This window comes from Marinomonas piezotolerans, assembly GCF_003362755.1.
In the GTDB taxonomy this organism is placed as follows: Bacteria; Pseudomonadota; Gammaproteobacteria; order Pseudomonadales; family Marinomonadaceae; genus Marinomonas; species Marinomonas piezotolerans.
Genome location: NZ_QKRA01000001.1, coordinates 519043 through 576713, shown reverse-complemented (window position 1 = coordinate 576713; position 57671 = coordinate 519043). Strand labels below are relative to the sequence as shown.

Annotated in this window: 57 protein-coding genes and 8 tRNA genes (1 of these 65 running past the window's edge); 15 read left to right on the top strand and 50 right to left on the bottom strand. The window is 44.5% G+C overall.

The features are described from left to right. Window positions 1-439: 439 nt before the first annotated feature. The gene (locus tag DN730_RS02740; RefSeq protein ID WP_147290551.1) at window positions 440-1732 is read right to left on the bottom strand and encodes a HEPN domain-containing protein; all 1293 of its coding nucleotides are present in this window, start codon (window positions 1730-1732) and stop codon (window positions 440-442) included. A gap of 364 nt (window positions 1733-2096) precedes the next feature. Here DN730_RS02740 and DN730_RS19315 point away from each other — a divergent pair, with 364 nt between their 5' ends. After that, complete coding sequence (locus tag DN730_RS19315; RefSeq protein ID WP_115466564.1) at window positions 2097-2435, top strand: site-specific integrase; 339 nt, start codon at window positions 2097-2099, stop codon at window positions 2433-2435. A 144-nt stretch (window positions 2436-2579) separates the two neighbouring features. Here the strand turns inward: DN730_RS19315 and asd are convergent, their stop codons facing one another. The 4 genes from asd to leuC all read right to left on the bottom strand — a co-directional run bounded on the left by asd (window position 2580) and on the right by leuC (window position 6951). After that, window positions 2580-3698, bottom strand: coding sequence for an aspartate-semialdehyde dehydrogenase (gene asd / locus DN730_RS02730; RefSeq protein WP_115466563.1), 1119 nt, complete (start codon window positions 3696-3698; stop codon window positions 2580-2582). Window positions 3699-3772: 74 nt separating this feature from the next. Beyond that, window positions 3773-4852, bottom strand: a complete 1080-nt coding sequence (gene leuB / locus DN730_RS02725; protein WP_115466562.1) for a 3-isopropylmalate dehydrogenase — start codon at window positions 4850-4852, stop codon at window positions 3773-3775. A gap of 11 nt (window positions 4853-4863) precedes the next feature. After that, a complete protein-coding gene (gene leuD / locus DN730_RS02720) occupies window positions 4864-5514 on the bottom strand; it encodes a 3-isopropylmalate dehydratase small subunit (RefSeq protein WP_115466561.1) in 651 nt (216 codons plus the stop codon). A 9-nt stretch (window positions 5515-5523) separates the two neighbouring features. Further along, window positions 5524-6951, bottom strand: coding sequence for a 3-isopropylmalate dehydratase large subunit (leuC, locus tag DN730_RS02715; protein WP_115466560.1), 1428 nt, complete (start codon window positions 6949-6951; stop codon window positions 5524-5526). A gap of 93 nt (window positions 6952-7044) precedes the next feature. On the opposite strand from leuC, the gene DN730_RS02710 reads away from it, so the two are divergent. Continuing rightward, a complete protein-coding gene (locus tag DN730_RS02710; RefSeq protein WP_115466559.1) occupies window positions 7045-7938 on the top strand; it encodes a LysR family transcriptional regulator in 894 nt (297 codons plus the stop codon). Here the strand turns inward: DN730_RS02710 and DN730_RS19310 are convergent. The 3 genes from DN730_RS19310 to DN730_RS02700 all read right to left on the bottom strand — a co-directional run bounded on the left by DN730_RS19310 (window position 7889) and on the right by DN730_RS02700 (window position 11103). Then, entirely contained in the window at window positions 7889-8416 is a 528-nt protein-coding gene (locus DN730_RS19310; protein WP_281270480.1) for an MFS transporter, read from the bottom strand. The two genes, DN730_RS02710 and DN730_RS19310, sit on opposite strands and share 50 nt — an antisense overlap. Next, window positions 8404-9057 (bottom strand): MFS transporter, encoded by a 654-nt coding sequence (locus tag DN730_RS19305; protein ID WP_281270479.1) that lies wholly within the window; start codon window positions 9055-9057, stop codon window positions 8404-8406. Before DN730_RS19305 ends, DN730_RS19310 begins: the two co-directional genes overlap by 13 nt. A gap of 189 nt (window positions 9058-9246) precedes the next feature. Beyond that, the gene (locus DN730_RS02700) at window positions 9247-11103 is read right to left on the bottom strand and encodes a bifunctional sugar phosphate isomerase/epimerase/4-hydroxyphenylpyruvate dioxygenase family protein (protein WP_115466558.1); all 1857 of its coding nucleotides are present in this window, start codon (window positions 11101-11103) and stop codon (window positions 9247-9249) included. A 273-nt stretch (window positions 11104-11376) separates the two neighbouring features. Between DN730_RS02700 and pcaQ the strand changes: the two genes are divergently transcribed. Continuing rightward, window positions 11377-12327 carry a pca operon transcription factor PcaQ gene (gene pcaQ, locus DN730_RS02695; RefSeq protein WP_115466557.1) on the top strand — a complete coding sequence of 317 codons (951 nt, stop codon included), beginning with the start codon at window positions 11377-11379 and terminating at the stop codon, window positions 12325-12327. 57 nt (window positions 12328-12384) lie between these two features. Here the strand turns inward: pcaQ and DN730_RS02690 are convergent, their stop codons facing one another. Continuing rightward, complete coding sequence (locus DN730_RS02690; protein WP_115466556.1) at window positions 12385-13053, bottom strand: GntR family transcriptional regulator; 669 nt, start codon at window positions 13051-13053, stop codon at window positions 12385-12387. A 118-nt stretch (window positions 13054-13171) separates the two neighbouring features. After that, window positions 13172-14026, bottom strand: a complete 855-nt coding sequence (locus DN730_RS02685; protein ID WP_115466555.1) for a shikimate dehydrogenase family protein — start codon at window positions 14024-14026, stop codon at window positions 13172-13174. Between the two features lie 173 nt (window positions 14027-14199). On the opposite strand from DN730_RS02685, the gene DN730_RS02680 reads away from it, so the two are divergent. The 4 genes from DN730_RS02680 (at window position 14200) to DN730_RS02665 (ending at window position 18884) form a co-directional block, all read left to right on the top strand. After that, on the top strand, window positions 14200-15210 hold the full coding sequence (locus DN730_RS02680) for a DctP family TRAP transporter solute-binding subunit (protein WP_115466554.1): 1011 nt from the start codon (window positions 14200-14202) through the stop codon (window positions 15208-15210). 85 nt (window positions 15211-15295) lie between these two features. Further along, window positions 15296-15772, top strand: coding sequence for a TRAP transporter small permease (locus tag DN730_RS02675; protein ID WP_115466553.1), 477 nt, complete (start codon window positions 15296-15298; stop codon window positions 15770-15772). After that, window positions 15772-17040, top strand: coding sequence for a TRAP transporter large permease (locus DN730_RS02670; RefSeq protein ID WP_115466552.1), 1269 nt, complete (start codon window positions 15772-15774; stop codon window positions 17038-17040). The genes DN730_RS02675 and DN730_RS02670 overlap by 1 nt, the downstream gene beginning before the upstream one ends. A gap of 212 nt (window positions 17041-17252) precedes the next feature. Continuing rightward, a complete protein-coding gene (locus DN730_RS02665; protein WP_115466551.1) occupies window positions 17253-18884 on the top strand; it encodes an alpha-glucosidase in 1632 nt (543 codons plus the stop codon). 31 nt (window positions 18885-18915) lie between these two features. Here DN730_RS02665 and DN730_RS02660 read toward each other — a convergent pair whose 3' ends face one another. The 6 genes from DN730_RS02660 to DN730_RS02635 form a co-directional block, all read right to left on the bottom strand. Beyond that, entirely contained in the window at window positions 18916-20205 is a 1290-nt protein-coding gene (locus DN730_RS02660) for an NAD(P)/FAD-dependent oxidoreductase (RefSeq protein ID WP_115466550.1), read from the bottom strand. A 76-nt stretch (window positions 20206-20281) separates the two neighbouring features. Continuing rightward, window positions 20282-20734, bottom strand: coding sequence for a YaiI/YqxD family protein (locus DN730_RS02655; RefSeq protein ID WP_115466549.1), 453 nt, complete (start codon window positions 20732-20734; stop codon window positions 20282-20284). A 144-nt stretch (window positions 20735-20878) separates the two neighbouring features. Beyond that, window positions 20879-22591, bottom strand: coding sequence for an acyl-CoA dehydrogenase family protein (locus tag DN730_RS02650; RefSeq protein ID WP_115466548.1), 1713 nt, complete (start codon window positions 22589-22591; stop codon window positions 20879-20881). 106 nt (window positions 22592-22697) lie between these two features. Then, entirely contained in the window at window positions 22698-23753 is a 1056-nt protein-coding gene (locus DN730_RS02645; protein WP_115466547.1) for an AraC family transcriptional regulator, read from the bottom strand. Between the two features lie 65 nt (window positions 23754-23818). Beyond that, window positions 23819-24160, bottom strand: coding sequence for a hypothetical protein (locus tag DN730_RS02640; RefSeq protein WP_115466546.1), 342 nt, complete (start codon window positions 24158-24160; stop codon window positions 23819-23821). Between the two features lie 78 nt (window positions 24161-24238). After that, entirely contained in the window at window positions 24239-24679 is a 441-nt protein-coding gene (locus DN730_RS02635) for a cytochrome b562 (RefSeq protein ID WP_115466545.1), read from the bottom strand. Window positions 24680-24871: 192 nt separating this feature from the next. On the opposite strand from DN730_RS02635, the gene DN730_RS02630 reads away from it, so the two are divergent. Then, window positions 24872-25168, top strand: coding sequence for a hypothetical protein (locus DN730_RS02630; protein WP_245957872.1), 297 nt, complete (start codon window positions 24872-24874; stop codon window positions 25166-25168). Here the strand turns inward: DN730_RS02630 and DN730_RS02625 are convergent. From DN730_RS02625 to DN730_RS02560, 14 genes are all read right to left on the bottom strand, one after another. After that, complete coding sequence (locus DN730_RS02625; RefSeq protein ID WP_115466544.1) at window positions 25165-27621, bottom strand: Lon protease family protein; 2457 nt, start codon at window positions 27619-27621, stop codon at window positions 25165-25167. The genes DN730_RS02630 and DN730_RS02625 overlap by 4 nt on opposite strands. Window positions 27622-27690: 69 nt before the next feature. Beyond that, window positions 27691-28488 (bottom strand): TatD family hydrolase, encoded by a 798-nt coding sequence (locus DN730_RS02620; RefSeq protein WP_115466543.1) that lies wholly within the window; start codon window positions 28486-28488, stop codon window positions 27691-27693. Window positions 28489-28492: 4 nt separating this feature from the next. Then, window positions 28493-29425: a DNA polymerase III subunit delta' gene (holB, locus tag DN730_RS02615; RefSeq protein WP_115466542.1), complete on the bottom strand. Its 933-nt coding sequence runs from the start codon at window positions 29423-29425 to the stop codon at window positions 28493-28495. Then, a complete protein-coding gene (gene tmk, locus DN730_RS02610; RefSeq protein WP_115466541.1) occupies window positions 29425-30057 on the bottom strand; it encodes a dTMP kinase in 633 nt (210 codons plus the stop codon). Before tmk ends, holB begins: the two co-directional genes overlap by 1 nt. Before the next feature lie 9 nt (window positions 30058-30066). Further along, on the bottom strand, window positions 30067-31092 hold the full coding sequence (mltG, locus tag DN730_RS02605; protein ID WP_115466540.1) for an endolytic transglycosylase MltG: 1026 nt from the start codon (window positions 31090-31092) through the stop codon (window positions 30067-30069). After that, window positions 31089-31892: an aminodeoxychorismate lyase gene (gene pabC / locus DN730_RS02600; RefSeq protein ID WP_158541164.1), complete on the bottom strand. Its 804-nt coding sequence runs from the start codon at window positions 31890-31892 to the stop codon at window positions 31089-31091. Before pabC ends, mltG begins: the two co-directional genes overlap by 4 nt. Window positions 31893-31936: 44 nt before the next feature. Then, window positions 31937-32012, bottom strand: a tRNA-Glu gene (locus DN730_RS02595). Window positions 32013-32058: 46 nt separating this feature from the next. After that, window positions 32059-32133, bottom strand: a tRNA-Gly gene (locus DN730_RS02590). Window positions 32134-32163: 30 nt separating this feature from the next. Further along, window positions 32164-32239: transfer RNA gene (locus tag DN730_RS02585), tRNA-Glu, on the bottom strand. A 50-nt stretch (window positions 32240-32289) separates the two neighbouring features. Continuing rightward, window positions 32290-32365 (bottom strand) — tRNA-Glu (locus tag DN730_RS02580). 49 nt (window positions 32366-32414) lie between these two features. After that, window positions 32415-32489, bottom strand: a tRNA-Gly gene (locus DN730_RS02575). A 39-nt stretch (window positions 32490-32528) separates the two neighbouring features. Beyond that, window positions 32529-32604, bottom strand: a tRNA-Glu gene (locus tag DN730_RS02570). A gap of 49 nt (window positions 32605-32653) precedes the next feature. After that, window positions 32654-32728, bottom strand: a tRNA-Gly gene (locus tag DN730_RS02565). 39 nt (window positions 32729-32767) lie between these two features. After that, a tRNA-Glu gene (locus DN730_RS02560) sits at window positions 32768-32843 on the bottom strand. A gap of 132 nt (window positions 32844-32975) precedes the next feature. Here DN730_RS02560 and DN730_RS02555 point away from each other — a divergent pair. Next, window positions 32976-33554, top strand: coding sequence for a YajG family lipoprotein (locus tag DN730_RS02555; RefSeq protein ID WP_115466538.1), 579 nt, complete (start codon window positions 32976-32978; stop codon window positions 33552-33554). A gap of 22 nt (window positions 33555-33576) precedes the next feature. Here DN730_RS02555 and msrB read toward each other — a convergent pair whose 3' ends face one another. Next, complete coding sequence (gene msrB / locus DN730_RS02550) at window positions 33577-33987, bottom strand: peptide-methionine (R)-S-oxide reductase MsrB (protein WP_115466537.1); 411 nt, start codon at window positions 33985-33987, stop codon at window positions 33577-33579. A gap of 209 nt (window positions 33988-34196) precedes the next feature. Between msrB and htpX the strand changes: the two genes are divergently transcribed. Then, window positions 34197-35081 (top strand): protease HtpX, encoded by an 885-nt coding sequence (gene htpX / locus DN730_RS02545; protein ID WP_115466536.1) that lies wholly within the window; start codon window positions 34197-34199, stop codon window positions 35079-35081. A 33-nt stretch (window positions 35082-35114) separates the two neighbouring features. On the opposite strand, the gene DN730_RS02540 is transcribed toward htpX, so the two are convergent. Genes DN730_RS02540 through gcvT form a run of 4 tightly spaced genes read right to left on the bottom strand, consistent with a single transcriptional unit; the run spans window position 35115 to window position 38650 of the window. Further along, on the bottom strand, window positions 35115-35837 hold the full coding sequence (locus DN730_RS02540) for a flagellar brake protein (RefSeq protein WP_115466535.1): 723 nt from the start codon (window positions 35835-35837) through the stop codon (window positions 35115-35117). A 12-nt stretch (window positions 35838-35849) separates the two neighbouring features. Further along, window positions 35850-36971, bottom strand: coding sequence for a 4-phosphoerythronate dehydrogenase (locus tag DN730_RS02535; RefSeq protein WP_115466534.1), 1122 nt, complete (start codon window positions 36969-36971; stop codon window positions 35850-35852). Next, complete coding sequence (locus DN730_RS02530) at window positions 36952-37494, bottom strand: elongation factor P hydroxylase (protein ID WP_115466533.1); 543 nt, start codon at window positions 37492-37494, stop codon at window positions 36952-36954. Before DN730_RS02530 ends, DN730_RS02535 begins: the two co-directional genes overlap by 20 nt. A 58-nt stretch (window positions 37495-37552) precedes the next feature. Next, a complete protein-coding gene (gcvT, locus tag DN730_RS02525) occupies window positions 37553-38650 on the bottom strand; it encodes a glycine cleavage system aminomethyltransferase GcvT (protein ID WP_115466532.1) in 1098 nt (365 codons plus the stop codon). Window positions 38651-39038: 388 nt separating this feature from the next. Here gcvT and glyA point away from each other — a divergent pair, with 388 nt between their 5' ends. The 3 genes from glyA to gcvP all read left to right on the top strand — a co-directional run bounded on the left by glyA (window position 39039) and on the right by gcvP (window position 43681). Beyond that, a complete protein-coding gene (gene glyA / locus DN730_RS02520) occupies window positions 39039-40316 on the top strand; it encodes a serine hydroxymethyltransferase (RefSeq protein ID WP_115466531.1) in 1278 nt (425 codons plus the stop codon). 50 nt (window positions 40317-40366) lie between these two features. Continuing rightward, complete coding sequence (gcvH, locus tag DN730_RS02515; RefSeq protein WP_115466530.1) at window positions 40367-40750, top strand: glycine cleavage system protein GcvH; 384 nt, start codon at window positions 40367-40369, stop codon at window positions 40748-40750. A 72-nt stretch (window positions 40751-40822) separates the two neighbouring features. Next, window positions 40823-43681 carry an aminomethyl-transferring glycine dehydrogenase gene (gcvP, locus tag DN730_RS02510; RefSeq protein WP_115466529.1) on the top strand — a complete coding sequence of 953 codons (2859 nt, stop codon included), beginning with the start codon at window positions 40823-40825 and terminating at the stop codon, window positions 43679-43681. A gap of 54 nt (window positions 43682-43735) precedes the next feature. Here the strand turns inward: gcvP and DN730_RS02505 are convergent, their stop codons facing one another. The 6 genes from DN730_RS02505 to DN730_RS02480 are packed head-to-tail and all read right to left on the bottom strand — an operon-like array spanning window position 43736 to window position 50263. Beyond that, complete coding sequence (locus tag DN730_RS02505; protein ID WP_115466528.1) at window positions 43736-44038, bottom strand: STAS domain-containing protein; 303 nt, start codon at window positions 44036-44038, stop codon at window positions 43736-43738. Between the two features lie 18 nt (window positions 44039-44056). After that, complete coding sequence (locus DN730_RS02500; RefSeq protein WP_115466527.1) at window positions 44057-44365, bottom strand: BolA family protein; 309 nt, start codon at window positions 44363-44365, stop codon at window positions 44057-44059. Between the two features lie 16 nt (window positions 44366-44381). Next, window positions 44382-47804 (bottom strand): SbcC/MukB-like Walker B domain-containing protein, encoded by a 3423-nt coding sequence (locus DN730_RS02495; RefSeq protein ID WP_115466526.1) that lies wholly within the window; start codon window positions 47802-47804, stop codon window positions 44382-44384. Window positions 47805-47812: 8 nt separating this feature from the next. Next, on the bottom strand, window positions 47813-48451 hold the full coding sequence (locus DN730_RS02490) for a DUF4194 domain-containing protein (protein ID WP_115466525.1): 639 nt from the start codon (window positions 48449-48451) through the stop codon (window positions 47813-47815). A 4-nt stretch (window positions 48452-48455) separates the two neighbouring features. Beyond that, window positions 48456-49841 (bottom strand): Wadjet anti-phage system protein JetA family protein, encoded by a 1386-nt coding sequence (locus DN730_RS02485; RefSeq protein ID WP_115466524.1) that lies wholly within the window; start codon window positions 49839-49841, stop codon window positions 48456-48458. A 44-nt stretch (window positions 49842-49885) separates the two neighbouring features. After that, entirely contained in the window at window positions 49886-50263 is a 378-nt protein-coding gene (locus DN730_RS02480) for a sirohydrochlorin chelatase (RefSeq protein WP_115466523.1), read from the bottom strand. A gap of 144 nt (window positions 50264-50407) precedes the next feature. Between DN730_RS02480 and DN730_RS02475 the strand changes: the two genes are divergently transcribed. Then, a complete protein-coding gene (locus tag DN730_RS02475; protein WP_115466522.1) occupies window positions 50408-51265 on the top strand; it encodes a TIGR01777 family oxidoreductase in 858 nt (285 codons plus the stop codon). 11 nt (window positions 51266-51276) lie between these two features. On the opposite strand, the gene DN730_RS02470 is transcribed toward DN730_RS02475, so the two are convergent. From DN730_RS02470 to DN730_RS02445, 6 genes are read right to left on the bottom strand one after another with little or no spacing between them, the layout of a single operon-like run. After that, window positions 51277-51789, bottom strand: coding sequence for a DNA topoisomerase family protein (locus tag DN730_RS02470; protein WP_115466521.1), 513 nt, complete (start codon window positions 51787-51789; stop codon window positions 51277-51279). A gap of 7 nt (window positions 51790-51796) precedes the next feature. Continuing rightward, entirely contained in the window at window positions 51797-52102 is a 306-nt protein-coding gene (locus DN730_RS02465) for a hypothetical protein (RefSeq protein ID WP_115466520.1), read from the bottom strand. Between the two features lie 11 nt (window positions 52103-52113). Then, window positions 52114-52836 (bottom strand): HAD family hydrolase, encoded by a 723-nt coding sequence (locus DN730_RS02460; protein WP_115466519.1) that lies wholly within the window; start codon window positions 52834-52836, stop codon window positions 52114-52116. A 4-nt stretch (window positions 52837-52840) separates the two neighbouring features. After that, the gene (hemH, locus tag DN730_RS02455; protein WP_115466518.1) at window positions 52841-53836 is read right to left on the bottom strand and encodes a ferrochelatase; all 996 of its coding nucleotides are present in this window, start codon (window positions 53834-53836) and stop codon (window positions 52841-52843) included. Between the two features lie 21 nt (window positions 53837-53857). Continuing rightward, on the bottom strand, window positions 53858-54586 hold the full coding sequence (locus DN730_RS02450; RefSeq protein WP_115466517.1) for a hypothetical protein: 729 nt from the start codon (window positions 54584-54586) through the stop codon (window positions 53858-53860). An 18-nt stretch (window positions 54587-54604) separates the two neighbouring features. Beyond that, entirely contained in the window at window positions 54605-55540 is a 936-nt protein-coding gene (locus DN730_RS02445) for a chemotaxis protein CheV (protein WP_115466516.1), read from the bottom strand. Window positions 55541-55754: 214 nt separating this feature from the next. On the opposite strand from DN730_RS02445, the gene DN730_RS02440 reads away from it, so the two are divergent. Beyond that, window positions 55755-56525 carry a TatD family hydrolase gene (locus DN730_RS02440; protein ID WP_115466515.1) on the top strand — a complete coding sequence of 257 codons (771 nt, stop codon included), beginning with the start codon at window positions 55755-55757 and terminating at the stop codon, window positions 56523-56525. Here DN730_RS02440 and DN730_RS02435 read toward each other — a convergent pair. The 3 genes in view from DN730_RS02435 to DN730_RS02425 are tightly spaced (at most 3 nt apart) and all read right to left on the bottom strand, a layout consistent with a single transcriptional unit that may run on beyond the window. Further along, a complete protein-coding gene (locus DN730_RS02435; RefSeq protein WP_115466514.1) occupies window positions 56511-56822 on the bottom strand; it encodes a glutaredoxin family protein in 312 nt (103 codons plus the stop codon). The genes DN730_RS02440 and DN730_RS02435 overlap by 15 nt on opposite strands. Beyond that, on the bottom strand, window positions 56815-57483 hold the full coding sequence (locus tag DN730_RS02430) for a TetR/AcrR family transcriptional regulator (RefSeq protein ID WP_115466513.1): 669 nt from the start codon (window positions 57481-57483) through the stop codon (window positions 56815-56817). Before DN730_RS02430 ends, DN730_RS02435 begins: the two co-directional genes overlap by 8 nt. A 3-nt stretch (window positions 57484-57486) precedes the next feature. Beyond that, on the bottom strand, window positions 57487-57671 hold the 3' portion of the coding sequence (locus DN730_RS02425) for an EAL domain-containing protein (RefSeq protein WP_115466512.1). The gene runs 2377 nt beyond the window's last position; only the last 185 of its 2562 coding nucleotides appear in the window; the start codon falls outside the window, past its right edge; the stop codon is at window positions 57487-57489.

The following is a 57671-nucleotide window of genomic DNA, read 5'->3' as shown; positions in this document are numbered from 1 at the left end:
CAAAGATCAATAAAGCCAAACAGCTACTGGCCTAAAGCCACATCATCCACTCCTTAAAACATTGCTTTCCTTGCAAGGTAATCGCACGCCCTTTATTCGAGAAAATCTACAAAATATAACCCTAATGCGCCAATTTAATTGCAAAAAAGCCAGTTCTGGTTAGAACTGGCTGATTTGGAAGAGCTGATTAGAATTGAGCTACGAGCCACTTTTTAAAGTGTGTGTCCTGATTAAATCATATCAAAGGCATCCGCTTTCTTTGCATTTCCATTTTCAGCATTCTGATCTGAACGCCATTTTTACCCCCCATGCCAGCAACTCATCAGATGATATTTCCAATTCAGGCATACTTGTTAATTCAGCCATATCTACTCTTAGTTATCGATTGTTATTTATTGCCTAACGCCTAAATCAGGTGCGCCGTAAGCGTCACCTGGATTTACTTGTTAGATTCGTGAAATAATGATGGTGCACTGGCTAAAGCATGCAAAGCTAATTTCTCAATATCTCTAGCTGGCTCTGCAGAAAAATGACGGTAATATCTCATGTACTTTGGCCATTCCTCAATGTACCTGCTTCCACCGTGAACTAGTTCATTTCTGAGATCAAAAAGCCAAGATATTTTTTTATTCCAGTGGCTACTATCAGGCAAACAGCTTACACCTTGCTCAATTGACTTTGATACTGATCCAATTTTTCCATAGAGTGCATCTAGAGCAACAAAATAATGGATGTAGCTTTCAATGTCTGAACTATTCATTCCCTTGTTAATGAAGTGAGCACATTTTTCTATTCTATTTCTTTGCTCATCTGTCAACTCTTGCTCTTCTCTATACCATTGCCTTATTCTTGAAATATGTTCATCGTTTATTTCGAGGTCACTGCCATAGTACGGATACAACTCACCTATTTCGTTTTGAGTAAAAGATTTATCTTGGCTTTTTTCATGAGGTATTTGCATACACATTGAATAAGGTCTTGCCATAACCTTAAACCTATATTTGTATTCAATGAGTGCCGAAATAACTGAAAATAGCTTTCTGAACTTTAGTGAAGCTGTAAATTTATTTCCCTGATTTGTTCCTTCAGTTTCAGTTGCAAATACATAATCATAATCTTTGCCTGAAAAGGCAGAATTATGACCATCTATAAAATTTCCTGTAACCGGGTCCCATTCGCGAAAATAATAGCCAAGTTCGACAAGCTCGCTCCATTTTTCACTGTCACTTTTATGAATTACATGAATTTTTTCAGAATCTATTGTAAATGACTTGCCTGTAATTCTGGGGGCTGAGTATATTACGCACCTCAAAGATATGGACTTTCTAATATTTTCTAAAACCGCATCTAATATGTAACCCCCAAATTTGTTTGCATCAGTTTCAGATCTACACTCAAAAATTGTGTCCTTGCCGCAAAAACAAACCAGATCTCCATTGAATATATTTCTATCTACACAAATCTCATGAAGTGTATCTCTAATAACACTTTGTATAGTTTCATGGTCGCAACCAGAAAACTCCTTTAGGTCGCTATTTATAAGAAATGACAAGTTTTCAACTGTCTTGTATGTAAACTTTGTATACCACCAAGATATTCCAATCCCACCAGAAAACTGGAAAGGATCACGTTTACCAACAAAGAACTGTTCCATTCCATTCTGTGTGCCATCAGGACTGTTCAAATATATATTTTTTGTTAAGGCGATTATCTGTCCAATTATTTTTTTCATTTGTTCTATTCTGATGGTTGTAGGAGAGTCTAACAGTTTAATAGTGCGCATGCGCGTTTACGAATTGCCAGAGCACTGAAAAATAACCTTCTGACGATTTGTTTTAAAAGAATTTTTCCAGCTTACCCCATAGAAACTCAAAATATGAAATCGAGCATGCGCATTATATCTTTTGTCCACAGGACGTTATTCTGGCTGCGGCGTTGTTTAATTATTGATCTTAATACACTTTTGTAGTTGCTTCCTTGACAATGCGAGAAACTGAATAGAATTCAGATCATAAAAACAGGCATGCAGTTTGTTAATATAAAAATATACTGTATATTTATACAGATTTAATAGATATATTCACAAGGAGTGTGCGATGTCTTCCAGCCCATTTATAAATCAACTTCCAAGCGAGTTGCGTATACGTGGCTACAGTATGAAAACGAAAAAATTTTACTTATATTGGATTCGTTATTTCATTCGCTTTCATAAACTAAAACACCCAAATCAGATGGGAGCAAATGAAGTTCGAGCTTTCCTTTCATTTCTCGCAAGCGAACAACATGTAGCCATCAACACTCAAAAATCTGCTAGAGACATTCGGACTGTTCAAGAGCTACTTGGTCATAGCGATGTTTCGACAACGCAGATCTATACTCATGTGCTTGGGCAGCATTTTGCCGGAACTAATAGTCCACTTGATAGCATTCTTTGAATTAAGCCTTGTGGGTATTTCTCTGATTGGCATCTAGGTTGCCGGCCTCGTCGCGAATGCAATTCGCTCCCATAATAGATTTTTAGTTTGCATAAAAAAGCCCGCTTGGTTATGCGGGCTTTGGTGTTTTAGGACTATGAGTAATTAGCCTTCAATCAGGATACGTAGCATACGACGTAGTGGCTCTGCTGCGCCCCAAAGTAGTTGGTCACCCACTGAGAAGGCGCTGATGTATTCAGGCCCCATGTTCAGTTTACGGATACGACCGACTGGGATACCCAAAGTGCCAGTAGCAACAGTAGGTGTTAGACGCTGCATAGTTGCTTCTTTGTCGTTTGGTACCACATCAACCCATTGGTTGTGCTCAGCAAGTAAACCTTCGATGTCCGCCACTGGGATATCTTTGTTTAGCTTGATGGTGTACGCCTGGCTGTGACAACGCATCGCACCGATGCGGACACATAGGCCGTCAACAGGGATTGGGTTGCCGTCTATGCCTAGGATCTTGTTACATTCTGCTTGTGCCTTCCACTCTTCACGGCTTTGGCCGTTATCAAGTTGGCTATCGATGTAAGGGATCAAAGAACCCGCTAGCGGTACGCCGAACTGATCAGTCGGAAGCGTACCAGAGCGCATTTTTTCTGCCACTTTACGGTCGATGTCTAGGATAGCACTAGCAGGATCCGCGAGCTCAGACGCCACTTCTGCGTTTAATAGACCAAACTGGTTAATCAATTCGCGCATGTGACGTGCACCGCCGCCAGACGCTGCTTGGTATGTCATGGATGTCATCCACTCGATGTGGCCTTTTTCGAACAGACCGCCTAGAGCCAGAAGCATCAATGAAACGGTACAGTTACCGCCCACATAGGTTTTCACGCCATCTTTTAGACCTTGCTTGATGACGTTTTGGTTTACTGGATCAAGAACAATGATGGCATCTTTGTCCATACGTAGCGAAGACGCTGCGTCGATCCAGTATCCCTGCCAACCTGCCTCACGCAACTGTGGGTAAATCGCTTTGGTGTAGTCACCGCCTTGACAGGTAATGATGGTGTCCATTTTTTTCAACGCTTCAATGTCTGTTGCGTCTTGTAAAAGTGGAATATCTTTCCCAATATCTGGACCTGCTTGCCCCGTTTGTGATGTGGAGAAGAATACTGGATCGATATGATCGAAGTCCCCTTCTTCACGCATACGTTGCATCAGCACAGAACCTACCATTCCGCGCCAGCCGACTAACCCTACAGTTTGTTTTGACATGGTTTTTACCTTTTTTAGTGTGGGTCTACTCATACCAAGAGCAGTATCCCGAGTTAATGCTTAATTATTATGAATTAAGCTTTCAATGCAGCAAGTACGGCATCACCCATTTGTGATGTGCTTACTGTTTTGCTTCCCTCTGAAGCAATATCTGCAGTACGAAGACCTTGATCCAGCACGTCGCTAACGGCTTTTTCAATGGCATTTGCCGCGTCTTTCTCACCAAGTGAGTAGCGCAACATCATAGCAACAGACAAGATCGTCGCCAATGGGTTGGCGATACCTTTGCCTGCGATATCCGGAGCAGAACCGTGACAAGGCTCGTACATGCCTTGGCCTTTTTCATTAAGTGATGCAGAAGGTAACATACCGATAGAGCCTGTCAACATAGCGGCCGCATCTGACAGGATATCTCCGAACATATTGCCGGTGACCATGACGTCAAATTGCTTCGGTGCGCGTACCAGTTGCATCGCTGCGTTATCGACCAGCATGTGTGATAGCTCAACATCTGGGTATTCCTTCGCAACCTCTTCCATGATTTCTTTCCAAAGTACAGTGACTTCCAATACGTTGGATTTGTCGATGGAGCAAACACGCTTGTTACGCTGACGTGCTGCATCAAAGGCAGAGCGAGCGATACGGCGGATTTCAGATTCGCTGTATACGTAGGTGTTGAACCCTTCGCGTTCGCCGTTTTCAAGAGTACGAATACCACGAGGTTGACCAAAGTAGATGCCGCCTGTTAGTTCACGCACGATCAAGATGTCTAGACCCGCAACGATTTCTGGCTTTAGGCTGGAGGCATCAGCCAACTGTGGGTAAAGGATAGCTGGGCGTAGGTTAGAGAAAAGCTCTAGGTTTGAACGCATGCCCAACAGACCTTTTTCTGGGCGCACGGACATATCTAGGCCGTCCCATTTAGGTCCACCGACAGCACCTAATAAGATCGCGTCAGACGCTTTAGCTTTTTCAAGCGTTACGTCTGGCAGTGGTGAGCCTGTTTCATCGTACGCTGCGCCGCCTAGTAGAGCTGATTCGTGCTCGATACCTAGGTTGAACTGGCTGTTCACTTGATCCAATACGCGTACGGCTTGTTCTACGATCTCTGGGCCAATGCCGTCACCCGGTAGTACTAATACTTTTTTAGACATGTTCGTGTTCCTTACAGTGAGCGCGCTTCGAATAGCCAAGGCGCCTGTTTCATACGTTTTTCTTCGTAGGCTTTGATCGAGTCTGATTCTTGTAGGGTCAGACCGATGTCATCCAAACCGTTTAGCAAGCAATGCTTACGGAAAGCATCAACTTCAAATTCAAATTCCATTCCAGAAGGTGTTTTAACTTTTTGATTCGCTAGATCAACCGTAAGTTCGTAACCTTCGTTGGCTTCAACTTCTTTGAATAACTGATCCACTTCTTCTTCCTTTAATACGATTGGAAGCAAACCATTTTTGAAGCAGTTGTTGTAAAAGATGTCAGCAAAGCTTGGTGCGATCACGGAGCGAATGCCGAAATCATCCAATGCCCACGGTGCGTGTTCACGGCTAGAGCCACAACCGAAGTTGTTGCGAGCCAATAGTACGCTCGTGCCTTGGTAGCGGTCCTGGTTTAAGACGAAGTCTTTGCGCAAAGGACGGCCCGTGCACTCTTGGTCTGGTTGACCTTCGTCTTCGTAGCGCAATTCATCGAATAAGTTTTTGCCAAAGCCTGTACGCTTGATGGACTTCAAGAATTGCTTTGGAATGATCATGTCGGTATCGACGTTAGCCAAGTCTAATGGCGCAGCGATACCTGTGTGAGTTGTAAATGGACGCATCGCTTACTCCTAGTGTTTAACCAATTCGTTAACGTCAACAAAATGACCGGCAATCGCTGCGGCAGCGGCCATCGCTGGGCTCACCAAGTGAGTACGACCACCGAAGCCTTGGCGACCTTCGAAGTTACGGTTAGACGTGGACGCACAATGCTCGCCATGCCCTAATTTATCTGCGTTCATCGCTAGACACATTGAGCAACCTGGTTCGCGCCATTCAAGACCCGCAGCTGTGAAGATTTTATCTAAGCCTTCTTGTTCCGCTTGTGCTTTAACCAAACCAGAGCCCGGTACCACAATCGCTTGTTTCAACGTATCGGCCACTTTGCGGCCTTTAACGACTTCCGCAGCAGCACGTAAGTCTTCGATACGGCTGTTGGTGCAAGAGCCAATGAAGACGCGATCTAGCGTAATGTCTGCAAGTGTTGATTTGCCTTCTAAGCCCATGTATTTCCATGCGCGAGCGTAGCCTTCGCGTTTGGTTTGATCGTCTTGATCTTCAGGGCGTGGAATCGGCTGGTCAATCGCAATCACCATTTCAGGAGACGTTCCCCACGTTACTTGCGGCTTGATGTCTTCTGCTTTTAATACGACTACTTCGTCGAATTCTGCATCGGAGTCAGAAACAAGATCTTTCCAAGACTCAACCGCCATATCCCAGTGTTCAGCTTTAGGCGCGTACGGACGATCTTTTACGTAGTTGATTGTCGTGTCATCCACGGCGATCAAACCAACACGAGCGCCTGCTTCGATGGCCATGTTACAGACCGTCATACGGCCTTCCATTGATAACGACTGAATTGCTGAGCCGCCGAATTCGATGGCGTAACCTGTACCACCTGCTGTACCGATTTCACCGATAATCGCTAGGACAACGTCTTTCGCTGTTACGTACGGTGCTAATTCACCGTCAACGCGAACCAACATGTTGCGCATTTTCTTCTGTACAAGACACTGAGTCGCCAATACATGCTCGACTTCAGACGTGCCGATACCATGCGCTAGCGCACCGAACGCACCATGAGTTGAAGTGTGCGAGTCGCCACATACGACGGTCATGCCCGGCAGTGTCGCGCCTTGCTCTGGTCCAACGACGTGTACGATGCCTTGGCGGGCATCGGTCATTTTGAATTCAGTGATACCGAATTCATCACAGTTATCGTCCAATGTAGTGACTTGGATTTTAGACACTGGGTCTGCAATCCCATTCACACCGCTCTTACGCTCTTCTACAGTCGTTGGAACGTTGTGATCAGGTGTTGCTAGACTGGAAGTTAAGCGCCAAGGTTTACGATTGTGTAAGCGCAAGCCTTCAAATGCTTGCGGAGACGTTACTTCGTGTAATAGCTGCAAGTCGATGTAGATTAGTGCACTACCATCGTTGCGCTGTTGAACAAGGTGGCTGTCCCACAACTTGTCGTATAAAGTTTTACCTGCCATTGCTTTCTCTCCTAAATAAGCATTGCGTTATGGTACTCAGTCCTCTTAAATTACTCCAATTCATATTTTTCATGTTTTGGATAATTATTTGGAATGATGGACATCACTGAACTGCTCACCTTTATTAAGGTCGCCGAGACAGAATCATTCTCTGCTGCGGCAGACGCCCTATTCATTACTCAACCTGCCGTTAGCAAACGCGTTGCAGCGTTGGAGTCTAACCTAAATGTGAAGCTGTTTGACCGAATTGGTCGTACGGTTCAATTAACGGAGTTCGGTCATCGCTTGTTACCTAAAGCGCGTCGCATCGCCGAAGACTTATCAGACATTAAACGTAGTATGTCGTTGCAAACAGAAGACATCAGCGGTGAGCTGCATATTACCACCAGTCACCACATAGGTTTACACCGTTTGCCCAATACGCTCAAAACGTTCCAACAGCGCTATTCCCAAGCTGAAATCAAGATCGACTTTACGCAATCGGAAGAAGCACACAGGCAAGTGCTGAAAGGTGAAGCAGAAATCGGTGTTATTACCTTGTCTGGTCAGTCTGAACCGATGCTGAATGCGATTCCTATCTGGTCTGATCCGCTTAAATGTGTCGTGAGTGTTGATCATCCGTTGGCACAATGCGCTGAAGTGGATGTTGTCGAGCTTTCGAAATATCCGTGTCTTCTTCCCCATGACAATACCTTCACTCGGCAAATTGCCGAAAAGGTTTTCGCTGTGCATGGGGTGCGCCCACAAGTGCGTATGAATACCAACAATCTGGAAACACTCGCCATGTTAGCGGGGATAGGCTGGGGTTGGTCGTTGATCCCCTCCACGGTGGTCAACGACCAATTAGTCGAACTCAATATGCCAGCCCTTAATGTGGAGCGTATATTGGGCGTGATTCATCATAAACAGCGCACGTTGAGCCAAGCAGCGAGTGCTTTCATTGCGCTACTTCAGACATCTTCTTCCAACTTAGTAGTAGCACCATGAGCCCGAGTGCGGAAGCGATCGACGCTCCCGTAAAGGTCCAAGCATCGCCATAGGCATCCCACGCATAACCAGCAAGGACAGCGCCTAACCCTCCCCCCAGACCAACGGCCAAACCGCCATAGCAGGCTTGGCCTTGGCTCAAATACACTTCTGGAAATAAACGGCGGACTTGCTCAATCGCCGCTATGTGAAACAAAGCAAAGGTCACACAGTGCAAAAGTTGCGTGAATATCACGATCCAAAGACTTTGGGCATACCAACCTACGAGCACCCAACGAACTGTGCCCACGCTAAAGCACAGCGCAAACAAGTGAGTGAGAGATATTGTTTTAACGACATTGCCCCCGTAGATAAATAGGACAATTTCCAGTATCACACCAAACGCAATCAATAACCCAATGCTGCTAGATTCGTACCCCGCATTACTTAGATGCAGCGCGAAAAAGGTGTTAAATGGTGCGTGTGCTAAATAAGACAAAAACGCGATACCAATAAACAATATGACCTTCGTTCGGATAGCAGCGTCATAAAGCGGCCACTGCCGTCTCTTGCAGGCGGTTCAAACGACTGTTCTTTTAGTTTTAGAGTGGTGAGCAATGTTAAGCCAAGACAGATCACAACACTCGGAATAATGACGGATTCAGAGAACCAACCGATCAGAGATCCAACTAGAGTGACAGAGACGATATAGCCAATTGACCCACCTACTCTGATCCGTGAATAAGGTACGTCTAGATGCTTGATACTCCTTACCGCTAACGCGTCTCCCATCGGTGTCATGGCCGCATAGAACATCGCGACAAAGATGGTTAGCCCCCATAGCCAATAGAAGTCTGTCACCCAGAGAAAGGGAATAAAGCCGAGAAAACAACCAACCGCCGCGATCTGTACCGTTCGCTTTGGCTTGCCAGTTTTGGTCGTCAGCCAACCCCAAAAGTGCGGCATAAAAATAGAAGCAAGGGTAAACGTTGCCATAAGTCGACCGATTTGCGAGCCACTAAAGCCGATAGATTTGTAGTAAACCGATAAGTACGGCATCACAATGCCAACTACTGCGATAAAGAAGAAAAAGTAGCCAAACAATGGCCAAGCAATGGGTGCAGCGTCTTTTTTGTACATTCAGCGTGCCTAGTAATTGGTAAAACGCGGAGTATGCGACAAGTGCCTTTGAAATGCATCTACCTTGTATTGGCATATGTCATCTGGCGGCTTATAGGTGATGAAGGGGTATAGTGTGCGACGCTGATGTAGCAAAAGGGCGATATGGACAGCCCTTTTGCTCGGCAATGTGTGGCTTAGCTTACTAGCTTAGTTAAGTTCTTGGCGAGCTTGAGATGCTAAGCGAACATAGGCATTTGCTTCACCATAGTTACTGTAGTCTTTGACGCGCTGTACTAACTCAAAGAATACACCATGCACTTCTTCTGTGTAGCAATGAAAGAACGCGCCATCCTCGTTTTCATCGTACATAATATTGTGCGCTTGTAGTTTCTGGATCAGCGCAGGGTCGAGGCTTAAGCGAGCTTCCAAATCTCGGTAATAGTTGTCAGGGATCGGTAGCTGTTTCTCTTGCCCCATATTCTTGACTGCCGCGAAGATGTCCTTGCACGCAAATGCAATTTGATGGACGCCAGATCCTCCGGCTTTTTGCATAAAGCGTTCTGCTGAGGCTGACCGAGCATTTGTCATGTTAATTGGGATACGTACGGATTTATCTTTATTGGTGGCTGTGCGACTGACGACCAAGCCATGGATATCAGGTAGATCCTGTTTTGGCTCAATATCGAATCCAAAAATAGATTTGTAGAAAAAGCCCGCCGAGAGAAAATCAACGTTCGAGACAGTTTGGCCAACGTGATCTATGCGCGTCAGGCCCACGCCTTGCTCTCCTTGAACACCTTCAATTTCTTCAAAGTCTACATCAAAGAAGCGGTAGCGGCTGTTGGCGCCCACTAGGTAGACTAGGCTATCGCCAATGCCTCGTATCGCGGGAATGTTCAGCTCGCCTGGACCAGCTTGATTGACGAAGCGCTCAGCATGATAGCGCTCGGCCATGCGTAGGGTTTCTTTTACATTGTCAGTGGCTAAGCCGAGAGCGCACACTGAAACACCGTGTTTTTGGAAATGTTCGTGTGCTTGGCTCGCGGGTTCGCGGTTGAGTATTAAGTTGATGTCGCCTTGTCGCATCAAACTGACATTTTTTGACACATGTTGGTGTGTCTCGTGAAAACCCAACTGAGCAAGCGTTCTTATGAGGTCTTCACCCGACTCCCCTTCGATAGCGAACTCTATAAACTCCATGCCTCTAACTTCAGGTACGCTTAACGGGCGGATCTTTTCTTCTACTGCCGAGACGGTTTGATCATCCAGCCAAATAAGGGAACGCATTCCGTCAATGGCCTTGGCTATAGGAGAAGAAGAGCGAAACTCGTCATTAAAGATCTCGTGGGACAGATAATCATCGAAGCCTTTGTCTTTTAGAACCTGCAAAAACTCCACCACAGGCATGTCTCCTTGGCCAGGGAAACACCGAGAATGGCGACTGTAGGTTAAATAGTCTTGCCGAGGCATGACTGGTGCGTCTGCGACTTGAACCAACGCGATCTTATCAACTGGAATTTCGTCTCGCAGCACATCCAGCGTGTTGCCGCGGGAGTACATATGGAAAGTGTCCAGATTAATACCAAGGTTTGGATGGTCTGTTCGTTTTACCAGATCCCAAGCGTCCATATAATCGGCAATATGGTAGCCCCAAGCGAGCGCCTCATAACCTAGCATGATATTTTCGCTTTGCGCCATGTCCGCGAGAAAACGAAGATCCTCTGCGCATTGGTCGCGATTACCTGATGAATAGGACTGAACGTTACTGCACATTAATAGGCGATTCGTCCCCAGCTCATGGGCGACCTCCATTTTTCGCTTGAGCATTTCGCGCTTTTGTAGACGTAATTTTTCCGGCATGCCTTCCATGTCTCGAAAAGGTTGTAAGGCGATGATTTCTAATCCGAGGTCATCTGCCATTTTACGGACGTCTTTTGGAGATCGTTCGTATTGAGTCAGGTCATTCTCGAATATTTCGACACCATCAAAACCTGCTTTTGCAGCGGCTTCGAGCTTTTCTTTTAATGTGCCGGATATAGTGACTGTTGCAAGCGCCGTTTTCATGACACACCTCTTTGTATATCAGATTGGTTATATAAAAATGACGGATTTCTATAGATCTATGGTTAAAACGTTATAAATGATCCTATCACAAGAAATATTGGGCTTTTCGCAAACGGTTAATGAAATATAGCGCCAAAATTAATACCAAAAAGGAATACATAAAAAAGGATTAACCCATTACCATTGACTCGTACAATCCCTTCATTGGTTGATTGTTATGTTGATAGTGTTTCCTTTCTCTAAATCTAATTCACTGCGTGCTCGGAGATCTCTATGCTTGAGAACCGTATAAAATACCGCCACCTTCAATGCTTTTTAGAGGTCACTCGACAAGGTAGTATGGTGAGAGCGGCTGACGCTCTTTCACTCACTCAGCCTGCCGTTTCTAAGAAGTTAAAAGAGTTAGAGGAAATCTTGGGTGTAAGGCTGTTGGAACGCAGTAAAAAAGGGATTGAGCTGACACCCTTTGGGAATGTGTTTTTAGAGCATGCAAGTACCAGTGTTGCGGCGTTAAGAGAAGGTACTGAACGCGTCGCTCAGGCGCAGCAAAAAGGTGTAAGTAACATCAGTGTTGGTGTATTACCGACGGTAGCAACCAGCGTTTTGCCCGAAGCTGTTTTGCGTTTTCGAGAAGGAGGCGTTGAAGCAAGGCTTCATCTTGTGACAGGGGCGAACGCTCTATTAATGAGCCAGCTGCGCGTGGGAGAACTTGACTTGGTTGTTGGGCGGCTTGGTTTACCTGAGGTGATGTCGGGGTTATCATTTCAACATTTATACTCTGAGCAAGTCGCGTTCGCAGTTCGTCCGAACCACCCACTTCTAACAAAAACGAATTTTAAAGTCGCTGATATCGCAGACTATACTGTGCTGTATCCGCCGAAAAATTCGATTACGGCACCGTCAGTGGACCGCTTTCTCCTGTCCCAAGGGGTGAGTAACATTTCCCATAGAATTGACACTATTTCAGATTCATTTGGTAAGGAATTTCTACGTAAAAGCGACGCTATATTTATTATTTCTCGTGGCGTTGTGGCGCGTGAAATTTTTGATGGTGAACTGGCCGAATTACCTGTCGACACTAAGGAAACATTAGGTCCAGTTGGTTTAACTACGAGAGCTGACGCAACGCCTTCCATGACGTTAAAGCTGTTTATGAATGCAGTACGTGAGACCGCAAAAACACTGGATAGCTACTACAATCCTCAGGACAGTTCTTCGCTTTAGGTCATTTAGCATCTGACCATTAGTAAAAAGGAATGATAACTTCGTGGGATCCAGTGACTAGGCACCTGGGTTGTTAACCCCTTGAGCTATATGATGTTCCAAGGTCGTCATTGCACCGTGTACATCACCTTTCATAATGTAATCTAACAGTGCTTTATGTTCACTCTGAGATTTACTGCCTCGAAATGGACGTTTTTGCAAGGCTAAGAGTTGGTAGCGCATGTATTGCTCTAACACAGATGTGTGGTAACGAATCATTTGGTTAGAGCCGCAATTTGCGACGATTGTCTTGTGAAAATCGCGATCGGCTTGTTCCCATGCTTGCACATGAGCGCGCTCATCTTGCATCATCAGCTCTTCCATACAGCTGAGACGATAATGTGCCGAGATTACATCGGATTTCCAATCCATTGCCCCGTCTTGGTTGTTCATGGACTTTTCCAATCCAGTCAACTCTAGCATGGTGCGTAACTCAAAAAGCTCGTACAAATCTTCTTTTGATACAAGTTGCACGCTAAAGCCTTTTTGATCAATGAAGCGTACAAACCCATCCGATACTAATCGCATTAGTGCTTCACGTAGCGTGTTTACACTGGCACCGTAGCGGCTTTTGAGTTGATTGAGTTTGAGTTTTACCCCTGGTTCGAGTTGGCCTGTCATGATGTCGACACGAAGTTGTTCGTATACTGACTGACCGACCAATTTTTTCTCTACAGTTTCTAGCATGGAAGTATTCGGGCTCTTCTTAGTTGTTATACCCAAATATCGAACAGCGATATTCAGTGGTAGTATTCTATCAGGAATACCGCCACTGTTAACTGAGTCCTTTAGATAAATATGCGATCTAAATTAGTGAGCTGGTCACTTCATATTGTTCTCGGAAACGGTTCCAAACAGGTTCAACGTCTTGTACTGATTGATCTGTGAAGATTTCGAACGCATCCAACGCTTGGTAAAAAAACAAATCAAAGCCAGAGACAATTTTGAGATTGGCTTGATTTGCCGCGATTAAAAATTCGGTATCAATGGGTGTATAGACAGCATCAAAAGCCCAAGACTGGCCACCAAAATATTCTGGCGAGAGAGGCGTTCCCGGTGTTGTGTAATGCCCGACCGGTGTGCAGTTAATTAGCCCATCAGCTTGTTTTGCTGCATCCCCTATGTCCTCGGGGGCGATATAACGAGCTTTGAAGCCATAAACATTGATAGCGTCCACTAAGGACTGAGCCCCTGCCGCATTTAAATCAGACACCATTAATTCGGTCGCACCTAACTCGAATAGCGCAAATCCTATGGCTCGCCCTACTCCCCCTGCACCTATCAACAGTACTTTTCCCGCGGGCGATGATCCTATTCGACTACGATACCCCCGTATAAAGCCTGTGTAGTCGGTATTGTAGGCAAAGATTTTGCCGTTTTTTATGCGCAAGGTATTGCTTGCTCCGATTTTTTTGACTGCATCATTCACTTCTTCAGCACGTGCAATGGCGATCTGTTTGTATGGGAAGGTTACATTTGTACCGTTAAAACCGGCTGCAAGCATTTCATCTAATTTGTGGCTGAATGCTTCGGGGCTACCGTCAGTCGGTATTTGAAGCTCATAGCTGACAGGCAAGGTACAAAGATCGCCTAGCATACGATGAAGAGCCGGTGATCGTGAGGCGTCGATGTTTTGACCGATTAAGCCGAGTTTACACATGATGATAATCCTAATTTTAGGCTCGAAACGTGAGCGAGCGCCATGTCATGATTATTGAATGATTACAAAATTATCCTATATTTTTTGGTTTGGTCAAATAACGATTTTGACAAATTCATAAATCAAATACAAAAATAATGATATCGGGTGGTTCCCGAATTTGGAGAACTGATATGAAACTGTCAAAGAAATTAATGCTTAGCCTTGCTGCTGCAGGGATTGCCAGCTCAGTCAATGCTGCTGATTTAACGCTAACTCTTGGTCATGTTGATCCTCAAGACTGGACAAACTCTAAGAAAGGCGCAGCAACGCAAGTATTTAAGAACCTTGTTGAAGCAGAGTCAGGTGGTCGCATAGAGGTTAATGTCTATCCAGCGGGCCAGCTAGGCGGTGAAACCGATTTGGTTCAATCTGCCCAAGAAGGCATGATTAGCATGGCCATGGTATCTGGTGCTTTTGCCAAGGTATGTAAAGAAGCCGCAGTTCTAGAAATTCCTTATCTTTTCCCCTCTGCGCCAGTCGCTTGGGATGTGCTTGATGGTGAATTTGGTGATGCATTATCGGAACATTGTTTAGAGAAAACTGGCTTGCGTACGCTGTCATATGGCGAGACTGGTTTCCGTAATTTCACCAACTCTAAGCGCCCTGTTGCAGAGCCTGCGGACCTTGAAGGCTTGAAGATTCGAGTGATGACACTGCCTTTGTATGTTGAAATGGTTAAAGCCATGGGCGCAGAGCCTACACCGATCGCATGGCCTGAGGTGCCTTCCGCGCTAACAACGGGTGTTGTTGATGGTCAGGAAAACCCTGTTGGCGTGATCAATTCCAATAAGTTTTACGAGTTCCAAAAGTACCTGACGCTTGACGGCCACGTTTACGGCACTGACTTTTTAGTGATCAATGACGATCTATATTCAGGTTTAAGTGACCAAGATCGTGCAATTATTGATCGTGCAGCGAAAGTTGCAGGCACCGTTGGGCGCGCGATTCAGCAGTTTACGTCTGCTCAAGGTCTTAAATCTCTTGCTGAAAACGGTATGGAGATCACAACACCTACCACTGAACAGTTAGCGAAATTCCAAGCAGCTGCTCAACCAGCGGTTCTTGAATGGCTACGAGGTGAAGTAGATGGCGAGTGGATCGATCGTGTCCAAGCCTCTGTAAAAGCTGCAGCGAACAAATAAATCCGCATCCTGCTATGATAAATTGAACGAGGAGTCTAACGTTAGGCTCCTTGACTTCAACTCTCTTCAAAAATCGGATTATCCCATGAAGCGCCTCTATAAATACCTGCTGTCATCTCTGACAGGCACTTCTCTTTTTGTAGTATTTGCTGTTGTATTTGCCAGCAGTCTAAGCCGCTACCTGTTTAATTCTCCCATCCAATGGGCTGAAGAAGTGGCAAAATACGCCATGATCTACGGCACCATGTTCGGAATGGTTCTTTGTTACCTAGAAGGTATTCATATTCGTTTTACATTTCTCGAAGACGTTGCCCCCAGACTACGTGGCTCTTTGAATTTTATCGCAGATATTGTCGCACTCGTTTCTGGAGGGATCTTATGTTACTCCGGTTACCTGTTTATGATGAAGCGCGGCGGCATTCAAGCACCCGGTACGGGCATAGAAATGTATTACTTTCAAGTCGCAATGGTAATCGGAGGAGCTGGTCTCTCTATTGCCGCTGTTATACGAGTTTGCGAACAAATTGCTCTGTTTAAAGCGGCATCAAAGGAGGCTCGATAATGTTGGGATTCGCTATTCTCCTTTTTTTATTAATCATTGGCAGTCCGATAGCCTTTGCCGTTCTATTGGCTGTGGTTGGTCATGTTTCAACGCTTCCGTTTAATGTCAGCCTTGTTGCTCAACGTATTTTCGCGGGGCTGGATTCTTTTTCAATTCTGGCAATTCCTCTTTTTGTGCTGGCTGGGGAATTGATGAACGAAAGCGGTATTACCGGTCGGATTATTAACTTTGCTAACGCGCTGGTGGGACATATGCGTGCTGGTCTCGCACAGGTTAATATTTGGGCATCTGTGATTTTTGCTGGGCTTTCAGGTTCGGCCGTTGCAGATACGTCTGCACTTGGTCGGGTGTTTATTCCCACCATGGAAAAAGAAGGCTATCCGCGTTCGTTTGCCGCAGCTTTGACAGCCTCCTCCTCCGTTATTGGCCCTATGATTCCGCCGAGTATACCGGTCATTATTTACGCACTGATCACCAGTGGCGTCTCTGTACCAGCGCTATTCTTAGCGGGTGTTGCCCCAGGTATATTTTTGGCGTTTGGTTTATCTATATATGTTTACTTTTATGCGGGTCACTATGCCCCCTTAAAAGAAAAGCTATCAATGAAAGAGCGCTTAAAAGCGTTTTTTGATGCATGGGTACCATTGTTTATGCCGGTATTCATCGTTGGTTCGATTCTTACTGGTATCGTGACTCCAACCGAAGCGGCCGCGTTCGCTGCAGCATACGCATTGATTGCCGGTATGACCATTCTCAAAAGTCTAAAAGTTTCTCAGCTTCCGAGCATATTTGTTCGGGCGATGCGTGACTCCTCAGTGATTCTGATTGTTATTGCGGTCATATCGGCGGCAAACTGGTTACTAACCTTTTCCCGTGTGCCGCAAACGGTGTCCGCGATGGTGTTAGAACAAGTATCAAGCCCTTGGATGTTCTTATTGTTGGTAAACGGCATATTGCTCGTGGTAGGACTGTTCTTAGAAGGGATTGCTGCGATGCTTATTTTGCTGCCAATCTTGCACCCCATAGCGATGAGTTTAGGAATCGATCCGGTACATTTTGGAATCGTGGTGATATTTAATTTGATGATCGGATTGGTCACACCACCGATGGGTATATGTTTGTTTGTTTCTAACTCGATCGCTAATGTAGGTATTGCAGCGATCTCGCGACAAATAATGCCAATGTTCTTAGTCGAGTTAGCAGTATTGATGCTTATTACATTTGTGCCTGCTACGGTAACCTTTCTTCCGCGACTATTTGGATATTAGAGTAATTCTCTCTCTGGAAAGCCTTTACCAAGTGTTGGTAAAGGCTTTTTTTATGCCAATCAAGGCGAATCATCAAGTTTGTCTATCTCACCCCTCTCCAACAATTTTGGATTGTTAAAGTAATTAAAGTTCATAAAGTTTTACTTAATTCTTAGGAATTACATGCTAGTGTTGAAAATATAGTCACGACCAATGTATGGAGTTGAAGGACCATGAGCAACGCGAATATCGAATGGTGGCGTGGAGCGGTGATTTACCAAGTTTATCCGCGCAGTTTTTATGATTCCAATAGTGATGGCATTGGTGATTTGGCAGGTGTTACTCAGCAGATCAAGTATATTGCTTCTCTCGGTGTAGATGCCATTTGGCTTTCCCCATTTTTCACTTCCCCGATGAAGGACTTTGGTTATGATGTATCAGATTATTGTGATGTCGACCCTATTTTTGGCTCGCTGACGGATTTTGATGCACTCATTGAAGCAGCGCATCATCATGGCATCAAGGTAATCATAGATCAGGTTATGAACCATACGTCGGATCAACACCCTTGGTTCAAGGAGTCGCGCGACAGTAGAGACAATGATAAGGCAGATTGGTATATCTGGCATGACGCTAAGCCAGACGGAACCGCTCCCAATAATTGGCTGTCTGTTTTTGGTGGTCCTGCGTGGCAGTGGGACAGCCGTCGGCGCCAGTATTATCTGCATAACTTTCTAGACAGTCAGCCAGATTTAAACTTTCACAACGAAGATGTAGTGAATGCCCTCCTTGATACCGTCAAATTTTGGCTCGATCGAGGGGTCGATGGTTTTAGATTAGACACGGCTAATTACTTTTATCACGATCAAGAGCTAAGGGATAACCCGCCTAAGCAAGAAGTAGTTGAAGGCAGCATAGGTGTTAGTTTGGATAACCCGTACGGCTATCAGCTACACCTTTATGATAAATCGCGACCTGAGAACATTGGCTTTCTTATGCGCCTGCGCAAACTGCTTGACCAGTATCCAGGCACAACGACGGTAGGTGAAGTGGGATGTGATTTTTCATTAAAGACAATGGCAGAGTATACGCAAGGGAACGATAAGCTTCATATGTGCTATTCATTCGATCTCTTAACGCATGATAATACGATGACGCACATCAATCACACTATGACGACGATAGAGGAAGGTTTGGGTACCGGTTGGCCATGTTGGTCAATGAGTAATCATGACGTAGAGCGCGTGGCATCGCGCTGGAATCACGGTGAGGCGAACTCAGCACGTAGTAAAGTATTTATGGCGATGTTGCTGTCACTGCGTGGTAGCGTGTGTTTGTATCAAGGTGAAGAATTAGGGTTGCCAGAAGCAGAACTGACGTTTGAACAGTTGGTAGACCCCTTTGGGATTAACTTCTGGCCAGAGTTTAAGGGCCGAGATGGTTGTCGTACACCGTTCCCTTGGGAAAATAACGCGACGGGAGGTTTCAGCGAACATGATGAGCCTTGGCTACCGGTTGCAGAGACTCATAAAGCCCTCGCAGTGTCGGAACAGGAAGGAGATCGTCATTCGGTGTTACATGCCTATCGTGATTTTATCCACTTGCGTAAGCATCATTCAGCCCTGGTCAATGGTGATATTGAGTTTATGTACAGTGACGACGTTGTGCTGATTTATCGCCGCTATAATGAGTTTGAAAATCTGCTTGTGGCGGTGAATACCAGTAACCAAGATCATCTCTCTGCTCCGCTTCCGCTTGTCGCTAGCGATATGGTTTTACCAGAGAGCATTCGCTCAGGGAGGTTTGAATCTCAGTCATTGATACTGCCACCCTATTCTGTCTACATTGGAAATATAGAATCCTAAATTGAAAAACGGGGCGAGAGCCCCGTTTTGTTTAATGCAATTTCAATTTTGGTTTGACGACTTTTCCTATGCGTTGTGCCGCCAAGATGACCATCGCCTTGACCCAGCCATGTATGGCGATGAGGTGTAGGCGGTAGAGTGATATGTAAACAAACCGTGCTAAACGCCCTTCGATAAACATAGAGCCTTTCATTAAATTGCCCATCAGACTGCCAACAGTACTATAGCTGCTCAAGTTCACCAATGACCCGTAATCCTTATATACGTACTCCTTGAGGGGTTCATTCCTAAAGTCTGCTGTGATGTTTTGATAAACTAGGCTTGCCATCTGGTGCGCAGATTGTGCTCTAGGCGGAACTAATGACCCGTTTGCTTGTTCACACGCACAGCAATCCCCTAGCACATAGATGTTCTCATGGCCCTTTGCGCGCAGTGTTTGCTCAACCAGTACTTGATTGTTACGGGTGGTGCTGAATGCTTCAATTTGCCCCATAAAATCTGGCCCTTTAACGCCTGCTGCCCAGATCATGAGGTCGGCTTCGATATATTGTTCGTCAGCGGTTTTCAGCCCGTCTAAGGTTGCTTCTGTGATGCGCGTGCTTTCTCTCACCTTTACGCCAATTTTTTCCAGCTCTTTTTTCGCGTTGTTTGCTATGCGCTCAGGGAGAGCAGGCAATATACGAGGGCCTGCTTCAATCAACTCAACCTTAACTTTATCGGCTGACATTTCAGGCATGCCATAAGCCTTGAGTAGATGGGCGACGTGAAACAGTTCGGCCGATAACTCTACGCCTGTGGCTCCACCCCCAACAATGGCTATTCTGAGTTTTGAATCACCACCTTGCTGGTGGACGCGCAGAAATTGTGTCAGAAGTGCTTGTTGAAAGCGTTCTGCTTGTCGGTGCGAATCCAAAAAGAAACAGTTGTCTGAGACGCCGGGCGTGCCGAAATCATTACTCACGCTGCCAACGGCCAGAACTAGAATGTCGTACGGAACTTTTCGTGGAGGTAGAACTTCTTTTCCCTTTTCATCGAGGATCGCTTTTAACCGTACCACCTTTTCTTCTGTATCAATGTCATATGCGGTACCGAGTTGAAAGGTGTAGTGGTGTTTAGCAGAGTGCGCTCGGTAGTTGATACCGTCGGTGTTGATATCGATTGATCCAGTAGCGACTTCGTGTAGCAGAGGTTTCCAAATGTGAGTTTGTGATTTATCGATCAACGTGATGTCGGCGTGCTTACGTTTTCCGTAGCCGTTGCCTAACTGTGTAACAAGCTCAAGACCGCCTGCACCGCCTCCCAGTACAACAATACGTTTCATAAATTTTGCCCTAAATTGTGAATGATTTGCTAAACATTCGCCTGCTTAGCAAATCACTCTCTATACAGCGTATGGACTACATTGTTTCTCGTCGTGCCAAGATTCGATCTAGTGCGTTGGCAAATGCGGCCTTGTCTTTATCTCCGAATGGTGCAGAACCACCCGTGTCGATACCGCTAGAGCGCATTTGATCCATGAAGTCTCGTATCGCTAATTTCTGCTTGATGTTATCTTGCGAGTATTCTTCACCTTTAGAAGTAAGCACTTGTGCGCCTTGTTTCAAGCAGTCGGACGCCAATGGAATATCTGAGGTGATGACTAAATCATTGGGCTCAATGTTGTCTTCAATATACTTGTCTGCCTCATCGAAGCCGCTCGGTACGATTTTACGAGACACCCATTTTGAATTAGGTAAAGGTATGGCGATATTGGCGACGAATATACACTCAACTTCGCATCGTTCGGACGCTTTTATTAGGATGGGCTTTATGGCTTTCGGGCACGCATCCGCGTCAACCAAGATTCGCATGAATAACTCCTATAGACAGAATCGACATTATTACGAGTTATTGAAAATTTGGCTATAGGCAGATGCATTAGATTTGAAAAAATTGAAAATAAGAGTGGCAGGCGCTTCGGATGAAACGCCTTTTAAATAAATTATTTATCAAAATTATTTTAATAAATCGACATTGTACGTCTCTGTATCAGTATCTGATTTCGTTTTAAATGAATGCATTGCTGCGTAATGCATGGCCGCACGGGGCAGAATGTTTGCAAGGTAAAAAGACGTTTTGTTGCCCCATGATTGCGGCTTCTTGTCACTTTGATTGCCGCGAAGCATTAGCCATCCACCGATCACATATCCACTCAGCATCAGATAATCATACGCCGCTTTTTCTGGCACCAAGTGTTGTTGAAGGAGTAAGTTTGTTGCGTTTTCAAGGTGCTCCAGATGTGGCGCAAACAGCGCTGCCTCTTGAGATGATATATTCGATAAATCACTTCGGATCTCTTTTAGCAGAGCGATCATTGCCACACCATTATCGCCTACCAATTTTCGTCCCACTAGGTCTAGAGCTTGAATGCCATTTGTTCCTTCGTATATGGGCAGTATTCGTGCATCACGTAGCATTTGTGCAATACCCGTTTCTTCGATGAAGCCCATTCCACCGTGCACCTGAACAGACAGGGAGGTGATTTCCTGAGCGAGTTCTGTCATCCACCCTTTTACAATCGGAGTATAAAGGTCTGTGCGTTGTTGATGTGTTTTGTCTACCTGCTTTAAATCTGATTCGACTGATGCGGTATACATGAAGGCTCGCATAGCGGATAGAATACTACTCATTTGCCAAAGCATGCGCCCCACGTCCCCATGGTACGCTATCGCAGTTTTATCCTTTGATCCTCTACGAGATCCTTGTTTGCGCTCAAACGCATACTCAAGTGCCATTTGATATGCGCGTTCTGCGATGGCCAGCCCTTGCAGTCCGACACTTTGTCGAGCATTGTTCATCATGGTGAACATTGCGGCTAAGCCTTTATTCTCCTCACCTACAAGATACCCTACGGCCCCCTCATTGTCTCCAAACTGCATGACGCAGGTGGGTGAACCATGAATGCCTAATTTGTGTTCAAGTGATATAGGAAATACGTCATTTCGTTGGTCAGGATTGCCGTCCGAATCAAGTACAAATTTCGGCACTAAGAATAATGAGATGCCTTTGACACCTTCTGGCGCATCGGGTAAGCGGGCAAGTACCAAATGAATGATGTTGTCAGTCATTTGATGGTCACCCCAAGTAATGAATATCTTCTGCCCGAACACTCTGTAGTGATCTTCCTCTTTAACCGCTTTGGTCTTTATGGCGGATAGATCACTGCCTGCACTAGGCTCTGTTAGATTCATAGTGCCCGTCCATTCGCCAGAGATCATTTTTGGTAAATAGGTTTGTTTGAGAGCATCATTTGCATGTGTTTCGATGGCATCGATCGCTCCTTGCGTGAGCAAGGGGCAAAGCGAGAAAGCAAGGTTGGCGGATTGAACCCCTTCATTTACGGCTACTTCAAGAGCTCGTGGTAACCCTTGACCACCATATTCTTCCGATGCACTTAGCGTTGTCCATCCCGCTTCACACAAATCTTGGTACGCTTCTTTGAAACCAATCGTTTCTTGGACGCTGAGGTTTGAAAGGGTCGGCCAGTTTTTGTCGCCATCTCGGTTGGTCGGTGCTAGCCGCTGTTCAGAGAATTTGGCGGCCTCAGATAGAATTGGATCTAAAAAATCGTAGGAATAATTCGGAAAATGAGCTGCAATGCGCTCGATATTTGCGATGTGCTCAAGACAGAATCGAACATCGTCTACGGGATAGCGATAACCACTCATAAATCACTCCTAGTCACGTTAGGTTTTGATTAAAGAGTGGTCAAAAACGCTATTTTCATCAATGGCATACTGTGGCGAATTTAGTGACAATTCAGTTCAGGTAATGCTAAGGCGATAATGTTTGATAGTCTGCATGCTTGCGATATTCGCCAGGTGTCATTCCTGTCCATTTTTTAAAGGAACGATAGAACGCGCTTGGTTCGTCAAAGCCCATTAGTGACGCTATCTCATTGAAAGAGAGCTGGGGCGCATTAATATACGTAATAGCGGCTTCTTTGCGGCATTCGTCTTTGATTTGTTGGAACGAGGTTTCTTCATCCGCAAGACGCCGCCGCATCGTAGAAACACTCATATTGAGATAAGAAGCAACTTCCTCAGCACTGAACATTTCCTGAGAAAAATCTTTTCCTAAAATGGAAATGATTCGTGACTTTAGACTGTTATCGTTATCCACCATTGCGAGCAACTGATACGGTGCTGTTTTCAAGAAGCTTCTTAAGCTGTCTTCATTTTGTACGAGTGGCATGTCTAAATAGGTGGCAGGGAAAACTAATGCGTTCGCATGTTGGCCGAACTTCACATCTGATTGAAACAATGTGCGATAGTACTCGATGTCATCAGGTCGAGAAGTTGTAAAGTAAGCGGCTTTTAATGCCAGTCGACGACCTATGAGCCAGCTTACAAAATGATGCCACATAGACAATGTCGTTCGGACGCGTTCCATTGACTCAAAGGCTTCGTCCAAAGAAGTGTTGCTGGTTTCAATCGATGAGACTGGGGCAAAGGTGATTTTTGCATAACGCCCTTTTTTAACCACGATAGGTTTTATGGTTGGGCCTCGACAAATCTCATAGAAGTCACTGCATCGTCGTAACGCTTGGGCGAGGTGCTTGGAATGCAATATGCAAAGGCACATCATTCTAAAAGAGCCATTTGGCATCTTGCCCCCGCTAAGAATGCCGAAAGATTCGTCTTTCATTAGCTGCATAATGCGCTGATACAATAAGCCGTATCGATACGCCGATATAGGAGTGTTACCAGCCAGCTCTGATGTTGTTATACCCACTTCATTGAGTAACTCAGTTGTATCACATCCTTGCTTTTCGACTGCGCCAATAAGATAGCGAACACTCGAAGCAGGGACAGAAGCCCTCGAATCCATCACTAACCTCCTTATTCAGACATAAAAAAGGCCACAGTAACTGCAGCCTTTTAACGTAAGAGTTATTAGTTTTGCTCTGTTAGAGCATCTAGCAACTCTTCTTGAGTCAGTTCTTCAGAATCTTTAACTGAAGATGTTGAACTTTTTGCCTTAATCTCTGAAGGCTTTGGTGTAAACGTAAAGCGCTTTGGGCGAACTTTTGGTTCTGGTGCTTCTGGTTCTGGTAACAAACCTTGGCGCTCCAGCTTGCGTAGCGCTTGCTCTTTACGTTGCTTAATTTTTTTAGCATCAAAACGAGACGTAGGGCTGGCGGCCTTACGCGCTTTTTTCTGCTCCTTCATCATTTCCTTCGTGCCGGTTTTAGCCAACTTCCCTTTCAGGCTACGGGATTTTTTCGAGCGAGACATAATAAACCTCTTTAACAAGCCGTCTATTGTATCAATCTAGTCTAATCACGTCACGAGGATTAACCAACTAGCACAAAACTAGCAGTCGGCTTTGAATGAGCGATGGCCTTTCTTACGCATATTGCCTGCTTCACGCAGCAAAGTCTTTGCTTCACTCATATTGCCTTCTGCAATGGCAGCGTCCACTGCAACAAAGACGTCAATCGTTTCATCGATAACGGATTGAAATTGCGTTAATCGTTTCTCTAACTCATCGCCTTTCAAGCCTTTTTCTTTGAATAAGTAAGGTGTTTGACCTCTTGCTTCACGTAACACCGCGATAATGTCGTCGACGCGCTCCCCTGCGGCGGCAGCATCATCACTTCGCAGATCAAAAGAAAGAGATTTTAAATCCGTTTTTAAGTCATTCATGTTGCCTGCCAAGGCTGTTTCCCCACAGTGGGCATATGCTCCCGTAGTAAACATAGACAAGCCCACAGTAGTTACTAAGCACCCAATTGTTTTTTTCATTGAAAACATCACTCTCTCCTTTGATGAAATTTGTTTATATCCAAGATTATCATTTATAACGTGAACGTATAACGATACTTACTATATTTTTGCTATTTTTGATAGGTAGAATAAGACATATAGCGTCGCTGGTAGTTCCAGCATTACTTTTGGCTGATTAAAGTTAACTATATAAACTTATATTAATTCGTAGGTTAGAAGGTGAGATTAATAAAACGTTGTACTGGGATCTTCGTGTGTTGTTGGCTGATAATCGGCCAAACCTATGCCGCTGAGTGTGATGACAGAAGTGCTAAAGAAGCCGCTATGGACGCATCGGAAGGGTTGCTGGGCGGAGAAAGCTTTCGTGTGCCACTTGTTTTAAAACGACATCACCCCAGCAAAAGAAAAGAGGTCGCAACGTACTTTCAACGAGGCGACCTCTATTATACTTTATTCTGGCTCGTCGACGGTAACTGTCGAGCCAATTTTATCAAGCGTACTCAAGGGAAGTATTAATCATTCTTTTTTGATTTTTCTTTCTTTGAGTCAGCTTTTTCTCCGTTCTTCTCGTCTTTGTCGTCAGATTCATCGTCATCTTGACCGAGCTTTGAGATCTCCTCCAAGCGTTTGATGATCATCGCAGATAAAGTGCCTTCAGGGTAACTTCCGTCTTCATTGGCTTCACCTGCTTCCAACCCAGTTAGCAAATGTAACGCTTCGTCCGCGTTTTCGATCGCATAGACGTGAAATTTACCGTTTTTAACCGCTTCTAACACATCATCATTTAGCATTAAGTTGATCGCATTAGATTTTGGAATGATGACACCTTGGGTGCCGGTTAGACCACGAGCATTACATACATTGAAAAAGCCCTCAATTTTTTCATTAACACCGCCAATCGCTTGTACTTGGCCGTATTGATTGAGGGATCCTGTGATCGCCAAATCTTGGCGCAATGGAACGTTTATAAGTGCGGATAGTAAACAACAAAGCTCCGCTGTTGATGCACTATCACCATCCACATAACCGTAGCTCTGTTCCATGGCAATTGATGCGGATATGTCTAAAGGGAAGCGTTGAGCATACCGATGACCTAAATAACCAGACAGTATCAATACGCCCTTAGAGTGAATGTTTTGTCCTAAATTGGATTCACGTTCAATATCAACAATCCCTTTACCACCTGGATATACTGTTGTTGAGATGCGAGCCGGTGCACCAAAGCTACTGTCACCAATTTGCATGACCGTTAAGCCGTTAATTTTGCCGATCGCCTCTCCTTCACTATCGAGTAAAATAGTGCCATCAACAATTTCTTCGATGATCTTTTCTGCTACGCGCCCAGTGCGGTGTTTCTTCGCCGCTAGAGCACGTTGTACGTGAACATCGGTGATCATGTCGTCTTTTGCAAGCTGACGATTAAAGTCTGCTTCACCTAGTAGTTCGAATACATCGCCTATTTTGGCCGCCATTTCTTTCTGATGTTCTGCTAAGCGACTACTGTACTCAATTAAACGAGCGACGCCTTTTGGTGACACGTCAGCATAACCTTCTTTAGATACACGATCTTTAAGCAAACGTGCGAAGGCATTTTCAGTTTCCGCATTACGTTTAAGCGAATCGTCGAAATCTACAAGCACTCGAAACATTTCTTGGAAGTCTGGGTCCGCATCTTGCAATAAGTAATAAATATCACGGGAGCCAATTAGGACGACCTTCACTTGCAAAGGTAAATCGTCAGGTGAAAGTGTGGTTGTACTCATCAACCCCATATCGGCATAAGGATGTTCTATGCGTAATGTTTTGCTTTTCAGCGCACGTTTAAGGGCTTCCCAAAGGTAGTGATCTGTAAGCAGTTTCTCAGCATCTAAAATTAGGTAGCCGCCGTTGGCAGCATGTAGGCTACCTGATCGTATTAAGCGGTAGCTGGTGACCAGCATCCCCTGCTCACTACTGTATTCAACTTGGCCAAACAGATTACGGTAGGTAGGATGTGATTCGTACACAACCGGCTGACCGCCGTCTGGTTTATGCGTCACAGCAATATTGGGCAAATACATTTCTTCATACAATGTGCGGCGACTGGAATCGTCACGATTATCCGTTCCTTTGTCGTCGACAAACTGATCGATGATCACTTTGTCCAAGTCTTCACGCATGGCTTTGAGATAGGCTGTTAGTGCTTCGTCTTCCGAATATTTTTCAAACAGAGGCGCTATCAGTGGGTCTAGCCCTTCTTTCACTGTCTCTAAGTTTAGTTCTCGCAGTTGTTCGTAAGAGATACGTTTCCATGTCGGTAAGCTAAGTAGCTCGTCGTTCAGCATTCCCTCTAGCTCCGACACACCTGCTTGGAACGCATCGCGTTCTTCATCAGTGAGTGTCGCGAAGTCAGCTTCATCAAGTGCTTTACCTTCGCGCATGGGCGCAAAACTAACCGATGACGCATCGCGGAACATTGCCACGCCAATTTTGGAAGCGTGACGTTCGACTAGATTTATGGCCGTTTCATACTGTTCGTTGAACGCCCTATCGATCGCACTTTTTTGTTGTTGATAATCTGGGTTTTCGAAAGCGGCTGGAAAAGTGGACATCAACCCATCTATTAAAATGCGTATATCCTGTTCAAACTGCTTCGCCTCACCTGGCTTAAATTCGATCGCTTTGGGTGAGTGTGACTCTTTAAAGTTATTGACGTAGACCCACTCGCTAGGTGTTGATCTCCGCTTAGCTTCGCTTTTAAGGTAGCTAGTTACATAGGAAGATCGGCCAGTACCAGAATCCCCCATTACGAATATGTTGTATCCTGGACGGTGCATGGCTACACCAAATTGAATGGCTTCTACAGCGCGTTCTTGCCCAAGAATCCCGCTAAGCGGTTCCATTTCATTGAGTGTTTCAAATGGTAGTGACGATTCATCTAGTTTTGCACAAAGGCTGGTATGGGGTAACGATTGAACCATTTTTGACATCTAGCAGGTCCTTGTAGTGGGCTCAACACACTCAGTGCTGAGCCAATCTTTTATAGGTTATTAGGTGGTTTAGCCGAGCACTTCGCTGGGGTTGACCTTAGAGAATTTGCGGTGAAAATTTTGAGCACTGATCTCAATTAGCTCCTCATACCGAACTTGCTTGATATCAGCAACAAACTGCGCCACATCTCGAACATATTTGGGCTCATTCTTTTTGCCGCGGTGTGGGACTGGCGCAAGATATGGTGAGTCAGTCTCGATGAGCAGCGATTCGAGTGGCAATTTCCGTACGGTATCACGAAGGTCTTCCGCATTCTTAAAGGTGACGATACCTGAGATAGAAATCAAGTAGTTCAAATCAAGCGCAGCCCGAGCCATAGCGTAGTCTTCAGTAAAACAATGTACGACGCCGCCTACCGCGTCGTTTCCATGAGATCGGATTAAATCCAATGTATCTGCTTTAGCATCTCGAGTATGGATGATGGTAGGTAGCCCTTGACGTCCCGCTACGTCCAAATGGATTGCAAAGCTTTCCTGCTGAGCGCGATGTTGCTCAGGGTCTTTATCGTAAAAATAGTCCAAGCCCGTTTCGCCGATAGCAACCACTTTGCTTTTGGTAGACAGAGACTCTAACGTATCTCCAGTACTAAGTAGTCCTTCTTTGTGAAGCGGGTGAACGCCACAGCTAGCAAATACTCCCGGACGAGACGTAAAAGCGTACACGTCATTGAAGCCGTCTAGGTCAACGGAAATGGTGAGTATTTGCTCTACACCGTTTTCTTTCGCGGCATCCAGCGCTCCGTCTAGTCGCCCTTCATATGGAGCAAGATCAATTTTATCTAAGTGACAATGAGTGTCGATTAACATGTATTTACCAAGAATTTAATTCGCCGATTAGCTGTATAGTGGGGTTAAGATGAGTTTTATCAAGGTCGGCTTTAAGTTGCGTCAAGTTTGATGAGATGGTCATCAAACGATATAAGTCATAGTGCGTTAAAAGATTTTCGACAGTGTTCTTAACGTCCTTTTGACACGATCCTGTCACTGAATAATTTAGTGCAATATGAATCAGGGCGGATACCCCATCAACAAAGTCACGTAAGCGCTCATTGTTGACAGATGCAACCAATTCGTCTGATCGGATTTCTCCTCCAAGCCAGCGAGACAAATCAGCAGGCAATGATTGCATCATCTCAGCGCTGGAGGATTCAGCGAGCTGCAAAAGACGAAAAGGAGATTGAGAGAACCAAAGCAACTCTCCCGCGCCTTGTTTGCCTTCTTGTTGAAGCCAGTGAATGGTTTGCTCTGTCGTTGGATTTGCTAAGGTTAAACGTTGGCAGCGACTGATAATTGTTGGCATTAAAGAACGAGACGTATTGCTGGTTAGTAAAAAGTACGTTGAGGATGGCGGTTCTTCTAGCGCTTTTAATATCGCATTGGCAGCGTTGATGTTCATATTATGAGCATCATAGATTAAGACAACTTTGGTATGCCCTAGTTGAGGCTTATTAGATACTTTTGAGACAACTTGTCTAACGGCATCTACTTTGATTGTCCCTTGTGATCCATCTAACGTTAACCAATCTGGGTGTGTTTCAGCTTTAGCAAGTTCACATGAATGACACACGCCGCATGGAGCTTTTGCAATATTTTCACACAAAAGTAACTTCGCAAGCCGCTCGGCAAAGAAGTGCTGTCCAACGCCGTTGGTGCCTGTCAACAATAAAGCATGATGAAATGCCCGATTGTGCCGCCATTGGCTAGCCAGTTGATAAGGGGCCTCAAGCCATTCGGGTAGCATCATTATGAACTAACCTGCGTAAGAAGCTCATCTAGGATTTTGCGTATTTGCTGCTCGACAGCGTCCTGAGCAACGCTGGCATCTACAACTTTAAAGCGAGAAGCATTTTCTTCTGCGCGTGCCAAGAATCCATTTCGCACTTTTTCGTGGAAAGTAATGGACTCACCATCAAGTCGGTTAGCATCGCCACGGGATGAAACACGCTCTAAACCAATTTCAACGGGCACATCAAGTAGGATCGTCGCGTTGGGCATAGCATTCTTTAAATAAGTATTCACCAACTCATCAATGAGCTCTTTATCAATGCCGCGCGCTAATCCTTGGTAGACGTAGGAAGAGTCTACGAATCGGTCGCTAATTACCCACTTACCTTCTTCGAGTGCGGGTAAGATTGTTTGCTGGATGTGCTGTACTCGGGCAGCGAATACGAGCAACAATTCAGCGTATTTGCTGACGTGTTCTTCTCTTGGAGCCAGTACAAGCGAACGAATCTCTTCAGCCAGAGGCGAGCCGCCTGGTTCTCGTGTAAGCACGTAATCAATGTTGTGTTCTTCGAGCCAGTGCTTTATGCAAGATAACGTGGAGCTTTTACCAGCCCCCTCTCCGCCTTCTATGGATATAAAATTACCGTTCAAAATTCACCTCTATTGGCTTGGGGAAGAGCGATAGTCTTCTTTTCGCTTAAGTTGGTATGACTTTACTGCTCTGTTGTGTTCTCTAAGGGTATTAGAAAAGACATGAGAGCCGTCGCCTTTGGCAACGAAATAAAGTGCGTCGGTTTCCCCTGGATGAAGCGCTGCGTGAATAGCTTCATAGCCTACATTTGCGATGGGCGTTGGCGGTAAGCCATCTATACGATAGGTATTGTAAGGCGTATGAGTACGTAAATCTTGACGAGTAATGTTGCCATTGTATTCGTCGCCCATTCCATATATTACAGTAGGATCCGTCTGGAGGCGCATGCCTCGCTCTAGGCGACTTACGAAGACCCGAGCTACCAAGGGGCGCTCTTCAGGGGTACCTGTTTCCTTTTCTATAATGGACGCCATAATCAGAGCTTCATAAGGCGTTCTATACGGCAAGCCATTTGCTTTATTTTTCCACTCGCGTTCTAACGTCGCTTGCAGAAGTCGATTTGCTTGCATGAATATGTCAAGGTCCGTGTCACCATCATGGTAGCGATATGTATTAGCAAACAACATGCCCTCAGGAGACGCCACATCCAGTCCGATCTTTTGCGCAATTTCATCGCTGGCTAAGCCTTGAAGTGTCATTTCAATATTGCCAGCATTAGCCATCGTGGCTAAATATTGTTTGTAAGTCTTTCCCTCTAGGAGGGTGATCGAATAAGAAATAGTTTCTCCTGCATCCAGCAGAACCATCACGTCCATCAAATTCATATCAGGCGTAAGTTTATAAATACCTACTTTCGGTACGATACTTTGATCTAACCTCGCTGCTACTCGAGTCAAAAAAGGATGCATTATCCATCCTCGATCTGCCAATTGATTACCAATTGCAATGCTTGATGCGCCCTTTTTAACTTCAAATCGCTGGTCCGATTGGATATTGAGCGGCTCAGTGAGTCCATAATAGACGGCACCAACTAAAATTGATGCGAATGTAATAGCAATACCCAGTAATGCGATTAGCGTTTTGATTAGTTTCATGGATTCTCTGTATTACACTCTATTAAAGTCTTAGTTACCGGCCCAATCGGTAAATGATAACCGTTGAATTCTACAACTGGTAGTACACCACTTAATGCGTTTGTTAAGAATATTTCATCAGCTTGCATCAGTTGATACGGAGGTTGCTGCACAATATTTATCGTACCGTTAAAGTGCTTAATAATCTGATGTCTCATCGTACCTTGTACGCCCCCTAGTGCTAAGCTTGGGGTATATAAAATACCTGACTTCACCCAAAAAATATTACTCTGAATGCACTCTACCAGGTCTCCCAGGGCATTGGATGTCACAGCCTCATATTCAGTACTGTTCAATGACTGCTTAGCGAGTACATTTTCAAGACGGTTTAAATGTTTCAATCCAGCAAGGTTACGGTTTATGGAAGATTCAATAGCACTGCGCCCAAGGCGAATGCCATGAGAACGGTAGTTTGAGTAATCGGGTATCTCAAATAATCCCACTAGCCAAGTATAATTAGGTGATTCTGGCGGCATATAGCCACGGCCACCCGCTCCCCTAGTAACTATGATTTTGAAGCCAATGTTTTGGTGACGTTCTGCTTGAACTAGTAGAAATTCATTAAGGAGGGCTAGTTCTTCTGTGGTGATATTGAAGTGTAAGCGTCTAAAGCCGCGGCGAAGGCGTGTTAGGTGTGCGTCAAGATGAGCAATGACACCATTGTTTGAGTAAAGCGTTTCGAATAGTCCATCACCATATGCTAGGCCACGATCAGCAACATCTATGGTGTGACAGGTTTGGAAGTTTAGAAACCACTGCATATGACTGATCTCGAAGGAAAAACTCATCATATCAGATAAGAGATTGGCGTCCCATAGGGGGTTCGAACCCCTGTTACCGCCGTGAAAGGGCGGTGTCCTAGGCCTCTAGACGAATGGGACGTATTGATTCTTCCGTGGAAGATTTAACGAGATTGCTCTCTTAAAATGGAGCGGGAAACGAGGCTCGAACTCGCGACCCCAACCTTGGCAAGGTTGTGCTCTACCACTGAGCTATTCCCGCATGTTGTGCAGTTCTAACCCTGCGATAAATTGGCGTCCCATAGGGGGTTCGAACCCCTGTTACCGCCGTGAAAGGGCGGTGTCCTAGGCCTCTAGACGAATGGGACACATCTTGAAAGCGTGCTTTCAAAGCATGCATATTACAACTGCATAAAGTTGGCGTCCCATAGGGGGTTCGAACCCCTGTTACCGCCGTGAAAGGGCGGTGTCCTAGGCCTCTAGACGAATGGGACACATCATTTGCTTCCGTAGAAGCGCTCTACTCTTTCGAGTGAGAGAATTTGGAGCGGGAAACGAGGCTCGAACTCGCGACCCCAACCTTGGCAAGGTTGTGCTCTACCACTGAGCTATTCCCGCATATGGTCATGCTTATTTATATACTTCTGCATTAAGAAGTGGCGTCCCATAGGGGGTTCGAACCCCTGTTACCGCCGTGAAAGGGCGGTGTCCTAGGCCTCTAGACGAATGGGACACATCATTTGCTTCCGTAGAAGCGCTCTACTCTTTCAAGTAAGAGAATTTGGAGCGGGAAACGAGGCTCGAACTCGCGACCCCAACCTTGGCAAGGTTGTGCTCTACCACTGAGCTATTCCCGCATAGTGTCATGCTTATTTTTATACTTCTGCATTAAGAAGTGGCGTCCCATAGGGGGTTCGAACCCCTGTTACCGCCGTGAAAGGGCGGTGTCCTAGGCCTCTAGACGAATGGGACACATACGAGTCTTGCTGTGCAAGCGGGTGCGTATATTACTGTTACTAAGCTGAAAATCAACAACTTTTTTTAAATATCTGTAATCTAAGCATATAAATCGCAATACAGTTTACATTTAACTCAGGAGTTCACATGATTCGCAAACCTATACTGATTGGAGCGACAATATTAGCCGCGGTATTACTGCAAGGCTGTGCAAACACGACGCACATTATAAATTTGGAGCCTGTAGCGAACGAAGAAAGCAGAGAGTTATCGAATAAACATGCAATAAAGGTCAGTGTCGCTGGGTTTAACCAGACCAATATAGGGAGTATCGACACTGGTATAGGAGAGCATGCCGACATAAAGATTGCTAATAATGTCAGCGTCGCCCTTTTCAATCATATCCAAAATAGACTCAGTTCCCTCGGATTTGACGCGTCCACCGGGGCTCTACCTGCGACAGATTTAAGTTATGTAATAGAAGAACTGAGTTATACGACTCGAACGCTTTCACTGAAGACTGAAGCGACCCTTGTATCAGATATTAAGGTAACGGTTAAAAAAGGCGCCACTACCTACACCGCTAACTTCAAATCTTCGAAAGTTGATCAGTACGGTTCACTGCCCGATCGTGATGTTGTTGAATCAGATATGAATGAGTTAGTCGGTCAAACGGTTGCGAGGAGCTTTCAAGACCCAAAAATAATTGACATGCTTAGCAATTAACATAGCTCATTAAGCCTAAGGATTAATCCTTAGGCTTAAAGTCGATTGATGCGGAGTTCACGCAGTACCTAACCCCTGTCGGCTTAGGACCATCAGGGAAAACATGTCCAAGATGTGCATCACATCGATTGCAGACAATTTCGGTTCGGCGCATCATCCAAGAATTATCGTCAACTTCTTTGATGTTTTTCTTGTCCGCATCATAGAAGCTCGGCCAACCTGAGCCTGAATCATATTTTTCATCAGAATCGAATAAATGAGCGCCACAGCAAACACAGTAGTATTCGCCTATTTCATAGAACTTTTCATACTTACCAGTAAAAGCACGTTCAGTGCCTTTCTCGCGTACGATCTTATAAACGTCCTCAGATAAACGTTCACGCCATTCCTCATCACTTAAATTATAATTTTTGTGTTGATTATTGTCGTCCATTGAGACCTCCTAAAAGTTACCGTATAAATGATTCTATTCGGTCTTATTGTTGCCATTTCAAGGTGTTCTTTGACAGCATAACACCGCGAAGTTCTTCATTATCAACTTACTTACACATTAATTCTTCATGATGCTTAATTTGAGCTATTGAAAAGGAACTAAAGGGCCTTATGATGCTCAATAGTCTTTTATCTAGGAGCATCAAATCAATGCGCATTTTGTTATTTTTAATGACAAACTTAGCGATACTCGTCGTAGCGGGCATCGTACTGAATATTTTGGGTGTCAATCACTACCTTTCTGGTAGTGGCCTTGATTTAACATCTTTATTGATTTTCTGTGCGGTATTTGGCTTTGTCGGCAGCTTTATTTCACTATTCTTATCAAAAACGATGGCGAAATTTGGTGCTAAAGCCGAAGTCATCAAACAGCCCCGTAATCATAAAGAGCAATGGCTACTCACAACGGTTGAAGAGTTGTCTTTACAAGCAGGCATTAGAATGCCCGAAGTAGCGGTATTTCCGTCTCATGAGGCCAATGCGTTTGCGACGGGTTGGAATAAAAATGACGCCCTAGTGGCTGTCTCTAGTGGGATGCTTGATCGATTTCCACCCGATGAGATTCGTGCTGTATTAGCCCATGAAATCGGGCATGTCGCAAATGGCGATATGGTGACCTTGTCATTAATTCAGGGTGTCGTGAACACTTTTGTTATGTTTTTTGCTCGAATTGCAGCGTACGCAGTAGATTCATTTCTGCGCCGTAATGATGACAGTAACGAGGGTAGCGTTGGCTGGGGCTTCTACATCGCAACATTTATTTTTGAAATGATTTTCGGCATTCTCGCGAGCATGATTGTCATGTGGTTTTCTCGCTATCGTGAGTATAGAGCGGATGAAGCAGGAGCGCGTCTAGCAGGAAAAGGGGCTATGATTGCAGCATTGGCAAGGATCCAAAGTGAGCATGAAATATCCCATATGCCGGAAAGTATGGTTGCATTTGGTATTCGCAAAGGGCGCAACCCAACTCTTGGAGAGCTTTTTTCTAGCCACCCTCCTATCAATGATCGAATTGCCGCATTACAAAAACTATAAGACAAAAAAGCCCCTCATTATCGAGGGGCTTTTTTATTTCGATTTCTTACTGATGGTTTCAAGGATATAGGCTAGCAAAGGAATCCCTTGCTCTTTCTGTAAATCCACAAAACGAATGCCGTATACATAAAGGTATTCAACACCCATTCGCGAAAGAAATGCATTGTCTGCGATGGTGGCTTGTACTTGCTCAAGCATTTGAATTTCTTGAGATCGAATTTCACAAGGGATTTTCATTATGTGCTTATACTCACCGATCTTCACGTTTATCGCTAGCCGCATCGTCTGGTTCACAGAACCAAAGTCTTCCCGAGATAAAATTTTACACCCGCCAACACTTAAATCGACGACTACACCCGTTGAGCTCTCTGGGATCGGTAGATCTCCAAATCCAGCTTCTAGGGAACATATTAGCCTCGTTTCTACCCGAACAGATTGACGTACTTCTGAGGTTTCTACGTAAGCTGGGTATGCAATATGTAGATGAGCGCCAGGCTCAGTGAAGCTTTTAGCGATCTTAGACGAAAATGCACAGACTGATGTCGCGAGCATAAGCCGAACATTTACGACTTGGCTTTCGCGTACAATGATATTTTTACCGTTCACTTTAGGGCATGAGACGATAAGCGAGCGGCCCGGTAAGCGACCAAGTACCTTTACGGCATATCTCCCTGCAGGCGATATAAACTCCAGTTGGACATTTGTTCCAACTGGCACTTCTACGTCTTTAAAATCTACTTGCCTTACTTCACCCATTGGGATCCTTACTTATTCACTGAAGCCAATACTTGTTAGTGCTTGTTGATACTTGGGATGGATGATTTTGCAGGTATTAAACTCATCCCTTTCAACATAGTACTTACGCAGCCAATCAAATGAAGAAACTGAACCAGAAGACATAACCTGATGAAATCGATTGCTATCACGTGATGGATCATAAATGGACAGCATGGCTCTAGATAGCGATTCTATGCGTGATAATTCGCAGTTCAAATGCAATTCCTCGATACTACCGCTACTTACCGCATCATAAAAGCGGCTTTTTACCGAAAGGCCAAAGAATTCACAAAGGGAATTATAGATTTGCCAGGTCCCTTTTTCACGTCCTTGTTTGCTGTATCCAGCTATGTGAGGTGTCGCGATATCACATATTGCTGCCATCGATAGATTTGGTGTCGGTTCTTGATCCCATACATCAAAGACAAGATTAAGCTTACCATTTAACGCTCTATAACGTTCCATCAGGGCTGACTCATTAATAACACCGCCCCGCCCAGCAGAAATGATGGTCTGACCAGGTTGAAGTGTATTAATCAGGTCACCTTGGATCATATCGGCACTCGGGTATTGTCCGGTATACGTTAATGGGGCATGTAAAGAAATGATATCTGATCGCATCACCTCTTCTAGAGATCCTAACTTTACACCTTGGATAGCGCATTCTGTATAAGGGTCGTATGCCACAACACTACATCCTAGTGCGGCGAAACGGGCTGCGACACATTGCCCAACATTCCCTTGACCTACAATACCAATCGTTGACGTCAGCCAATTAAGTTGTTTGTTTAGATACAGATGGGCAAGAGAGCTAAACACATAGTCCGCTACAGCATCTGCATTGCAACCGGGAGCACTATTAAACCCTATCCCTACTTCTTTTAGATAATCTAAATCTACGTGATCTGTGCCAATCGTGGCGCTACCCACGTACTTAACAGACGTACCTTCCAGTAATGTCTTATTTACTTTTGTGACAGATCTAACCAAGAGCACATCAGCATCTTTTATCATGGAGTTTGTTAGTGATCTGCCGTTTGCAAATGTGATATCGCCCAATGCAGAAAACAGCTTTTCAACGTTAGGCATGTTCTCATCGGCAATTATTTTCATAACATTCTCTTAAGAATTCTTTTAAGGGCATTTGTTCTATCCCAGTGATTTTGTATAGAGCACTACTAAATTGCGCAACACGAATAGGTAAAGCATAATTCAAAAGCTTCCCTACATGATCTTGGACTGCCTGTTTGAAAGGAGAGGCGTCATACTCTGCTAATGACAAATTATCGACGCTTACTTCAAAAGGAAGACCGCTTGACCAATGAAATAGGCATTCATAGGCTTGAGGCACTATTTCGACGTGTTCAAATTGCACTTGTTGCTCAAGCGTTCGGCCATCTTCTGCGTACCAGTAACCGTAATCGTCAATCTGCCGGCGTTTTGCTCCAGCGACACACCAATGACTGATTTCATGAAGTGCACTTGATAAGTAGTCATAGCGATATTGGATTTGCGCAATACCATCAGCACCGTGGGCTAGATAAAAAGGCTCATCAAAGCCGCCGACAAGCTGTGTTTTATAGGCATCAAAAAAGACGTCGCTAAACGTCTTTTCTAGTATATCTACAGTTAACATTACATCTCTAAATGTATTGGCCTTATTGTACAATCAATTTAACCAACGAATTCTGAGATTAACCTCGATAGTAGCGCGCTGGTACAAAAGGCATTTTAGTTGAACGGAGAGTAATCATTTTACCACGAAGTGAGGCAAAAAGAGGAGTATCTAACGAATCTGTATCAACATAAGCCATGACAATCGGTTGACCAAGACTTGGTGCAAACCCGCCACTGGTAACCACCCCAACTTTCTTTCCATGCTCATCAACTATCTCGACTCCTTCCCTTACAGGTGCCTTCCCGTCAACAATAAAGCCTACTCGCTTTCGCTGAACTCCCGACGATAGTTGAGATAGAACAACGTCTGAACCAATGAAGTTCCCTTCTCTTTCGCCGCCTTCACGACGAACTTTTTGGATCGCCCATGTGATCGACGCTTCGACAGGAGTAGTCGTATCATCCAAGTCGTGTCCATATAAACACAGGCCTGCTTCCAAGCGTAGTGAATCACGTGCACCTAGACCGATCCACTGAACTTCTTCCATTTCTGTAAGAGCTTCACAAAAATTAGTTGCACACTCATTTGGGACGGATATTTCATAGCCATCTTCGCCTGTGTAACCGGAGCAGCTTACCCACAACTCAGCTCCTTGCCATTTTACTTTTGTGGAATTCATAAACAGCAAGGATTCAATCTCAGGCAGCAATCGCGCCGCTGCCATCCTCGCTTTGGGGCCCTGAATAGCAACAAGTGCTCGGTCCTCAACTACCTCTACAGATGTCGTAGGTAGGCTAGCGCGTAAATGAGCGACATCCTGTTCTTTGCAGGCAGCATTAACAACCATGTAAACAGCGTCGTCACCCCAGCTGGTAAACATTAAGTCATCTGCAATTCCACCAACTTCATTAGTAAAAACACCGTAACGCTGTGAGTTTACAGCCAACCCCTTAACATCGACGGGTAGGATCATCTCAAGCTCTTCTTTGACGTTAGGTCCTCTTAGAATGACCTGGCCCATATGAGAAACATCGAACAAGCCTGCGTTCGAGCGGGTCCAGAGATGCTCCTTCTTTACCCCTAAAGGATACTGTACGGGCATTTCGTAGCCTGCGAATTCGACCATTCGAGCCTCAGCATTAATGTGGGCTTGGTATAAAGGGGTATGTTTCATGAGCACCTCTGCATAATATTCTGACTAGAAGTATAAGTTTCCTATTGGAAACAAAGTATCTAAGTTCACTTTGTGATTTGCAACCATTCGGCGGTGGATATTGCGAAATATATCCAGATCGCGCACCACTGGATCGTTCTAATAATATACTTAACCAATTGGTTATATCGATTATTGACTTCAAAATATCAATAGTGAGTCATAATGTTGTTCGACACGTGTTTCCAATTGGAAACTTTTTGTTTATGATTCTAAAAAAGTAAGAAGACAGATGACTCAAACGACATTGTAAATGATCATTTTTCATCTTTTTTGATGTCACAAATGTTAGAATAATCATCGTCGAAGAATGTCACTGACATGAATGTTAATTAAGAGGATTCCCAACATGGCGAACACTGAAGCCTTTTTCAGCCAAGCACTTAAAGAGCGTGATGCGGAGCTTTACGCAACACTGGTAGAAGAACAAGAGCGTCAAGAAACTGGTATCGAGCTAATCGCGTCTGAGAACATAGTTTCAAAAGCAGTTTTAGAAGCTCAAGGCTCTGTTTTAACAAACAAGTACGCTGAAGGTTACCCAGAAAAACGCTATTATGGTGGCTGTGAAGCTGTAGACGTAACAGAACAATTAGCGATTGATCGTGCTAAGCAGCTATTTGGTTGTGAATTCGTAAATGTTCAACCACATTCTGGTGCGCAAGCTAACGGTGCTGTGATGTTGGCCCTACTTCAGCCTGGCGATACTATCATGGGCATGTCTCTTTCTTCTGGTGGCCACTTAACTCACGGTGCACCACCAGCACAATCAGGCAAATGGTTCAACGCAGTTCAATATGAAGTAAACGCTGATACATTACTAATTGATTACGACGCAATCGAAGCGAAAGCGATCGAATGCCAGCCCAAAATGATCATCGCTGGTGGTTCTGCTATCCCTCGTCAAATCGATTTTAAACGTTTTCGTGAAATCGCAGATAAAGTTGGCGCATATTTATTCGTAGATATGGCTCACATTGCGGGTCTTGTAGCGACAGGTGCACACCCTTCTCCACTACCTCATGCACATGTTGTGACAACAACTACGCACAAAACACTGCGTGGTCCTCGGGGTGGCATGATCTTGTCCAACGACATTGATCTAGGAAAGAAAATTAACTCAGCAGTCTTCCCAGGTTACCAAGGTGGTCCATTAATGCACGTTATCGCTGGTAAAGCGGTGGCATTCGGCGAAGCTCTGAAACCAGAATTCAAAGACTACATTGCTCAAGTGGTTGCAAACGCTAAAACTCTGGCGGCCGTAATGGTTGAACGTGGTTATGGCATCGTAACTGGCGGTACTGACACACACTTAATGCTTGTGGACCTTCGCCCTAAAGGCCTTAAAGGTAACGCTGCTGATGCTGCTCTTGAACGCGCTGGCATTACTTGTAACAAAAACGGTATTCCGTTCGACACTGAAAAACCAATGATCACTTCTGGTATTCGCCTAGGCACGCCAGCAGCGACCTCTCGTGGCTTCGGCGAACAAGAATTCCGTAAAGTAGGAAATCTAATCAGTGACGTACTTGATGGCTTAGTAGAGAAGCCAGAGGGTAATGCTGAGGTTGAGGCACGCGTAAAAGCTGAAGTACAAGAGCTTTGTAAGCAATTCCCTCTTTACCGTTAATCCATTCACGCCCGAGTGCTTGCTCGGGCAATTTTAAAGGACATTTGGCCATGAGCGATATTCCATCTAACCTTAAATATGCTGACTCACACGAATGGGTTTTGGACAACGGTGATGGCACCGTTACCGTTGGTATCTCAGATCACGCGCAAGAACTATTAGGCGATGTGGTATACCTTGAGCTTCCTGATGTGGGGTCAGAAACGACTGCCACTGAGCAGTTTTCGCTAGTAGAGTCTGTTAAAGCCGCTTCTGATATTTACGCACCTGTTTCAGGCGAGGTTGTAGAAGTAAATGAAGCACTTGATGATTCTCCCGAATTGGTAAACGAATCACCTTACGGTGAAGCGTGGATTGCGAAAATCAAATTAAGCGATCCATCAGAACTAGACAAGCTTCTCGATGCTGACGCATACGCAAGCACAATAGCATAGCTTCGATCCAACACCCCTAACTATAGGGGTGTTCTCTTCTCTTCTTGCAATTTCTTTTATAGGTGACCTTACATGACATCGTGTATCCGCGACTTGCTAGGCAAAGACGAATTCATCGCACGCCACATCGGCCCAGATTCGACTGAACAAACTTCGATGCTCAGTACCATTGGTTTTGAATCATTAGACCAACTCATCGAGAACACTATTCCTAGTGCCATTCGTCTCGCCAATCTTGATATGTCAAAAGAGCCAGTTAGTGAAAATGATGCACTATCGCAATTAAAAGAAATTGCTGAAAACAATAAAATCGCCCGTAGCTATATTGGGATGGGGTATCACGACACTATTGTGCCCACTCCCATTCTACGTAATCTCCTAGAAAACCCAGGTTGGTACACCGCTTATACGCCTTACCAACCTGAAATTTCTCAGGGACGATTAGAAGCTCTTTTAAACTTCCAACAAGTCGTCATCGACCTGACTGGTATGGAAATCTCAAATGCTTCTTTATTAGATGAAGCGACTGCCGCGGCCGAGGCAATGACTTTGATGCAGCGTGCAGGCAAGAAAAAGGGCAATCGTTTATTTGTCGCGAACAATGTGCTTCCACAGACCATCGATGTTGTTAAAACGCGTGCAGAATTGCTAGATATTGAAGTTGTCGTTGATGATGCCGACACCGTATCTGAATACGATGTTTTCGGTGCGATTTTTCAGTACCCAGGAACAGATGGGCAGGTGACTGATATCACCGCATCTATCGCGCAGGTTCATGAACAAGGGGCATTAGTATCAGTTGCCGTTGATCTATTATCATTGGTATTACTTAAATCACCTGGCGAACTAGGTGCTGATATTGTTATAGGTAGTGCTCAACGCCTTGGTGTGCCAATGGGATTCGGTGGACCTCACGCAGCATTTCTCGCAACTAAAGATAAATTTAAGCGATCTATGCCGGGTCGCGTTATTGGTGTATCAAGAGATTCACACAATAAACCTGCATTGCGTATGGCGATGCAGACGCGAGAACAGCATATTCGTCGTGAAAAAGCGACGTCTAATATTTGTACAGCACAAGCCCTGCTTGCAATGATGGCTGGCTTTTATGCGGTGTATCATGGTCCGCAAGGATTGAAGAAGATTGCGACAAGGGTTGCTGGGTTTACTCACGTATTCGCTCAAGCTTTATCAGGGCATTACTCTGTTAATGCTACCCATTTCGATACGCTTAAAGTGAAAACACACGATAAAACTCTGACGATCTTTAAGGCTGCCGCAGACAAAGGGATTAACCTATACCAAGTTGATAGTGCATCCTTGTCATTATCGTTCAGCGAAACCAGCACCATCGAAGATTTACGTAATTTGGCGGACAGCTTTGGAGTTTCATTGGATGAAAGTCTACTTGATCAAGAAATCTCGTTAGGCATTCCAACTGATATGCAACGTCAAGACGCCATTTTGACGCACCCGGTTTTTAATACTCATCACAGTGAAACCGAGCTTATGCGCTACTTGCGTCAGCTGGAAGTAAAAGACATTGCACTGAACCAAAGTATGATCCCGCTCGGATCATGTACCATGAAGCTGAACTCTGCTTCTGAAATGATCCCTGTTACTTGGCCTGAATTTGGTCGTATTCATCCATTCGCACCTAAATCGCAAGTGGGTGGCTATCAAACATTGCTAAACGATTTGATTAGCATGCTTTCTAAAGCAACAGGTTATGACACCATCTCGCTACAGCCCAATTCGGGGGCACAAGGTGAATATGCAGGGCTTTTGGCAATAGATAAGTACCATAAATCTCGCGGTGATGATCAGCGCAACATTTGTCTTATTCCAAGCTCGGCACACGGCACCAACCCTGCTTCGGCCGCTCTCGCTGGCATGAAGGTTGTTATCGTTAAGTGCGATGAAGACGGCAACATCGATATCGATGATTTGAAAGAGAAGGCCGAGAAATACACTGATAATCTTAGTTGCATCATGGCAACTTACCCTTCTACTCACGGTGTGTTTGAAGAACAAATTCGCGAAGTATGTGAAATCGTTCATAACAATGGCGGCCAAGTATACATCGACGGCGCCAACTTAAATGCTTTGGTGGGTATCGCTCCTCCAGGCAGTTTCGGTGGCGACGTATCACACCTGAATCTACATAAGACATTCTGTATCCCACACGGTGGTGGCGGGCCAGGTATGGGTCCAATTGGTGTCAAATCTCATCTTGCGCCCTTCTTACCAGGTCATGCGGTGTCTCCTGTTGTACAAAATGATGTTCAGCACGGTGCAGTATCTGCCGCACCTTATGGTTCGGCTAGCATTCTTGTGATCACGTGGATGTACATTAAGATGATGGGCGACCGTGGCTTAAAAGAAGCGACATTTAACGCTATTTTGAATGCAAACTATATTGCTAAGCGTTTAGAACAACACTATCCAGTTTTATATACTGGTAAAAATGGCACGGTAGCTCATGAGTGCATTATCGATATCCGACCTTTAAAAGCCGAATCAGGTATCTCCGAAGAAGATATCGCGAAACGGCTAATGGATTTCGGTTTCCATGCTCCTACCATGTCCTTTCCGGTGGCAGGGACTTTAATGATTGAGCCAACTGAATCAGAAAACCGTGAGGAATTAGATCGCTTCTGTGACGCGATGATTCAGATAAGATCTGAGATCGCCAAAGTTCAAAACGGTGACTGGACGCTTGAAGACAACCCATTGGTTAATGCTCCTCATACAGCCGCGTGTCTTCTTGAAACAGATTGGCAACATGCTTACAGCCGTGAAGAGGCAGCGTATCCATTGGCTTGGATTAAAGATCGCAAATATTGGCCTCCAGTTGGGCGCATTGATAATGTTTACGGTGACCGTAATCTATTCTGCGAATGCCCTCCTATAGAAAGCTACGAAAGCTAAGCAATAAAAAAGAGAGCCATTGGCTCTCTTTTTTTCTGTCCATCCATCCCTGACTTACGAAATTTCAAAGCGCTTATCAAAGCGACTGATCATTAAAATATTGCGAATGAAATCGTTGGCTTTAATAATCTCAATCCGAGCCTCTGAGCTTAGCGCAGCCTTCATGCTAAGTAGCATTCCCAGTGCAGCGCTGTCGAGGTATTCGACATTTTCCATGTTGACAACGAAATGATCGTACTGATCTATAAAATCAGTATATGCCAATCTAAAGTCATTGAATAACGAGAAGTCGAAGCTACCTATAACAGCAATTTCAACGATTCCCTTGTTATCTTCTACGCTTACCGAAATACTCATATTGTGTACATTGAGCGCTTAGCGCTCTCCTCCCAAGCATTCAGGGGAGTCTGGCGCATCAAATTTACGAGCTTCCCATTCCTCATCCGTATACAAGTGTAGCGCTAGCGCGTGAATCTTGCTCATTTGATCCGTCAGAGCTCCGTATACCAACTGATGCCGCTGAACAGCCCTCATTCCGGTGAAAGCATTACTAATCAGTGTTAACTTAAAATGCGATTCACTCCCAGCTGGCACATTGTGCTTGTAGCTCTCGTTTTCCAATTCAAGATGATGTACGTTAAACGCTCTCGTTATTGTTTCTCGAATTTCACTTTCGATTTGCATGTAACCTCCAAACGTTTTACTGCACGGTTTCTTCAGCGCTTGATTCATTGTCGCCGCTTAATAATAATTGACCTTTATTCTTTGGATACGCGATATCGAGCGAAACCGCTCCGCCTTCTCTCCATACACTGATAATCGTGTCCATATTTGCGGCCATAACGGACCTCTTATCGTCTGGCGCAGCCGCAATAACTTGAAGACCAATGTCTCTCATAAAGCCCATACAGGTTGATGTTTTCGCCATATCAATCTTATTGAATGCTTCATCAAACATGGCCAACGAGAACCCCCCAACAATGTCTCCGTCCATTGTTTCGTGAAGACGGTATGTTGTAGAAAGCGCTGCCGCAATAGCAAGATAAAAAGGTATTTGGTGCTCACCACCTGAACCCGTTTGAATACGTTGCGACAGCGTTGTTTTCTTCTGTCCTTCAAGATCCAAGATATCGACTTCAAAGTTATAAAATTTGCGGTAGTCAGCTAAGTCTTTTTGCTTTTCTTCGTCATTGATTAGCTCTTGAATCACAGAGATCGCTTTTGCATGCTCAGGGTCACCTGTCTGCTCTGGGTCAAATAAGCCACCAACATTTGCTTGGTCAAGAGAGCTAAACTTCGCCACCAAATCCAGTATATCTTTCATGTCTCCATTTGGGTAGAAACGGAACTGATACACCTCTTGGTTGAAGGGGCGGCGTTTTAAGCTGTGATTCAACTCTTTAATGATATGAGCCACTTGATCAAGAGAGTCTTTAAGTTTGGATACATAATCGCTGCGGAAGGTCTCTTCAGCTTCTCGTCTTGCAAGCTCTGCACGTTTAGCATATTTCGCTAGCTCAGTCTCACTTAGTACTTCGATCTGATGTGTAACATAATGCTCAAACTCTTCAAACTTTGACTCCAGATAATCAAGTTGAATGTCATCATCTAAATTGCTGTTATGGTATTTTGCGTAATGATCTGCCACCTCTTTACGGACTTTTTGATCAAAAGAGCGTACTTTTTCTGAGGCTTTTTCAGATCGGCTCATTGCTTCTTTATAAATGGCCGCACCGCTCACCATACTCGACTCGAGTAGCTCATAGCGCTCACTTGCAAACTCAGCATTAAATAGCTGGTTAGCGGTAATTCGCGTTCGCTCCTCGTCTAGCGCTGCTAGAGCTTCGGCAAGTTGTGATTTTTGCGTGTTTAATGAGCCATATTGTTCGGCTATTTGCTGGCGCTCTCGATCGAGCTTTTTGTGCTCTAACTCAATAACTGCAATTCGTTCTTTTAGGCTGTCTATTCGTTCTTGGAGGTCCTGATCATCATTTTGCAACAAACCGTCAATTTGTGCCTGAATGTCTGCTAAATCTTGAGTGTTGCGTGTGTTGGAACTACCCGCATCGTTTAGAGCAGCTGTATCAATTTGGTTTGAAGCCATAACTCGACTGAGCAAACTGTCTGCTTGTTCAAGGCGCTGATCTGTCTTCATATAATCAAGCAATTCAGCACTGAGCTTCTGAAGTTGGGCTTCTCGTGATTTACGCATGCCGTCGGTATTTATGCCCACCATCATGTGCGGTGTAAAACGAATTGTTGAAATAGTGCCGGATAGTTTTAACATTCCGTCTGCTGTCATTGCACTGTCTTCACGCAGCAACTCGCGCTCTGTATCAACCGGCTTAATGCCACCTAAACGACGATTTAAATATGCTTGAGCATGATCATCAGAGCAACGTATATATTGAAGTACTGAGCGACTATCGCCACGATTTATCCATAGACGTGTCTGCGTGGTATCGATGACTCGACACCCCATTAATTGACGACGATGCGCTCGGAATATGCGAATTGCTTCTTCAGCGTCGTCTGGAGGGACAATGAGTGCCTCGCGCTGGCTGCCTAAATAACCTTCGATGGCATCCTGCCATTTATGGTCAGTCACTTCGGCAAGATGACTCAACGGCGTTGCTTTTATATTGGCTTGGTCCAACAAAGCAATTAATTTCTTAACATTAGGAGATAACGGGCTCGAACCACCCTTTAAGGAAGAAACATCAGATTCTAACTGACGACACTCATCTTTCAGATTTAGTATGTGCCTGTTTAGCTGAGTGCGCTGTTGAAATAACGCGGCTTTATCTTCATCCAGTGCGTCATTTAAGTTCGCTAAAAGTTTACTGACTACCTTAGCGCTGCCCAGTATATTGCCTTGAGCGTCGATATTTTGAGCTGCATCTGATGCGTCATCAATTAATGCTCTAACCTTTGCAGACAAAATATCTTCAAAGGTATGCAGTGCTGCCATTAACTGCAGCACTTGATGGGCCTGTATCACCAGCTTTTTGTCTTGCTGCCCTTCAAGGGTCAACAGTTTTTTACTTTGTTCTAACTGCTGTAATTTTAGGCCGACGTCAGAATGCTCATATTGTTGTTCTAAGCGAACTAACTGCCCTTGTAACTGCTTTAGTAGGTTTGACTGAGCAACGATTTCTTCATCAATTTCTTCTTCTCGTTCTTTGAAGCCCTCGTATTGATCTTGAATCTCATCTTGTTTGCTACCGAGTTGATCAACACGAGCCTCCGTCGCGATCCACTGATAATTAACAACTGTCTGTTCTTGCTGGCGTTTTTTATCACACTCCACTTGTATCGCTTTGAGATCATCAATTCGTTTAGCCACTTCTTGCGTCTTGGCCTCAAGCTGACGGTATTCAGCCAAAGACTTCTGGTAGGCGCCTACTTGAAGGGGCGCTTCTGCCAAAACGAAGTCTTGCACAAATCGTGTGGGTGAGGCGATCGGTACAAACTTGAGCGCGTTTTTGAAGTTCTTCATAAATCCGTCAAGTGAAATAAGCTGATCTGAACTCGGGCTTAATTCTTCCAAATAACGGTTCATGTATTGGGTAGCCGATGCGCTACCGGATTTGATGTACGGATCCAAACATACTTTTTTCATGGCTTCACGAACTTCTAGCCAAGGTTTTGCTTTGTATTGTTTAGTGCCTAAGATTTCAACGAAATCCTCGCGCCTAACTCCGTAGTTGGATAGCACAAACCTACCAAGTACATCTTCTTCAGGAGACGCGAGTGAAGCAGATAGGCATAACCCAACGGTTGTTTCTTTACCACTATTTTCGTCTTCAAATACAAGAGCTAGGTATGCTATAGCATCCTGACGAGTTTGCGCACCAGAAACTTTCTCGCTCGCTTGTCCAGAGTCAATCATGCCCAGAATATATGATCGTATACTTCGACCAGAGGCTTTGCCGTCGTTTGCACTAGCGTTGTAGTTAAGATGTCGTTTACTTGCGCCAGTTAGTACGGTCTGAATGGCATCGAGTAAAGACGATTTACCAGAGCCGGTTGGCCCGATAATCGCTGTATTGCCTCGTATGTTGATCTCTTCGGCCCCTAAAAGGTACCAGTTAACGAGAACAATTCGATTTAACTTCTTCATAATCGCCTCTATTGTGCCTCTACGCCAGATTCATTTATATCTTCATCTGTTACATCATCGTCTTCTGGGTCAACACCGTTAAACGATTCAAGTTGTCGTAGATAGGCTTCTGTTACGATCAGCCGTATAACAGGCGTGATGTTAATCATTAGGTTCTTCGAGTCTTCTTCGTAGGCTTTACCTCGAATAATGACGCCGTGCTTACTAAATAAACTGAGTATTTCTTTGAATCGAGTTTCGGTCGGTATTTCACGTTTAACCAATTGCACATACCGTTCTAGGATTGTCACGCTGTTGGTTGCGACAAAGCCATTATCTACTTCGAAATTTTCGATTTTTTCTTCGTAAATTTGACGAAGAACAAGAAGAAACAATGTCTCATCGGTTTTAAGTCGCACAAACGCTTCCCGCTCAACGGGCAGTACTCCAGCTAAGCGTTCATTTTCGTTGACGTATAATTTCATTCCTAGCGCATCGAATATATTTGAGAAGTACTGCTGGTACATTTCGACTAATAAAAAGTGACGGCGTTGACCGTGCTTAAACGCACTTACAAATTGATTGGCTAACAAATAGTTCGCAGTTTGCTGAAACTCTTGCGGGTCTTTTCCTGACTCTTCGGATACCCGTTTTAATTCTCTTAACATTGGTTTAGCTCCTGCGCACTACATTAAATTCGCGACATTCAACGAATTCACGGACATTTATATATTGATCTGTAAACACGACATCAAAGGTCTTCTCGATTCGTTTAGCATTAACCCCAAGCGAGCCAATGTAGCGCAGGTGGTCAAAACATACGAAATCCTCTACGGACTCGATCGTAAAATCAAGAATATGCATCGAAGGTTTTTCTGATAACTGACGGTCTAAATACCCTTGCAACTTGGCGGCACTCACTTGACGTGCTTCATGGAATCGGCGTTGCCGATCACGAATAGCAATTGCGTCTTGGGAAACCTCTGCTTGAGTGATAATTCGAGGTGCAGGCGGTTCTCGACGTTTTGCTGGTTGTGCTGCTGATTCCACCCCTACGATCTTGTTTCCTACCACTTGTTTTAATCGCGGAACCGCATCAAATTTTGCAACATCGCTAATGATTCCCGCAATTTTATTAGCCAGCCCAGGGCGTGAGGAATCCATGTAGCGAGCGGTATCGGCGGCGCGTTTTTCTAAGCGATAGCGGTATTCATCGATGCGTTCTAGGCGCTGCTCTATCGTTGAGAAGGTTTGAATAATATCTCGACAGTCTTTCTCTACCGCCGCCAGCGCATCATCAACCGAGATGAGCTGTTGATCTGCGTAACACTGCGCTATTTTTCCGGCAGTCGATGGCTCAGATAGAAAGCCTTGTGCGAGTTCCAAAATTTGGCGTCGAAAACGAAACGGGTTATTGCTTGTTTTAATGGTTTTGTAGTCTGCTATCAGGATGCCTTCTACAAAAAGATCGAAAAAACCTGCAACGATTTCTTTGGGATTTCGATTTGCAAACAAGTCTCGTTGAAGCGATCGAATACCGAGCAATATCTGATTGAGGTGGGCGGAAAACTCCCTAGACGCTTCTGCTGATTGACTTAATGTCACTCCTCGCTCTTGAGGGTGATTAGCGACCGACTCCAAGTTACTCAAAATACTAAGAACAGTTGCACCATAATTGCGCTTCCCGTGGCGACTGATCTCTACCAGCGAGCGCAGTAGCATAGAAACTTGGGGCGTCATCAAAACACTGACACGATAGAGCTCCTGCTCTTCTACAAGCCACCCCGTATTAACCAATCGGTGATATATACGGAGTGCATACTCATGTATTGTTTTTGGAGAGTCGAAAGTTTCCTTTACATCATCGTGCCATGCCAATGTGTCTAGCTTATGAAGGGTGTCCTCAATGGACTCTATAATGGCTGATTTCTCTTTTATTGGATCTTCCGCGTGGTCGTAAAAGACATCCGCTAGATCAAATAAAACGGCCTCAACCAAAACCTTGTTGGAGCCTGACAGCGCTTGAAAGATCTCATCAGGCAAATGGGTGAATAACATTCAGAATCAGTCCATTCAATTGCACTACGCTGGCGTCGAGAAAACTAACTCGGTGTCAGCTTAGATATGATCGCACCTTCCATTGCTTGAACAACTTCAGGGTTGTCACCGATAGGTTCAAGCAATGTCAGAGTGCGGTATTGGTTAGTTAGAGTTTCCAACTGTTTTGGTACGTCGACGCGTAAATGTCTACCTTTGGCAAAAAACAGTGGGTAAACAGCTATGTTTTTCTTATCAGTTGGAAGCGTGTTTAAAATATCTTCGATACTGGGTGAGCACAATTCCATATATGCCAAACTTACCTTATCTTTTGATACATCACCAGTCACGTTGGCTAACAGGCTCTCAAACGGTCGCTTCCAATTTGCGTCGCTGCTACCGTGAGCAAGTAGAATAATGTGATCGTATTGGTTAAGTTGCATGGGACTACCTTATTAATAATGGGTACATTTTATAGATTAAACCCTCTAAAAAGAAGGGCTTAGGCTCGAAACAAATTGATGAGGGTGATCTAACGAATACCGATGTGTCGTATATCCTTATAAATATCCTCAAAAGGACTCTGAATGAAAATCTTGCTTACTGGTGCGAGTGGATTTGTTGCCACAACCTTAATACCAAAGCTTGTTGCTGCAGGCCATGATGTTTACGGATTGGTTCACAAAAATAGGTCTACCTCGTCATACGTAACAAACATCAAATTGGATGATTTGAATCGCCATACGTTCGACGCTGTAATCAACCTAGCAGGTGCAAATATTGGCGCTAAACGCTGGACCCACCGCCGGAAAAAAGAGCTAATCGACAGTCGGGTGGCGTTTACAAGACATTTGAAATCAGCACTGCAAGAGGTTCCTCCTATTTGGCTTAACGCGTCCGCTGTGGGCTACTACGGCTTTGATTCTGAACAACGTTTTTGTGAAGATACGCCACCGAATGATGGATTCACGCATGAGTTGTGTGCGATGTGGGAGCAGGAAGCCCTGACTGCGATGGCCGCACGAACAGTTATCTTTCGTTTAGGTGTTGTTCTTGGTAATGGTGGTGTTCTCGATAAGATGAAGCTACCGTATAAAATGGGGTTAGGCAGCAAGATTGGTAATGGTAAGCAGTTCTTTCCTTGGATTCACATTGAAGATGTATGCTGTTTTATAGAGCATGCTTTAAAAGATGAACGTTACCAAGGCTCGATTAATTTAGTATCGCCTGAAATTGTTACGCAAGAGCAATTCTCTAGAGCGCTTGCCAAATCCTATAATCGGCCTCATCTATTGAAAACCCCAGCATTTGCGCTAGAGTTGGCTTTCGGAGAAATGGGGGGGCTTGTAACAAAGGGGCAACAAGTTCTGCCGAAGGCATTAAGCGATCTTGGATTTGAATTTCGGTACAGTAAACTGAGTGACGCACTTAACTCACTGAGTTAAATTCAAAATTGTTACCGTCGTGTTTTACGAGGAACGGGGAGACCATTGTAGTCGTCTAAAGAGTGACGGCACTCTGGGTATTTAATGCAGCCCCAAAAATAGCCTTTGGGGCCTTTTTTACGAATCAAGTAATGACCACAAGCCCTACACGGGTATTTTTTTGTTGATGCGGGGCGCCCCTCCACGTCTTCTAAGGTAACTTTGCATTCAGGGTAGTTTACGCAACCCCAAAATGTATTACCCTTGTAGCTCTTTCGTTTTAGAGGTGAGTTGCATACTGGACAAAAATATTTTTTTGCTCTGACTGGCCGCCCTTCTTCGTCGTTCGCAGTGTAGTCACACGACGGGTAATTCTCACACCCCCAAAATGCGCCATTTTTTCCTTTCTTTGATAGTAATAATCCGCTGCATTTCGGACATCTATAGCGTTTTCCAGGCACACCAATGTAGCTTGAGTCCTGAGTTAAAAACTCTTTTTCCCAATGATCATTAGTGCTTTGGAAATCATCATCACGATCAGACATTAGGTGATTACTTGCTTTGCTCAGTGGGGCAATCTTCAGTATTCACATCGCAAGGAGTCTCATCAGTATAACTGCGCAATTTATCAACACCATCACGTGTCGCCTCCGCGGCTGAACTGCCTACCTCCTTCATTTTGTCCCAGATTTTGCTCCCAGCTTCCTTGGATTTCTCTAATACTTCACCCGCGACTTCTCGAGTCTTATCCGCTGCATCCGTGGCAGTCGTACGAACAGAGTCGATTGTTTCATTTGCATTTGCAGGTATTGCAGCGGCGACGAATATCGCCAAAAAAACTATTTTTATGTGCTTCATATGCATTTCTCTTATTCACTAAGTTGTATATTGCTCTCAAGCCACTGCTGTATTTGGGTGGCATCATCCACCCTGGAAATCTGAGGGTAGTCAGTTAGTTCATGATCTTGGACTTCCTCATGTGACCATGTCGTATGGTATGGAACGTGTAAGGCATGGCCACCAGCATCTAGAATTGGCAGTATGTCTGAACGAACTGAATTACCAATCATAAGAACATCAGATAGCGATATTTGTAGACGCTGAAAAAGATTTTCATAGGTGGCTCTATCCTTTTTGCTGACTACTTCATAGAAATCAAAGTATCGGCTCAACCCAGAGCGAGCAATTTTACCTTCCTGATCTAAGAGGTCGCCTTTGGTTATTACCATTAGCTGACACCGCCCTTTTAGTGATTTAAGCAGTGCTTCGATACCAGGTAAAACATCGACAGGAGAAGATAGCATCTCTTTTGCAAGTTTAATGATTTGATGTATTTCATAACCCGATATACGACCGTCAGTTAGCTCTATCGCCGTTTCGATCATCGATAGAGTGAAACCTTTGATTCCATAGCCAAAGTTTGCAAGGTTTCTAACTTGAACAGAATTAAGGTGTTCAAGGATATATTCTTTAGAATGGTAGGCTGACAGCAAATTGACGAAGCTCTGTTGCGTGGTCTGAAAGAAATCTTCGTTGCGCCAAAGCGTATCATCGGCGTCAAATGCTATGGTTGTAATAGGTGTTTTTAGCAAAGCGTCACATCCAATTTTTAATGTTATCGAGTACTAGCCGCTCGTATAGATCAACATGACGATCCGAATCGTTTAAGGCTGGTATGTAGTCAAACAGTTCGCCCCCCGCCTCTTTAAATTCATCATGAAGTTCTATGCTAATTTCTTCCAGCGTCTCTATGCAGTCTATCGCAAACGCAGGACTGATTACATTAATCGCTTTAATTCCTTTGCTTGGCATACTTTTCAGTGTCACGTCAGCGTATGGCTTAAGCCATTCCTCTCGACCAAAACGAGACTGGTATACATGCGTGTACTCTTCGAGGGTTAAACCTAACTTAGAAACCACTGCTGCTGTTGTTGCTTCACAACGAGCTTTATATGGATCACCTTGCGTAACATAACGCTTTGGTATTCCATGATATGAAAAGACTAAATGCCGCTTTTCACCTTGTTTTTGCCACTGAGCCTCAATATGACTCGTTAGAGCATCAACGTACAGTTCATGATCTGCATAATCTTGGAGCAAATTGATAGCCGGCCAATGAGGACATCTTTTGAGTGAAGCCATTAAGCGGTCGTATGCAGCGGCTGTGGTGGTTGCTGAAAACTGCGGGTACATCGGCAATACAACGATATGCTCAACGCCTTGTTGGCGAAACGCTTTCGCAGCCGTCTCAACATTAGGTGTGCCATATGTCATGGCCATTTCGACTATAAAACGATGCTTCTCAGAGGTGGAGAGTCGTTCGCGCAGACGATCTCTTAAGCGATTTCCAAGTACCAACAGGGGTGAACCGCCATCCATCCAAACCTGCTGATACACTTTTGCGACTTTGCGAGGCCTGATGTTTAATATGATGCCATTGAGAATGGGTTTCCATAAAATGGGGTTCAGATCCACTACTCGTGAGTCAGAGAGAAACTCTTTAAGGTATCGCCTTACTGCGACAGGAGTCGGTGCTTCGGGTGTCCCAAGGTTCATCATTAGTACACCAATGGGCTTATTAACGTGTTTCATAAGGAGGGTTTCTCAAAATTTTTAGTAAGTAATCCAGAAATGTAGCCATGCGGATACGCACATACTGATTACGACCCAATACAGTATGGCGGATTCAAATTCCTGTACTTTGATTTTTAAACTAACTAGTAGGCCAACAGTCAAACCAACCAATGAAGAGATCAAAATTGGCCAATCCCATTTTAGTGGACCAGCTTGAGGCAATGCTAGCCAACCGACCAAGATGCCAATCATTGTTACAAGCCAAATAACTGAACTTGTGGCTTGTGTAGTTGAAATAGGATTACCTGTTAGTGCTCTTCCTGACGATAAACATGTGACTTGAGCCGTCCCAAGAGCGACGCCAAAGATGAGTGCTAAACGGTTGGTAAAGATCCTCTGAAGTGAAATATTTAAACTTTGGCACACTACGGACAAGAGTGTTAAAAGACACAACGCAGATACGAAGAAGGTCGTGGATAGTTGAAAGCTAAGAATCTGAAGACCAATGAAACCACCTAGCCCCGCTCCTGCAGCATAACGAGTGATCAACTCAATCTGAAGGGTGCTTTTTTGGCAAACTATCACCCAAAGCGCTAAATAGACACAAGCTGGAAGTATGCTGATGAACACTGACAGCAATATATCAATACTGCCCGGAACAATTAAGACACCGGGTATCGCAATTAGCATGGGGTCTAAAGGTAGCTTCTTTTGTAATAGCCCAATACAAAAGAACACGAGTAAGACATATATCGCGGTTAACATCATTTAGTGGGTCGTTACAGACTATTCTTTCGACATCACACTTCGAATACGATCTTGGATAACCGTGGCTAATTTGTCTGGTTGGAATTTCGATAAGAAATCATCACACCCAACTTTTTGAACCATTGCTTTATTAAAGCTACCACTTAGTGATGTATGTAGAACGATATAAAGATCTTTTAGCCGAGGATCTTCTCTTATCTCGCGTGTTAAGCGGTACCCATCCATTTCCGGCATTTCAGCATCGGTTATAAGCATCAATAAACGATTAGGTACGTCATCACCGGCGGAGGCCCAGCTTTTAAGTAAATCTAACCCTCGTTTGCCATCCGTTGCTGAGTGTACAGTGATGCCGAGGTGGTCGAGCGTTGACTTACATTGAGCTAGACCGACAGATGAATCATCTACAACGAGTACTTCTAAACCTGAGGCAAGCGATAAGATATCTTGATCAATAACATCGTCTGAAATACGAGTGTCGTATGGTGTGATTTCAGCCAATACTTTTTCAACATCGATTATTTCGACCATGCGCTCATTAACACGAGTGATGGCGGTTAAATAGTGTTGACGCCCTGCACCATCAGGAGGTGGCAATATTTCACTCCAGTTCATATTGATGATGCGATCGACCTCACCCACCATAAAACCTTGAACTGAGTTGTTATATTCGGTAACGATTAGATTACAGGATTCGTCACGGTTTATAGGACGCAATCCAATAGATTCAGATAAATCTATTACAGGTATCGTGCGACCGCGAAAATGCGTTACTCCCGCGACAGAATGATGTCTATGAGGCATTAGGCTCATTCGGGGTAACTGGACTACTTCTTGAACTTTGAACACGTTAATTGCGAACATCTGCATTCCGCCAAGACGGAACATCAATAATTCTAGGCGGTTCTCACCTACCAATTGTGTTCTTTGGTCAACCGCGTCTAACATTCCTGCCATATTTAACTCCGAGAACTAATGCTCAACCACCAATGAAAACTATAGCTATGATAGTGAATAATTGCTGACAAAACAGTATTTTTTTGTCGTAAGTAATTGTTAGATCATGATTTATATAGGCTTATATGACAAACTTCTCTCTAAACGTTACAAAGCGATAATGTTCACTTACGTTCTTTAACCACATGTGTTCAGTCTGAAACAAGGAACCGCTATGTATGACATTGGCGTAAACCTAAGCCACCCTAGCTATTTAGAGTCATTAGAACAATTTCAAAAGGACTACCATGAGCAAGGGGTCAACGGGATTATCTGCATCGCTTCAAATTTGGATGAATCGTTGGCTAATCTCAAATTGTGCGCACCTTACAGTGATATGTTTGTTACTTTGGGGTGCCATCCGCACCATGCCTCTAGTTGGAAATCGACCGATACCGACACGCTGATTGACCTATTTCACCATTATGAATTAGCCGTTGCAGTGGGTGAAACAGGGTTAGATTTTAATCGTAACTACTCTACTCCCGACGAGCAAATCAAAGCATTTCAAGCTCAACTTAATGTGGCCGCAACCGTACGTAAGCCGATCTATTTGCATGAGCGAGATGCGTTTGACACTATGATTGAGATGCTTAGTTCTGCAAACTTAGATAATTCGGGTGTAATTCACTGCTTCACTGGGGACAGTGACGCCATGAAGTGCTATCTAGATTTTAACCTGTACGTAGGAATTACAGGTTGGCTATTAGATGAGAGGCGCAATCAATCCTTAAAGGAAGCGGTTAAGCAGTTACCACTTGAACGTTTGTTAATTGAAACCGACTCCCCTTATTTACTTCCTCGGAACATCCGTCCGAGGCCGAAGCGTAATCACCCTAAATACTTACCATGGATTGCACAGGAAATTGCAAGAATAAAAGAGTTACCAGTAGAAGATGTTATTAGCGCAGCAGACAACAATACAAAAACATTATTTTTTAGTTGAGATGCATAATACCCTACGAGCGGTCGTTGATGACTTTCCATCTTGCCAAGATGATAGGTCAATATTGCCTTTTACCAAAAGTCCGGCACACCGCTCTTTATCAAAAGGCCAATCCTGCTCATTCACACCATCAGAAATGACTGGAATTCTAAGACCATACTTTTCAACGAGATCTTCGGAGTCAGCGATATCAATTGATTTTAAGGTTAGCTCATTGCCAAACCATTGTTTCAACAGTGTCTCTGCTTCGTCGCACAAATGACATCCGAGGGTACCGAAGAGTAATAATTCAGGCATATCCAGCTTTAGTATTTTCCAATTCGTAGATTGATTGCGGTAGTGAAGCAAGTGGCGTCATTGGACACACAACCTTAGCTGCAGAGTCTAGGGAGCTGCCTATCAATCCCATAGCAGAAAGCGCTAAAATCACTATTTGAACTGACTCTGATTCTGGCACTACTTGATTTTTATCATGGTAGTTTTTTAGCAAAGGATAAATGCCGTTTTCAACAAACTGGGCGGCAATTTTCGCATCCTTAAAGTGACTTTTTTGGAATAGCGCACTCTCTAAGATTAGAGGTTCAAGTAAAGACACTAGCCCACCGTCTAACCGATCAGCAAAACTTTCAGCACGATAAAAATAGTTAGCCCAAGTAGACTGACTATTCAGAATATTTATGAAATATTTGATAAGTATTGATATACGGCTCTCTACTTCAGCTTGTGTGTTAAGCACCAGTAAAATGTCTTTTTTCACCAGTTCAGTCAGGCAGGTTCGTACATCTCGTAGGGCATCGTCTTTACTATCATAGTAATTGTAGAAGGTTCCGATGCTCACTCCCGCTTGAGAGGATACATGCTGTACTGTGATATCTGTCCAATCTGTTTCCAGCAATAAACGCTGAACAGACGTACGGAGCCGATCATGTGTTAACTGTCTTTTTTTTGGTAGTGTCATACGTTACCTAACAATCATCCCTTTTTGATAGTTCTGCTTATACCACGTAAAGAACTCGTCTTGCGGAAGAGCCTTAGAAAATAGATACCCTTGACCAAAGCCAGCTTCGGCGATGTTGAGTAAATTGAGTACTTCTGAAGTTTCGATTCCTTCAATTACGACGTCCATTTCCAATGCTTCAGCCATTT

Excerpts from the sequence above, each read along its gene's own strand:
- leuB (WP_115466562.1), bottom strand. The coding sequence starts at position 4,852 with ATGTCTAAAAAAGTATTAGTACTACCGGGTGACGGCATTGGCCCAGAG.
- DN730_RS02555 (WP_115466538.1), top strand. The coding sequence starts at position 32,976 with ATGATTCGCAAACCTATACTGATTGGAGCGACAATATTAGCCGCGGTA.
- DN730_RS02450 (WP_115466517.1), bottom strand. The coding sequence starts at position 54,586 with ATGATGTTAACCGCGATATATGTCTTACTCGTGTTCTTTTGTATTGGG.
- DN730_RS02680 (WP_115466554.1), top strand. The coding sequence starts at position 14,200 with ATGAAACTGTCAAAGAAATTAATGCTTAGCCTTGCTGCTGCAGGGATT.
- DN730_RS02675 (WP_115466553.1), top strand. The coding sequence starts at position 15,296 with ATGAAGCGCCTCTATAAATACCTGCTGTCATCTCTGACAGGCACTTCT.
- DN730_RS02660 (WP_115466550.1), bottom strand. The coding sequence starts at position 20,205 with ATGAAACGTATTGTTGTACTGGGAGGCGGTGCAGGCGGTCTTGAGCTT.
- pcaQ (WP_115466557.1), top strand. The coding sequence starts at position 11,377 with ATGCTTGAGAACCGTATAAAATACCGCCACCTTCAATGCTTTTTAGAG.
- DN730_RS02535 (WP_115466534.1), bottom strand. The coding sequence starts at position 36,971 with ATGAAAATAATTGCCGATGAGAACATGCCTAACGTTGAAAAGCTGTTT.
- holB (WP_115466542.1), bottom strand. The coding sequence starts at position 29,425 with ATGATGCTACCCGAATGGCTTGAGGCCCCTTATCAACTGGCTAGCCAA.
- leuC (WP_115466560.1), bottom strand. The coding sequence starts at position 6,951 with ATGGCAGGTAAAACTTTATACGACAAGTTGTGGGACAGCCACCTTGTT.
- DN730_RS02700 (WP_115466558.1), bottom strand. The coding sequence starts at position 11,103 with ATGAAAACGGCGCTTGCAACAGTCACTATATCCGGCACATTAAAAGAA.
- DN730_RS02690 (WP_115466556.1), bottom strand. The coding sequence starts at position 13,053 with ATGCTAGAAACTGTAGAGAAAAAATTGGTCGGTCAGTCAGTATACGAA.
- DN730_RS02740 (WP_147290551.1), bottom strand. The coding sequence starts at position 1,732 with ATGAAAAAAATAATTGGACAGATAATCGCCTTAACAAAAAATATATAT.
- htpX (WP_115466536.1), top strand. The coding sequence starts at position 34,197 with ATGCGCATTTTGTTATTTTTAATGACAAACTTAGCGATACTCGTCGTA.
- DN730_RS02540 (WP_115466535.1), bottom strand. The coding sequence starts at position 35,837 with ATGGGTGAAGTAAGGCAAGTAGATTTTAAAGACGTAGAAGTGCCAGTT.
- DN730_RS02445 (WP_115466516.1), bottom strand. The coding sequence starts at position 55,540 with ATGGCAGGAATGTTAGACGCGGTTGACCAAAGAACACAATTGGTAGGT.
- hemH (WP_115466518.1), bottom strand. The coding sequence starts at position 53,836 with ATGAAACACGTTAATAAGCCCATTGGTGTACTAATGATGAACCTTGGG.
- DN730_RS02435 (WP_115466514.1), bottom strand. The coding sequence starts at position 56,822 with ATGCCTGAATTATTACTCTTCGGTACCCTCGGATGTCATTTGTGCGAC.
- DN730_RS02670 (WP_115466552.1), top strand. The coding sequence starts at position 15,772 with ATGTTGGGATTCGCTATTCTCCTTTTTTTATTAATCATTGGCAGTCCG.
- DN730_RS02625 (WP_115466544.1), bottom strand. The coding sequence starts at position 27,621 with ATGTCAAAAATGGTTCAATCGTTACCCCATACCAGCCTTTGTGCAAAA.
- DN730_RS02430 (WP_115466513.1), bottom strand. The coding sequence starts at position 57,483 with ATGACACTACCAAAAAAAAGACAGTTAACACATGATCGGCTCCGTACG.
- DN730_RS02480 (WP_115466523.1), bottom strand. The coding sequence starts at position 50,263 with ATGCAACTTAACCAATACGATCACATTATTCTACTTGCTCACGGTAGC.
- DN730_RS02710 (WP_115466559.1), top strand. The coding sequence starts at position 7,045 with ATGATGGACATCACTGAACTGCTCACCTTTATTAAGGTCGCCGAGACA.
- DN730_RS02685 (WP_115466555.1), bottom strand. The coding sequence starts at position 14,026 with ATGTGTAAACTCGGCTTAATCGGTCAAAACATCGACGCCTCACGATCA.
- leuD (WP_115466561.1), bottom strand. The coding sequence starts at position 5,514 with ATGCGTCCATTTACAACTCACACAGGTATCGCTGCGCCATTAGACTTG.
- DN730_RS02485 (WP_115466524.1), bottom strand. The coding sequence starts at position 49,841 with ATGTTATTCACCCATTTGCCTGATGAGATCTTTCAAGCGCTGTCAGGC.
- DN730_RS02490 (WP_115466525.1), bottom strand. The coding sequence starts at position 48,451 with ATGTTAAGAGAATTAAAACGGGTATCCGAAGAGTCAGGAAAAGACCCG.
- DN730_RS02620 (WP_115466543.1), bottom strand. The coding sequence starts at position 28,488 with ATGTTAATCGACACTCATTGTCACTTAGATAAAATTGATCTTGCTCCA.
- glyA (WP_115466531.1), top strand. The coding sequence starts at position 39,039 with ATGGCGAACACTGAAGCCTTTTTCAGCCAAGCACTTAAAGAGCGTGAT.
- DN730_RS02655 (WP_115466549.1), bottom strand. The coding sequence starts at position 20,734 with ATGCGAATCTTGGTTGACGCGGATGCGTGCCCGAAAGCCATAAAGCCC.
- DN730_RS02530 (WP_115466533.1), bottom strand. The coding sequence starts at position 37,494 with ATGTTAACTGTAGATATACTAGAAAAGACGTTTAGCGACGTCTTTTTT.
- msrB (WP_115466537.1), bottom strand. The coding sequence starts at position 33,987 with ATGGACGACAATAATCAACACAAAAATTATAATTTAAGTGATGAGGAA.
- mltG (WP_115466540.1), bottom strand. The coding sequence starts at position 31,092 with ATGAAACTAATCAAAACGCTAATCGCATTACTGGGTATTGCTATTACA.
- DN730_RS02475 (WP_115466522.1), top strand. The coding sequence starts at position 50,408 with ATGAAAATCTTGCTTACTGGTGCGAGTGGATTTGTTGCCACAACCTTA.
- DN730_RS02465 (WP_115466520.1), bottom strand. The coding sequence starts at position 52,102 with ATGAAGCACATAAAAATAGTTTTTTTGGCGATATTCGTCGCCGCTGCA.
- DN730_RS19315 (WP_115466564.1), top strand. The coding sequence starts at position 2,097 with ATGTCTTCCAGCCCATTTATAAATCAACTTCCAAGCGAGTTGCGTATA.
- DN730_RS02635 (WP_115466545.1), bottom strand. The coding sequence starts at position 24,679 with ATGTTTTCAATGAAAAAAACAATTGGGTGCTTAGTAACTACTGTGGGC.
- DN730_RS02645 (WP_115466547.1), bottom strand. The coding sequence starts at position 23,753 with ATGGATTCGAGGGCTTCTGTCCCTGCTTCGAGTGTTCGCTATCTTATT.
- gcvH (WP_115466530.1), top strand. The coding sequence starts at position 40,367 with ATGAGCGATATTCCATCTAACCTTAAATATGCTGACTCACACGAATGG.
- DN730_RS02440 (WP_115466515.1), top strand. The coding sequence starts at position 55,755 with ATGTATGACATTGGCGTAAACCTAAGCCACCCTAGCTATTTAGAGTCA.
- DN730_RS02495 (WP_115466526.1), bottom strand. The coding sequence starts at position 47,804 with ATGAAGAAGTTAAATCGAATTGTTCTCGTTAACTGGTACCTTTTAGGG.
- DN730_RS02505 (WP_115466528.1), bottom strand. The coding sequence starts at position 44,038 with ATGAGTATTTCGGTAAGCGTAGAAGATAACAAGGGAATCGTTGAAATT.
- DN730_RS02500 (WP_115466527.1), bottom strand. The coding sequence starts at position 44,365 with ATGCAAATCGAAAGTGAAATTCGAGAAACAATAACGAGAGCGTTTAAC.
- DN730_RS02640 (WP_115466546.1), bottom strand. The coding sequence starts at position 24,160 with ATGTCTCGCTCGAAAAAATCCCGTAGCCTGAAAGGGAAGTTGGCTAAA.
- DN730_RS02470 (WP_115466521.1), bottom strand. The coding sequence starts at position 51,789 with ATGTCTGATCGTGATGATGATTTCCAAAGCACTAATGATCATTGGGAA.
- DN730_RS02665 (WP_115466551.1), top strand. The coding sequence starts at position 17,253 with ATGAGCAACGCGAATATCGAATGGTGGCGTGGAGCGGTGATTTACCAA.
- gcvP (WP_115466529.1), top strand. The coding sequence starts at position 40,823 with ATGACATCGTGTATCCGCGACTTGCTAGGCAAAGACGAATTCATCGCA.
- DN730_RS19305 (WP_281270479.1), bottom strand. The coding sequence starts at position 9,057 with ATGTACAAAAAAGACGCTGCACCCATTGCTTGGCCATTGTTTGGCTAC.
- DN730_RS02650 (WP_115466548.1), bottom strand. The coding sequence starts at position 22,591 with ATGAGTGGTTATCGCTATCCCGTAGACGATGTTCGATTCTGTCTTGAG.
- gcvT (WP_115466532.1), bottom strand. The coding sequence starts at position 38,650 with ATGAAACATACCCCTTTATACCAAGCCCACATTAATGCTGAGGCTCGA.
- asd (WP_115466563.1), bottom strand. The coding sequence starts at position 3,698 with ATGTCAAAACAAACTGTAGGGTTAGTCGGCTGGCGCGGAATGGTAGGT.
- pabC (WP_158541164.1), bottom strand. The coding sequence starts at position 31,892 with ATGCAGTGGTTTCTAAACTTCCAAACCTGTCACACCATAGATGTTGCT.